Raw genomic sequence first — 57,671 nt, 5'->3', positions numbered from 1 at the left:
ATATCCACCCCGGCAACCTTACCCTGAAGCGCTTCCGTTGCATTGGAAACAGGACGGTTCATCAGCTGTTCGGCAGATATGGTTGACACTGCTCCTGTTACATCTGCTTTCTTCTGCGTTCCATAACCAACAACAACAATCTCATTAAGCTGCGATATTTCGTCGGCTAGCTTTACATTAATTTCTGAACCGCCCCCAACAGTCATTTCAACTGTTTTTGAACCGGTAGAAGAAAAAACCAAAACCTGTCCCGCAGAAGCACTTATTGAATACTTCCCGTCAAAGTCAGTGCTAGTTCCCTGCTTTGTCCCTTTAACAATCACATTGGCTCCTGGAACAGGAAGCCCGGCTAAATCGGTAACTGTACCTTTAACCGACTTGTTCTGTGCATATCCCGATATATGCATCAACGCACACATAAGGAAAACCACAAATAGACTCCATTTGTTTTTCATAAAAAGTTAAATTTGGTTAGTTAATTAGTTCAACCAAATTTATCCAGAAGCATTCGTCGCCGTATCCTGTAGTATCCTGCTAACTTTCAATACCTTATGTTTTTATTGTGTTTTTTTTAACAGGACACATCTCGCCAAAGCGTTGATTTTCAAGCTTAGGAAGCCTCTTAAAGACCTAAATTTCCATATTCAAAATTTATTAAAAAAAAATTTGAATTATTATTTACGCAATGGGATAAAATAAATGCATTATTTAAAAATAACCGATAATAATTGTAAATAATACATTTATTAATTTCTTAAAATACAGGATGCAACAGGATAGCATTCTGACCCACAAAAAATATTTTTACTTTGCCGTTGTGTACAGCTATCGCTACATAAATCAACTCAAACAGTTAAAAATAAACATCTTACCAAAATTAAACCGCTAACCATCTGAAAAATGAGAATGCAAAAACCATATATAGTCTTTTTCCTGTTTATAACCCTACTTTCTTTCGGCCAGAAATATGAAAAAAATCCCTGGCCTGCATCTTCGAATATAAACCAGCCATGGGCCCGATGGTGGTGGATGGGAAGCGCGGTGGACAAACCTGGCTTAAAGAAAAGCCTGATTGATTTTCATAATGCAGGAATCGGCGGTGTAGAAATCACTCCTATCTACGGGGTTAAAGGAGAAGAAAAAAATTTCATTGACTATCTTTCTCCAAAATGGCTGGAAATGCTTGATTATACGATTCACACTGCGGACAGCCTTCATATGCAGGTAGATATGGTGTTGGGAACTGGATGGCCTTATGGCGGATCGCATGTTACGACAGAATATGCCGCAACAAAGCTTATTGTCGAAAAATATCCGCTTAAAAAAAACGAAACCATCGACAGGATCATAAAAGTGGAAAACAGCAAAGAAAAAAATCCTGCCTCGCTTTTATATGTTGTTGCCTTTGGAAGTGACGGTTCTTACCTCAATCTGACAGACCAGCTGAAAGGGAGCAAATCAAAATCAAGAGATAAAGGTTTTGACAGCAGCTCTATTTCGCTTCCAAATCCGGAACCTTACAAACTAAAATGGACTGCAAAAAAAACAGATTATACCCTATATGCTGTTTTTTCAGGCAAAACCGGACAGCAGGTAAAAAGGGCTGCACCTGGAGGAGCCGGTTTTACGGTCGACCATTATTCCCAAGAGGCTCTTAACGCATATGTTGTTCCATTTAACAGTGCTTTTAATGAACGTGAGGGCAAAATTAGAGCTATATTTAACGATAGTTACGAAGTATACGGCACCGATTTTACTCCGGCTTTTTTTGACGAATTCATAAAACTCAGAGGTTACGATCTTAAAAAGCAGCTGCCGTTAATGCTCAGCGAAACCGACAGCGAACTAAGCAATAGAATTAGAAGTGATTATCGCCAGACAATTGGCGATTTACTACTCAATAAATTTGACAAACCGTGGACTAAATGGGCAAATTCTAAAAACTTCAAAACCAAACTTCAGGCACATGGTTCACCAGGGAATCTGATAGATTTGTACGCTTCTGCGGATATTCCAGAATGTGAGACCTTTGGTTCTATGCCTTTTGATATTCCAGGTTTCAGACGTGAAAAAGAAGATATCCGCCCTGGAGATGCTGATCCCGTAATGTTGAAATTTTCGTCATCGGCTGCTCATATTTCAGGTAAAAATCTGGTTTCTTCCGAAACTTTTACGTGGCTGCGTGAACATTTTAAAGCAGCTTTATCACAATGTAAACCGGAAGCAGAAGATTTAATGCTCAACGGCATCAACCATATTTTCCTGCACGGTTCTACTTATTCGCCAGAAAGAGCTGCTTGGCCAGGCTGGCAGTTTTATGCTGCCGTAAATTTTAATGCCAATAACAGCATCTGGCAAGACGCTCCTGCCCTTTTTTCCTATATTTCCAACTGCCAGTCACTGCTACAGCAGGGAAAACCAGACAATGAAATCTTACTATACTTTCCCATTTTTGACATTTGGAATGAGTATAAAAAAGGTACTTTGTTTTTTGAATTCAAAATCCATTCGCTTTCAGAATGGCTGCAGGGAACTCCATTTTACGAGACCACTAATAAACTTATGAAAAAAGGTTACGGCGTTGATTTTATTTCGGATAATTTTATAGCTCAGGCCAAAGTTATTGACGGAAAAATAGTGCTTCCAGGAGGAACTTTTAAATCGTTACTAGTTCCTTCGTGCAAAAAAATGCCATTGGCAACGCTTCAAAAATTAATTGAACTGCAGAAAGGAGGAGCCGTTATTGTTTTTGAAAATCTGCCGGAATCTGTTCCCGGTTTTTACGATTATAAAAAGCAGGAAGAAAAACTGCAGCAGCTTTTAGCTGAAAACAAACAGATTAAACCTGCCACAGATATTTTTTCAGCTTTGGAAAATGTACAGATTTATCCTGAAACACTTGTAAACACAGGTTTAAAATATATTCGAAGAACTATTGGAGGAGAGAAAATTTACTACCTGGTCAATCATACCGCTACAACAATTAACGATTTTATTCCGTTGCAAATCAGCAATAAGGAAGTCATTATTCTTGATCCGCTAAACAGGGAATTTGGTAATGCAATCGTAAAAAAAACAGGAGATAAAACATTCGTCAAAATCAAAATTGAGCCTGGCAAGTCTTACTTCCTAAAAACTGAAAATACGGCATCCCAAAAAAAATGGCCGTATTTTGAAGGTACTGCTGAAGCTACTACTCTAAAAGGAAAATGGAAAATTACTTTTGATAAAGGAGGTCCTAAGCTTCCAGAAGCGGCAGAAATTTCAAATCTGGAATCATGGACAAAATTGAGTCCTGAAGCCGAAGCTTTTTCCGGCTCGGCAACCTACAGCTTAGAATTTGACAATCCGAATGCTAAAACAGAATCCTGGAACCTTAATCTTGGCGACGTCCGCGAAAGCGCAAAAGTCTGGCTCAATGACCAGTATATTGGTACAGCGTGGTCGGTTCCTTACCAGCTTAATATTGGCAAGTTAAAACCAGGCAAAAACATTCTTAAGATTCAGGTAACGAATCTTTCAGCCAACAGAATCCGTGACAAGGAATTAAAAGGGGAAGAATGGAAGATTTTTTATGAAATCAATATGGTCGATAAAGATTATAAAAAATTCGATGCTTCAAAATGGAGTCCGATGCCTTCCGGCTTGTTGGGCCCCGTGACGCTCACCCCTTTAACCTCTAAACTAACTATTAAATAACGATATCTAAAATGAAGAAATTACTTTTAATATTCGCTATAGGCACTTTTTATAATGCCACCGCACAGCAGTTTGATAAAAAATTAGTGCTCAAGCAAATGATTCTTGCTAATGATTATTTTATGCAGAAATGGCCCGAAACCGGAAAAACGATTGTTACCAATAAAGAACGCCCGAGCAATATCTGGACAAGAGGTGTTTATTATGAGGGATTGATGGCACTGCATGAAATTTTTCCGAAAGAAGTGTATTATGAGTATGCCATGTCTTGGTCTGAGTTTCATAAATGGGGATTCAACGGTGGCAACACTACCAGAAATGCCGATAATTATTGTGCCGCACAAACCTATATTGATTTGTACAATTTAGAACCTGATTCTAAAAAACTAAAAAATACAAGAGCCAATCTGAACATGCTTTTAAACACGCCGCAGCTTGATGACTGGTCTTGGATCGACGCCATTCAGATGGGAATGCCGGTTTTTGCAAAAATGGGGGTTTTGGAAAAAGACAATCGTTATTTCGAAAAAATGTATCAGATATATATGTATTCGAGAAACCAACACGGCGATCATGGTCTTTTCAATCCTAAAGACGGTTTATGGTGGCGTGATGCTGATTTTGATCCTCCATACAAAGAGCCTAATGGAGAAGATTGCTACTGGAGCCGCGGCAACGGATGGGTAATTGCAGCTCTGGCAAAAGTGCTTGCTATTATTCCTGAAAATGCACCACACAGAGAGCAGTATGTAAAAGATTTAAAAGCAATGGCAGCAGCGCTTGTTCCTATTCAAAGACCTGACGGTTTCTGGAATGTAAGCCTGCATGACCCTACTAATTTTGGTGGAAAAGAAGCTTCTGGAACTGCATTATTTGTTTACGGAATGGCTTACGGCGTAAACAAAGGCATTCTGAAAAAAGAAGTTTATCTTCCTGTAATTGAGAAAGCATGGAATGCTCTTACAAAAGAAAGTCTTCACGAGAACGGATTTTTAGGTTTTTTACAGTCAACTGGAAAAGAGCCTAAGGATGGACAGCCATTATCTTATGACAAAATTCCTGATTTTGAAGATTACGGATTAGGATGTTTTTTACTGGCTGGCTCAGAAATTTATAAAATGAAATAATGAAAAAGACTCTCTTATATATTGCGTTAATTTTATTTAATACCGCTTTATTTTCTCAGGAGTTTAAGAGAGAGAAATACAATTTCAATTCTGATTGGAAACTGAAAGCAGGTGATTCTAAAAATGCGGAGTCACCTGCTTTTAATGATAACTCTTGGAAAAATGTCACTCTTCCTCATGCCTACAATCAGGAAGAGGCATTTGAAAAAGATATTGAACATCTTACTACAGGAATTGTTTGGTACCGCAAAAAATTTAAACTTCCAAAGGGAATTAAAAACAATAAAGTTTTTATAGAATTTGAAGGCATCCGACAGGCGGGTGTGATTTATGTAAATGGACAGAAAATAGGACTGCACGAAAATGGCGTAATGGCTTTTGGGTTTGATATTTCAAACCTGATTAAACCTTATCCGCAGGAAAACTGTGTAGCGTTGCGAATTGACAATGACTGGAAATACAAAGAGCAAGCTACCGGAGCGCCTTACCAATGGAACAACATTAATTTTAATGCAAACTACGGCGGTATTCCCAAAAACGTATTTCTTCACATTACCGGAAAGCTGTATCAGACTTTGCCTCTTTATTCCAATCTAAAAACAACTGGAGCATATATTTATCCCTCTCAAATAAACACACAAGCCGAAAGTGCCGTCATAAACGTTGAATCACAAATTAAAAATGAATTTGACACTCCTAAAACGGTAGCATTTGAAGTTATAATAGAAGATTTGGAAGGACATCAAAAAGCAGTATTTTCAGGGGATAAAATCCTTATCCTGCCTAGTGAAACCAAAATTGTAAAAGCGCATCAATTAGTTGAAAAACTGAATTTCTGGAGCTGGGGATACGGCTATTTATATAATGTAAAAACAATTTTAAAAATCGACGGAAAAACGGCTGATGAAGTGGTGACCAGAACAGGTTTCAGAAAAACTGATTTTAAAGACGGCCAGTTTTGGCTAAACAACCGGGTATTGCAACTAAAAGGTTATGCGCAGAGAACCAGCAATGAGTGGCCTGCCATTGGAATGTCTGTTCCGGCATGGCTCAGCGACTTCAGCAATAGAATGATTGTGGAAGGAAACGGAAATCTGGTTCGCTGGATGCATGTCACACCTTGGAAACAAGATGTAGAATCCTGTGACAGGGTTGGGCTTCTGCAGGCAATGCCGGCAGGCGATGCCGAAAAAGATGCTCAAGGCGATACTTGGAAACAAAGAGTAAACCTGATGCGGGATGCTATTATTTACAGCAGAAATAATCCGAGTATCATTTTTTATGAAAGCGGCAATGAATCCATCAGCGAAGCACATATGCACGAAATGAAAAGCCTTCGTAATACTTATGATCCTTTCGGAGGACGCGCCATTGGTTCCCGAGAAATGCTTGACAGCCGTGAAGCGGAATACGGCGGTGAAATGCTCTACATCAACAAAAGCGCTGGAAAACCGCTTTGGGCAACCGAATATTCAAGAGATGAGGGGCTTCGCAAATACTGGGATGAGTTTTCTCCTCCTTTCCATAAAGAAGGCGATGGTCCTTTATACCGAGGCAATCCTGCAGAAGCCTACAATCATAATCAGGACAAGCATGCTATTGAAAATATTGTACGATGGCACGATTATTATAGAGAAAGACCAGGAACCGGCAAAAGAGTCAGTTCAGGCGGTGTCAATATTATTTTCTCCGATTCCAATACTCATCATCGCGGCGAAGTAAATTACAGGACAAGCGGCGAAGTCGATGCCATGCGTATTCCGAAAGACGGTTTCTGGGCGCATAAAGTTATATGGGACGGATGGGTAGATATTGAAAAACACCATACACATATTATGGGGCACTGGAATTATTCTGATTCCGTAACCAAAAATATTTATGTAGTTTCAACCGCATCAAAAGCTGAGTTATTTTTAAATGGTTCTTCACTGGGTTTTGGAACTAGAAGCAGCGAATTCCTATTTACTTTTGAAAACATAAAATGGAAATCGGGAACCTTAAAAGCGATTGGTTATGATGAAAATGGAACTATTCTGAGCGAAGATTCCAAAAGCACTTCTAACGAGCCTTACGCCATTAATTTAAAACTAAATACTAGTCCGAATGGCTTAACCGCAGACGGAGCCGATACGGCATTGGTTGATGTTGAAACAGTTGATAAAGAAGGGAATCGCTGTCCAATCAGCAACAATAAGATTTCTTTTACTTTGGAAGGACCTGCGGATTGGCTTGGAGGTATCGCACTTGGGCCTAAAAATTATATTCTTTCAAAAGAGATTCCGGTCGAAAACGGCATCAACAGGGTTATGATTCAGTCGATGACAAAATCAGGAATAATTAAGATTAAAGCCACTTCTAAAGGATTAAAACCTGCCGAATTGATTTTTGAAAGCAAACCTGCGGAAGCTTTCCATGGTCTTTCAAAACAGCTTCCAGGAAATGATCTTCCTTCGTATTTAGAACGAGGGCCAACACCCAAAACATCCTCTTATACCATAAAGAGAAAAAACATTGACATCTTAAATGCTGTCTCTCCTTCAAACAATGATGACACTTACAAAAGTTATGATGATAATGAGCTGACGGAATGGAGAAACGATGGAAACATCAATACTGGAACCATAACTTATACGCTTTCAAAACCATCAATCGTAAACGAAATTGTCGTGAAACTTACCGGCTGGATGTCCAAAATATATCCTATTAGGATTTTGGCAGACGGACAGGAAGTTTTTAAAGGAAACACAACTCAGAGTCTGGGTTATATCACAATTCCATTAAAACCTGTTCTAGCTGAAAAAATCACAATTGAATTAATCGGCATTAATACCGAAAAAGACAATTTCTCAAAGATTACAGAAGTAGATCCTGCAAAAGAACTTGACTTGTTCAAAGATAAAACCTCCGTTGATGCGTCGGGACAATTACGCATTGTAGAAATAGAATTTTATGAAAAAATCAACTAACACCAAAAAACTAAAAGCAGTATTAATTTCAGCTTCTCTATGGCTAAGTTTTACTGCTTCGGGACAAAAGAAAGAAATGCCTTTATGGGATAAAATTCCCGATGAAATTCAGTCAAAAGAATACGCAGAAAAAATAGATTATAATAAAAACGGAATTGCGGAGGGAATCAGAAAAGTAACGGCACCCACTTTGACCGCTTATTTTGCCGACCCTATAAAATCAAACGGAAGCGCTGTAATCATATGCCCCGGCGGAGCTTATGGAATGCTGGCCATCAACAAAGAAGGTTTTAAAGCTGCGGAATGGCTTAACAGTATCGGAATCCATGCTTTTGTGCTCAAATACCGTCTGCCAAGCGATTTGATAATGAAAAACAAAACCGTCGCTCCATTGCAGGATGCACAGGAAGCGCTGCGCATGGTAAGACGCAATGCTGTACAATGGAAAATCAACCCGAATAAAATCGGCATTATGGGATTTTCCGCAGGAGGACATTTGGCCTCGACTTTAAGTAATCACTATAACGACAAAGTATATATTCCGTCTGATACAACCAGCGCAAAACCTAATTTTTCAATTTTGATTTATCCTGTTATTTCAGCGCAGGAAAGCATTACGCATCAGGGGTCAAAAGACAATCTGCTTGGAAAAAATCCTGAACGTGCCTTAGTTGATTTTTATTCTAATGAAAAACAGGTAAATGCTGCAACTCCAAAAGCTTTTTTGGTTCATGCAACAGATGATAAGGCCGTTCCTGTAGAAAACAGTATTAATTACTATCTGGCATTAAAAAAGGAAAAAGTTTCTGCAGAAATGCATTTGTATGAAAACGGAGGCCATGGTTTTGGTTTAGGCGTTAAAGGAACGAATACCTTCTGGCCCAAAACCTGTGAAAAGTGGCTTGCAGCGAATAATTATACGCTGCAGTCCGATGCTTATGTTTTTACTTATTTTAAAGGAAACGGCGAAGACGGACTGCATCTGGCTTACAGTGAAGACGGTTACAAATGGAATACCCTTAAAAATGATACTTCCTTCTTGACTCCTGAAGTCGGAAAAGACAAACTAATGCGTGATCCCTGCGTAATCAGAGGAGGAGACGGATTATACCACATGGTCTGGACAATAAGCTGGACAGACAGAGGCATTGGATATGCTTCTTCCAAAGATTTAATTCATTGGTCGAAACAGGAGTTTATTCCCGTCATGATGCATGAAGAAAAAACCCGCAACACATGGGCTCCGGAAATTACTTATGACGAAAAAAACAAAGACTATATGATTTACTGGGCTTCTACTGTTGATGGAAAATTCCCTGAGACAAAGTCGGAAGAAGAGAAAGGGTATAATCACCGAATTTATTATACCACAACTAAAGATTTTAAAAAATTCAGCAAAACCAAACTGCTTTATGATCCTGGTTTTAATGTAATTGATGCTTCCATTGTAAAGCAGGATGCGCAATATATAATGTATCTGAAAGATGAAACGCGAAATCCTGTCCAGAAGAATCTTAAAGTCGCTTACAGTAAAAATCTGACGGGACCTTACAGCAAAGCCAGCGAACCCATAACAGGAAAATATTGGGCAGAAGGCCCCACATCAGTAAAAATCGATAACAGCTGGATAGTATATTTTGATAAATATACGGAGAAGAAATATGGCGCGGTTAAAGAAACTGCAAAAGGCTGGGAAGATATTTCGGAGCAGATCAGTTTCCCTGCCGGAACTCGTCACGGTAGCGTCATAAAAATTTCTTCAGCAGAATTAAATGTTTTAAAAAAGGAATCTTCCATCAATTAGCAAATGTTGCACAGAATAATGAACCGTTCTCTTTAATAAATACACTTAAAGTTATGCTTTCAAAAATAGAGTCTTCAGAAAAAAAAATAGAATATAAATCTAGCATCCCTAAATACATCCAGACTGCCAATGATCTTGCTGATGAGATATTGTCTGGAAAAATCGAAAACGGGTATCGGCTTCCCTCAATTAACGAGCTAAGCAAAACCAGATCTATTTCGCGTGATACAGCTGAAAAAGCTTACAAAGAACTACGAGACCGTAATCTGGCCTTTTCTGTAATGGGCGTCGGTAATTTCGTTTCTGTCAATGATGAAAAACACAAAAATATTCTTTTTCTTATCAACAAACCCTGCTCATACAAAATGGAAGTCTACGATTCTTTTGTCACTGCAATAGGAAATAATGTTCTTGTTGATATGCATCTTTATTATAATGACGAACAGCTTTTTATTGAAGTCATAAAAAAAAATATTCATAATTACAATTATTTTGTCATCATGCCCCATTTTCGAAATTCGGCAGAGAGCCATGTGAATTATACTCCAAATGTGATCAATTTCATTGAAGGAATCCCGAAAGAAAAACTGGTGATATTAGACAACTCCTGCAAAGAAATTACGGGTGATTTTATAGCAGTGTACCAAGATTTTAAATCAGACATCTATAATGCATTAAAAGAAGGGATTAAAAAATTTAAAAAGTATAAAAAAATAATTTTCGTTCATCCTGAAAAAGCCGCCTTTCCTGCTCCCGCATCACTGGTTGAAGGTTTCTTAGAATTTTGCGGCACATACCATTTTGAGTATGAAATTGTCGCCAAAATCACTGACGGCTTGGATTTTAAAAATAAAGAGGCTTATATTACCATTGAGGATAATGATCTGGTTAATCTGATGCAGCAGATTAAAGAAAAGAAACTAAAGATAGGAAAAGATGTCGGGGTTATTTCCTATAATGAAACACCGCTGAAAGCACTGTTGAATATTACGGTTATGAGCACCGATTTTAAAGCAATGGGACAGAAGGCGGCAGAGCTGATTCTGAACAGAAAAAAAGAAATTTCAAAAAACCCTTTCTGTTACATCCAGCGGACTTCCCTTTAGTGCAGGGACGAGTATATTTAATTTTATTGCATAATTGAAAGTTTCTGAAAGGACAACCTGATTATGATCAAGCAAAAAGGAAACCCCTCGCTGGCGCGAGCGTCCCGCTCGTGCACACAAAGAAAATTAATTCAAATCAATTTCTAAAATAGTGTGATCATTATCTCCGTAATTTCTCGCTGAACTGTATTTCCAGTCTACAGGATTAGTTACGAAACCAGCTTCTGTAGGATTATTATGAATATAGTTTAATTTTTGCTCAAAAACTTTTAGTGACCAAATTTCAAAAGGTTTATTATTTTACTGCCAAAATTGTCTGAATTTGACATTACTATTTTTCTTTCCAGCCCTTTCAAACATCCATAGCATCCATTCTTTTCTGCTTTCTTGTGGATTTTCTTCAATAGATTTAATCATTTTTCTTGATGTAAAACCTTTAAAGTCTCTTATTAAACCTGATGGATCTCCATTTTCAGATATAAATATTAAATGAACATGACTTGGCATAATACAATATCCGTAAATCTCCATTCCTTTGTTTTTTCTGCAGTAATCTAAAGATTCAATAATAGTTCCAAAATATTCTTCTCTTGTAAAAACATCTATCCAGTAAACTGTTGCAAAACTTATAAAATAGCTCCAGATTTTTCTCCAAACTTGTATTTTCTACTCACTATCTTTTTTAACTATAAACATAAGAAATACCTTAAAAAAATAATGGAGAAATATTATAAAAATTAAAGGCACTCCGTTATGGAATGGCTTTTGTGTTTTTGATTCTCTTTACGTTCACGAGCGGGACGCTCGCGCCAGCAGGTGAATCTATAAGGTATAAATGGCTGCTGACGACCTAAAAAATAGCTATTCCTAAGGGCGTATTTAAAAAAAAGCCCCGCGGAAATCAAGATGATATCCGCGAGGCCTTTTTCATATAACGCTGCTTATTAAAAGAGCACCTTTCGCGTTATGGTGTTACCATTTTCTAGTATGGTTTTTACCAGTAAAATCTGGGTGTCGGACTGAATACTGTTAATCTCTAATTGTGTATTTCCTATTTTCTGTATGCTGTAAAGCTGTTTTCCAGAAACATCATAGACCTTTACATCTCTTAATGCGCTGTGGGCAGATTTCAAAGTAATGGTCTTATCTTTTGAACTGACCGATAAATCATTAGAACCAGATTTAAACTCTTCAACACCTAATTTTTTACCGGTATTGTAGCTGATCACAAAACGGTTGTCATAAATGCCAGTAACCGTTGAAAATGTGTAAGGACCATTTTTAAGATTGTGGAGCGTACCGGTCTGATTGTCTTTCAGATAAATATCCTCGGCGGCTAACTCGCCATCGGTGCGGTCAATTGAAATCTTAAGATCGCCAGTGATGCCAGATCGGTATCCTAAAGGCACTGTGTCAGATGGATCAAAAGGAAGGGCGCGTCCCTGAATAATGAGTTTCCTGTCCTCGTTAATGCTGTAAAAATCTGCATACGGATTGGCATCCAGTGTCTCGCCATCGTAATTATATTCAAATCCATTGGTTGCTCCTTCCACGTAAGCTATCAGCAGCTGTTTAAAAAGTCCCTGGTCATTTGTCAGATTAAGCCAGACGCGGTGTCTTTCGAGCTCCTGGGCTGCATGTGATTTTTTAAACATAACGGCTTTGAAATTCTGCAGGCCGCTTTGTGCCGGTACTGCGGCACAATGAACAATAATGGGATTAAGAAGGACAATCCATAGAATAGTATAAATAAATATTGGAGAAACGAAATTTTTTTTCATAATCTGATAATTAATAATTAATAAAGGGCATTTGCGCCGGCGCCTGGCTTTTCTAAATTTTAAGTAAGGGCAATAGAAAGAAAGGGACATTACGAGTGTCCTAAAAAATACAGATCCTTTTTACACAAAAATGAAGAGTAGTTTTATTTCCTAATTGCTGTTATTTAAAATTCAAAAATTGTATCAGTTCAGTCAAAAAAAAAACGGTATGGAGTGGCCATTCTCAGCAAACCTTAAAAATGCAGACACGTTTTACAGTGTATTACATCGGTGTTTTTTGCTTTTTAACGATCAAATACTATATTAAGTTAAGAATTTATGTATAATAATAAAAGTTTTTTTTGCAAAAAAAGAAGTAGATTTAGCCCAGTGAACAGCAGCACCGGTTGAAGACTCTACTTGAAGTTGGCATCCTGAAAAAGGTATAGAGACATAGAAAAAATTAAACCTTTTTCTTGTTATCTTATATTGTGCCGGTGGCAAAGAAATTACTTTATAAATTTTCAGTTACGCGGTGCTCCCGCTGCGCATTTTCACGAAAAACAGCCCTATGGAAGGATCTTTTATATATCAAAAAGTGGCTCTTCAGACCTCTTGCATATTATTACACCATTTTTAAATGCCTAAATCAGCAATTGCTGACCCCGAAAATTGGCAGGCCTCTAAGATTTGGCAATGGATATCGTGAAAAACTGAAAAACCTTGATTGAAAATACAATCAAGGTTTACAGGACGTTAGTAACTCTAAAATACTATTTTACATCCCAGAAAATTTTGGTGCTTAAATTATCATTTGCTTTTACAGCATTATAATTGTCAGAATTATACACGCTTTCAGAGTTTGGATATGTCCATCTTGTTGGCGGTGTTTTTCTGATAGTACTTGTTTCATCTTCTTGAAAAATAAGCACTGGAAGTTTCAATCTTCGCTGTTCTGCCCAAGATTCATCTGCCTGCATTACATTATAGTGAATATACTTTTGAAAAGCAATTAACTCTAATCTTTGAGCGGCATTCGTTGCTCCGTCAAAATTTATATTTGTGATGTAAGCATTGATTTCAGCCGCTGTTGGTTCTGCGGTAGGTTTCCAAGTTAAAACATCAGCCTTATCCCCCAGTCTTACATAATATTCAATAGATTGCCTGATAGCTTTTTCAAAATAGGTTTTTGCTGTCACACCACTACCATTTCTTGAGTAATATTCGGCCAAAATCAAATTCACTTCTGCGGCATTTATTAATGTTCCCGGAAGCCATTTATTTCTGCTGATTACAGATCTGTTGTAAACTGCTATTTTACCATCTACGAGTAATTGCTGTTGAACTCCAGAAGTCAGCGTTGGGTCAAGTCCAGTGAAAACCGTTGCCGTCTGTCCTTTTTCAAATAACCACGCTTCGCGAGGATCACTGTTTGCATTCATATGATCGATCATAGGTTTTGGAGCCACATTATTGTTTGCCCCCTCCAAGGCGTCTATAAAACCAGAAGTATCTAGATCAGTATCCTGAGTATAAACTCTAAATGCAATGTTTTCTGCATTTTCATCTACAATTTTAGCTTCAGTGATAATTTCAGCAATTTCAGTATTGGCTCTGCTTGCTAAAGCAGGTACCGCAGATACTCTGTTAAGGATTTTTAAACGTAAAGAGTTGCAATAATTTTTCCAGCTTGCAAGATCTCCTTTATTAATTAAATCCTGATTTTTGAATTCCAAGTCCACTTTAGCAGACAAAGCAATAGAACTCAATTCGGCAGAAAATGCTTTTAAATCATCTAAAATTTTAACATAAAGTTCTGTCTGGTTATCATACTTAGCAGACGCACTTGTATAATTCCCTCCCGTAGTACCAATTTTACCAGCTTCTGAGAAAGGAATATCTCCAAAGTTATCAACCATTTTTGCAGTATGATCATACAAATATATTGTTGAAGTTATGGTATAAATTCTGTTTTCTGCCTGCTCAGCAGCAGATAAAGAAGCCATTACTTTTTCTAATTCTCTATACTGTGTAATAAATTTGTAATATCTTCCCCAACGATCATTAACAGCTGCCCCAGGAATGTAGCGTCCTGTTGTGTTGACAAAACCATGGGCCTGCGTATAAGTTAATGAAGTTGATCTGATAACAGTATAATAGTTCCAGTAAGAAGGAATTACGTCTTCAAAGTTAATTTTCATGAATCCAGCAAACTGTTTTGGTACAGTAGTCGTCGTAACTTTAGACGGATCTCTGTATGCATCTTCAAATTTATCCTGCGTACAAGAGCCTAAGAAAATTGCAGCTGCCGCCAATGATATATATACTATTTTTTTCATGTCCTTATTATTTTAATTATAATTATCCAATTAGAAAGATGCTCTTATCATTGCTCCAAAACTTCTCGTAGATGGAGTTAAACCTGCATTATTTACGTTTTGAGACCATCTTGATCCTGATGTTGTCGCTTCGGCATCCATGTCTTTAATTGTTCTGTAGAAATACAACAAATTACGTCCAAAAACAGAAAAAGTTAATTTGGAAGCTCCTATTTTGTCTGCCCATATTTTTGGCATACTGTACGCTAATGAAACTTCTCTTAATTTAACGTAGTTGTTTTTTTGAATATACAAATCATATCTCGAGCTGCTGTATTGAGGTCCTCCCCAATTGTAAGTCATATTATAATAACCTGCTTGAGAAATAACGTTTGTATTGACAGAGCCGTCTGCTAATACACCATCCATCAGCATACCATCGCGGTAAAGTGTTTGTCCTGCTGGTCCAGCAGTTGCGCTGTTAGCAATTTGCACTCCTTTTCCTCCATCCATATAATAGGTTAAGCCTCCGCGGTCGTTGGTACTGTATTTCAAACTTTCTTCTGTCAATCCTCTTGAAGTCATCCAGTTTACACCAGTAGGCATCAAATATCCGCCATAAGAATAATCTACATTTACATCTAATGTTATATTTTTATAAGCAAAAGAGTTTAGTAAACCTCCCACTCCTTTAGGTGTTGCTGTACCGTATTTCTCCCATTTATCACCATCAATCATGTAATATCCATCAGAATCTACCATTTTATTTCCGCTTGCATCGGTTTTAACAGGATGCGCATAAATCCCTCCCATTGGCTGGCCTACCACCGATTTTAGCTGCGCTGCAGAACCATCATAGTCAGCGTGTAATAATTCACTGGCACCGTTTGCTAATTTTACAATTTTATTGATATTTTTAGCCCAGTTTAAAGTAACATCCCATGAAAAATTTTGCGTTCTAAAAGGAGAACCTGTCAAAGCAACTTCAAACCCTTTATTGCTTAATTCCCCAACATTAGCTAAAATAGAAGTTGCTCCTGTAGTTGGTGCCAGTGTTAAATTAAGGATCTGATCTTTGATTGTAGCATTGTAGTAAGAAAAATCTAACCCCAATCTTCTGTCAAAGAATTTAGTTTCAAAACCTAATTCGTACTCTGTTTTCATTTCTGGCTTAATTCCTTCATTTCCATATTCTGCTGGAGATGTGGTAATCAATACTGGAGTTGTAGTTCCCTGATTCCCTAATGAAGTTTGGCTAAAAGCAATGTTAGCTGCATAACGATCTGGATAATTACCCACAATACCCCATGAACCACGCATTTTTGCGTAACTGATAAACTCTGGCAATTCAAAAGCTTCAGATAAAACAAAACTTGAATTAACAGAAGGATAAGTAAATGCATTGTTATTTGGATTCATAGTTGAAGTCCTATCTCTTCTAACGGTTCCTTCAACAAATAAATAGTTTCTAAAGCTAGCATTCAAAGTTCCGAAAACAGCATCTTTTATTACTTCATATTTTGAAGAAGTACTCGTTGGTACATTTATAGAAGAGTTCATATCGTACCATCCTTCAACACTTAGACCTCCATTGGTTGAACGTCCTAATAATTTTCCTGTTTCTTGAGAACCTGAATAACCAAGAACAGCAGTTAAATTAAAATCATCCGTAATCTGCTTATTATAAGTCAATAATAAGTCTCCGTAAAGAATATTGTAATCTTGAGAGTCAAGCAGATAAGAACCTGAACGATCTCCTCCAAATTGATAAATCAAAGGTACTTCCACCGGGTTTATAGATTCTATATTTACCGAAGTCAGATCCGTAGAAACACGCCCGCGCAATGACAAATCTTTCGTAATTGTAAATGTTTCGGTAATACTAGCAATCAAACGGTTTGTAATTTCATCTTGCTGTTTAGCATTTATATTCCAGAAATAATCACCTATATCTGCTTTGAAGCCATTACGGATAATGTTTTCATCCGGTGTTAAACTTTGATTTGTCCCTGTAACATATTTATATCCTAAACTTGTCTTGTATTTTGCCTTATACCAATCTCCATTGTCAAAAGGGCTTAACATACCAGTAAAGTTGTTTATTAAACGATCCATCGCAAAAGTACGATTATGGATATCTTGATTCATATAACTTACAATCACATCGGTTTTTAAGTTCCTGCCAGTTTTGAAAGAGGCATTTAAGTTAAAAGTATTTTTTTTATTTTTATTACCCATGCTTAAACCTTCTGATTCTGTATGGGTATATGAAAAACGGATATTACTGTTTTCCCCGCTGTTTGAAATTGCAAAATTTGTTGTAGCATCCCATGCATTTTGAAACAGATTTTTATATCCATTTTTCTGAGCAGAATAGGGACGAACTACTCCATCCCATGACATAATTGGCTGTCCGTCAAACCATGGTCCAAAATTATTACTACTTGCAGACACACCTCTTGTATCAGCAACGCCATCACCATTAGTATCATAATGGGCAAAACCATCTGGAGCCAAATATCCTGTCGAATAGTTTGCATTGGTCCATCCTGGTCCTCTTTCATATTGAAATCTTGGTAAATAGGCTATTTCATTATTGGAGTAGCTGGTACTGAAATCAAAACCTAAACCTTTTTTCCCTTTACCAGATTTAGAAGTAATCAATACTACTCCGTTTACTGCCTCTGAACCATATAATGCCGCCGCAGAAGCTCCCTTTAAAATAGAGATATTTTCAATATCTTCAGGGTTGATATCAGCCAGACCATTATTTTTAACACGCTGCTGATTCCAATAGTCATTATTATTCACCTCACCGTCACGTATAGGCACACCATCTAGGACTATCAATGGCTGATTTTTTCCTGTGATTGAGTTTAAACCACGTATCTGAATATTGATTGCCCCTGCTCCTCCGGGTGTAGAAGTTATTCGAACACCTGGCGCTTTACCATATAATGAGTTAGCAATTGTAGGCGAAGCCGTTTTAGTAATAGCATCAGATTTAATTGTACTGGTGGCATAACCAATTGATTTATTTTTCTTGGATTGTCCTAAAGCAGTAACAGTAAGACCTTCAAGTTCATTAGTTTCTCCGGCTAATTTAACTTTCATTCCATCCACAGCTTTCAATTCAACTGTTTTGTATCCCAAAGAACTGATAATAAAGGTAGCGCCTTCTTTTACCGAAATTTGAAATCTTCCATCGAAATCTGTACCTGTTTCCTGCTTCGTTCCTTTCTCTTTTATGGTTGCAGAAGGAACAGGAAGATTCGTATTGTCTATAATAATTCCTGATATTGTTTTGTTTTGTGCATGCGTCTCTTGAAAGCACAGTACTGCTAGAAAAACTAACAATACTTCATATAACAGTTTTTTCATGTTAATCTGGTTTGATTTGAATTGGTTGTTTGGTTGTTGACTTTTAAAAATTCTTCTGATCCACAGAAGAATAGGCCCGCAATTAAATTACTCGTCTAGAAATTGCAATTCTTTTTGCGGTTGCTCTAATTCTTTAGTTTTTTTTCATAAGCAGCTGTTTTATTTATAAATAATGATTAAAATTTGGCATATAAAAATTTGATAAATCGATTTAGTAAATCGATTTAGTGAAAATTTAAAAAAACTTATTCAAGCAGAAACTCTAATTTTAAGCTAACCTTTTTTTTACCTTGACCGCTGCGAATTGATTTATGATAATCATCTCGTAGGTTAAATCATGCAACAGCCATTTTTCCTATTTCTTCGATTGGCTAATGATACAACATTTATAGTAAGCGGATAAATCTAAAAACTACAATGATCATCAAAATTCATTGCCGACTTCTCTTTGGGAATTTTAAGTCCGAAAATTTCTAAAAGACGGCAGACCTCTTTCAATTATTTTTGCTAAATCTGAGAAAATAGGATTTGAAATATCCTCAACAATCAGCCAAATACATTTTGTTCTTCCAGTAGGCAGAATGGGAATCATATTAGGCATAAATTTCATTTCTTTACTGGCTTTAATAATTTTCTCTATTAATCCTCTGAAGATTCCGTTATTGTCTAATTTATTGTTAAGAATAAACGAAACGGTCATAACAGATACATCTGCTTCTCTTGCGATATCTTTTGTCCTAACCATCTTCATAAATTGTTAATTTTATATTAAAATTCAGTAAATATTGTTAAACAAATATATATATTAAATTGATTTACAAAAACGATTCAATATATTTTTTAATGAAAAATATCTTTATTTTTAACTTCATATTTCAATATTTACTCTATAAACCGCATTATTACTGATATTTTCTCATTTTTAAAAGAAGAAAAAAAATCATCAAAAAGGCTTAAATTAACATTTATCTGCATCCAAAATGCACTTTAAAAATCTTTATAAAAATTACAATTTTACTCCTAATTTTGACATTAAACAGATATAAAATGCTGTTCAAAGTTTCAAAATTGTTATTCGTCTAAATTTTAGAATCAAAACTAAAAAAGAGAAAAAAAATGGCTTTTTTCCTAAAAAAAGTTTGTTTTAATGATTAATGGCAAAAAAAACACTTTTCTCTTAATTTTTTTTTATTAACCGAGAAGAATAAAAAAATTCAAAATATTTTGGAGATTTCTTCATTTCTGCTATAAATTGCAGAAAACGCCATTGGATTTTTTTAGGTAATTTATAGTAAAATTTTGTGCAAAATGTTGGCCCTAAAAATTTAAAATAAATACATTGAAATATCGCGGATTCCAAATTGAAGATTAAAAGCCTGTTCTAAAATAATTTAAAATCAGATACAGAAATTAACATTATATAAAACTTTTAAAGATATCCAAGTGTGTCATAATTCATCCCTTTTTGTCACAAAGTTTGTACCTCGAAATCCAAGGTACAACTGAGGTACAAATTTTAGCAAAACAACACCTAAATATTCCAAAAAACATTTGAATAAAAAAAGAGTCAAAATGCTAGTTACCAACATTTTAGCTCTTTTAATTGTTTTTATTTTGCGTTTCTTTGCGCCCTTTATTTCCCGATGCAGAAATTAGCAATCCTTATTTTATAAGGGTTAAGCATTGGTGAGGTACAAATGAGGTACAACTTTTTTGATTGAAAAAACTTACAAAAAACACATAAGATGTTCTTGTTTTTTTTAGTAATTGGACAACATTTAGAAAGAACTTATACTTTGTAGTTAATTCAAAAGTAAACAAAAATACACAAAGCTTCAAAGAAATTCTAAAGCTTTTTTTTATTTGCTTTTTGTAATGTTTTTTTTGCGGCCACAATTTACAAATCTGCATATTGAAGTACATAAAAACTTAAATTGTAGAGTATATTAACGCATATAATGCATAGAGGAATACATTCTAATAGTTCTATAACTTCTTTTATAAGATTACAATAGTAAATTCAGTTTTTATTTGAGTAAGTGTATATTTCATAATCGGATAAGCCAAGCCATAACGGTACCATTACAACGGGCGGTGAGAAAGATAAAGGAGCTGAATTTATCGTAAGGCTGCCTTTAAAACATTTAAGCAGTGAGGTTCTTTAAAAGTTTTTATTTTTTTTCCTACTTGTATATTTCGGTTCCCTCGAATCTATTTCATTAAAACATAATTAAAGTGGTAACATTAAAAGGTTATAGTAAGAACAGAATGATCCAACTTAGGTGCCAAAATTGGTCAGTCAAACCATATACTTTTTGTATAATTTGACCACTAGTTTTAGAACGCTGAAGTTTAATTTTTCTGCAATTTCGGCCAGCGAAAGCGAACTGTCTACCAGCATATTTCGTGCCTCCATAACTACTGCTTCCTCAATAACCCCTCTTGAGGTATTTCCTGAAACTTCTTTGAGCAATTTTGAAAGATGCCCTGGCGTAATGAAAAGTTTATCAGCATAAAACTGGACATTTCTTTTATCTCTGACATGAATGGATAACAATGATAGAAAATCCTTAATTATCTCTTTTTTTCGATTGGTCCTTAAATTTACTTTACTTGCTTGATCTCGGTATATATCCATAATTTCTAGTGCTACTAAGTTGAAATAATGAAATATCTTTTCGTCTTTGTAATAGGTGAATTCATCTTCACCTGCATTGAATTTATGCATTTTTTTCAGCAAACCAAAAACATTTAAAAAACCTGATTCTGAAAGAGACAGCACAGGAGTATCTTGCAATTCTAAAAAACGAAGCAGCCTTACATCTTGATAATTGAGAATATTACGCAATGCAAACTCTTCAGTGAACACAATACCAATATTCTGAACAGGTTCAATAACTTCTAAAAAATTAATTATGGAATGCGGTGAGATGATCAAAATATCATTAGGGGATATAATAAAGGTTTCAAAATTAACCTGCACTTTCATCTTTCCGGAAATCATCAGCAATATTCCCGTATTTGTACTCTGAAATGGATATGGGAATGGACTCTCAACAATCAATTCTTTATTGAAATGTATATGGAATTCTGCTCCCGTTGAGATTTCTTCACCAAGGATATGAAGTATGTCCCATAAACTGTAATTTTGAACACGCGAAGATTTAGCCACTGATTATGTATTAGAAGCTGTAAAGATAATTTTTAACAATTGAATATGGTAATTTCAAGTTTGCACCATTCTGGAGCTGCTTTCAATTTTGCCAAACAAACCTTTTGCGACTCTAAATAAATATGTTAACTAGAGTAAAGCCGACTATCTTCTTTTTTATTTTAGCAAATTGAGATACATTCATAAATTACTTTTCAGAGGTCAATAATGAGATCTTATTCATTGCATTTTTTTTAGCCATCCAATAAGCTGCAAGATATTGCCTGTTATTTGAATAATATTTTATTTGCTAAAAAATGCTTTTTCCAAATTCTGATGAAATTCTTCTGCGCCTAATTCCAAACGCTTTTTGTAATCATCATTAGCAGCTTCTCCAACCAAATAACGACCAACAGTTGCTGCCTCATAAATAACTTCTGAGACCGTTTAGACTGGTGCCAGATTACCTATAATCTCATCACTGAAGAATTTTTTTTTGAAATTATCAAAAAATCCATCATATGCAGGATGCTCAGGCACAACTAAAGAACTTCTCTGAAACCAGATGCAGAGAATATGCAAACAGCAGTGTAAATATTGAAAAAAACCTCCAAAATCATCTGTTTCTGGAGGTTTCTCTTTTTTAAGATTCAAATCTTGCACAATGATAAAAACAAAACTATTAAGGACATAAAATCACTTTTAGTCTCTAATTGGATCTTCTAGTGCCATGAATCTAAAAGCATAAGAATTAAATTTATCTTTAAATTCTAACTATGTTTCCTTTCATTAAAACCAGGCACTTTTTAAAAAATCTGCTACCTGAAAATTACATCGATATCCACAATCATCTTTTACCCGGCATAGATGATGGAGCAAAAACAATTCAGGAAACTACAGAGCTTATTGCAGATATGAAGAAATTAAACATTCAACAAAGTATCGCAACACCTCATACCTTCAATTTAAAATGGAATAACACCAGCCAAACTATAAAAATTGCCTTTGAGAATGCAACAGTGAATTCGGCAAATAAATCTTTTTTAAAAAAATATGCCAGCGAATATATGCTGGACTCTTCTCTCATAACAAAAATGAATCAGGGAGAGCTGTTATGCATTCATGATAATTTTCTGCTTCTTGAGCTGCCGCTGCTTTCAAGTCCGTTTAATCTCTATGAGATGCTTTTTGAGATAAAAATTAAAAACTACAAAATTATTCTTGCTCATCCTGAACGCTATCTGTATCTTCATAATTCTATAGCTAAATATGAAAAACTAAAGGAATTTGGTGTTTTTTTTCAGCTGAACCTGCTTTCTTTAACGGGATATTATGGTAAAATAATCCAGAAAAAAGCGCTGGAACTGCTTGACAGTGATTTGTATGATTTTACAGGATCTGACATCCATAGCAAAACAGAAATTAATCAATTCAAAACGGTAAAACTTCAGATTCCCAATAAAAAGAAAATGGAACATTTACTGCTCAACAATAGTATCTTTCTTAAGTAAAAACCAAAAAAAAAGCTGTTCAATAGAACAGCTTTTAAAAATTTAATAAATTTAAATTTTTATGATCTTGGTTGTTGTGGTTTAATTTTGGTTACTTATATGATCTATCTTCAATCTGACTGAATCGAGATTAGAATATTTTTTTCTTCAGTTTCTGCAGTCTTGTTTCTTTCTCAATATCCTTTCCGTAGCCGTATCCATATCCGTAATTATAGCTGTAACCGTAACCTGAACTAAAATCAATATCATTGACTACATAGCCCATATTGACCAATTTTTGATCTTTATGCAGTTTGTTTGAATAGGATATTAAATTCTTCTGTGTTACTCCAGAGCGCAGCACAAACAAAGTGGTATCTGCATATTTTGAAATCATAAGGGTATCACTCACCAATAAGGTTGGCGGCGTATCAAAAATAATGATGTCATAGGCTTTTCTTACCTGGTCGATAAAGTACTCAAAACGCTGGTTGGAGAGCAGTAAGGTTGGATTAGGAGGTATAATTCCAGAAAGTAAAATATCAAATGGGAATTCATCGTCTCCATTGCTGCACAATAAATTCTCCCACTCAATAGTGCCATCATACAGGTAATTGCTGAATCCCTGGCTCTCTTTTGTTGTATTGTTTAAATGTTTATGCAGCTGCGGATTTCTGAAATCTGCTCCTATAATAATTACTTTTTTATCAAGATGCGCGTAAGCTGCGGCCAAATTATAGGAAACAAAAGTTTTTCCTTCCCCTTTTATGGATGACGTGACAAACAGCACTTTTCCAAGCTGGTCCCCAGTGTAAGGCGTAATAAAATTGGTATTATTAGCCAGAGTCCTAAAAGCTTCTAAATTCTGCATGACAGTATCTTTATCATCCTTTAATGAAGGAAGCTCCGCTAAAATAGGCAGTGCAGTATTTGTATTTTCAACATCTGCAGCTGTGTATATTTTATTGTCTAATTTAAAGAGCGTAAATAAAATACCAAATGGAATACAGAAACCTATAAAAAAAGCAATCAAAACAATCTTGCTTCTTTGAGGAGAAATAGGATGAATATCTGTTATCGCATAATCTATAATCTTGGTATTGGGTATGGTAACAGCCAGATTTATAGAAGCTTCTTCCCTTTTTTGAAGCAGCAGCAAATACAGGCTTTCTTTTAAATTCTGCTGGCGTTCAATGCTTCGCAGCACCTTTTCTTTTTCAGGAAGAGAAGCGAAACTTCCTTCTGCCTCTTTCTGGGCGGATTCACTCTGCACGAGGGTTGTTCTTAACTGCTGTTTATAGCCTTTTACAGAATTTATAATATTGTTTCTTAAGCTTGTAAGGGTGCTCACCAGCAGCTGCACCGAAGGGTTGCTGCTTCCTGCACTTGTCTGGAATTTCTGATGGGATAAAACCGCTGTATTGTAATCGGCAACCAGCTGGTTGATTATTAAATTTTGTATTCCTATATCAGCTGGGAGCAGTTCAAATGCTTTTTGGGATTCGATACTGTTCTTAAGTAAATCTGCTAATAATATTTGTGATTCTATATCAAATGAAGTCTGTTCTTTAGCCGCTTTTTGAAGGATGCTTGAACCTGCATCTTCCTGAATAAAACTCAGTTTATTATTCTTTTTATAATCCTTTTTGGAAATTTCTATAGAATCTAATTCCCTTCTCAGGTAAACAAACCGGTCATCAACAAAATTAATAGTTCTTCTGGAGACTTCTTTTTTATCTGTAATTCCGTCGGCTTCATAAACATAGATCAAATTGTTGATAACGGCTTCTGACTGCGGTCCGTTTGTGCCTTTTAATGAGATAGATAAGATATCGCTGTCTTTTCCCTCGGCATCCACTTCAAAAGCATCGCTTAATTCCAAAGCCGTTTTGTGAAGCGTTTTTAAAACCACATTAAAACTCTTATTAATGTTTTTAGCCATTATTGCACCTAAAGCCGGCTTTATACTGATGGGGAAATGAGGTATGTTTTTGTCTGAAACATATCCTTTTACCTCAACACTTTCTCCAGTTGCAATATCTAAAACAGTATATCCTGATGCTGTTACTGTTATAGTGTAATTCAAGGCGCTTCTCAGGTTGGATGCGCCATCGCGATAACTCACAATAAAAGGCGGGTTAAAAATCTGCTTGGATGTTACTCTCGAATTATAGTAATACTCTACATTCAGCTTCAAATTTTTGACTACCTGTTCTGAGAGATGAACTGATTTGAGCAGTGCAATCTCATTCTCTAAGTTAATGGTGGATTTATTAAATAATTTAGAAACATCTAATGTAAAATTTGAATTTTCTTTATCATTCAACAATTTAACTTTAGCCTCAGATTTGTATATAATATTTGCATATCTTAAATAAACAAAAGCGCTGAATAAAGAAATAAGTATCGATAATGCAAAGGCTGGCCAGTACTTTAGATATTTATTGATAATTTGTTTTAAATCTACCGCGTTATTTTCTTCAATAAAATCGAAATATTCATTTTTATCCGTATTCATGAGTTGATTTATCTTGTAATTAATATTATGGAGCTTAGAATTAAGGATGCGATGGTAAGTATGGTGCTTGCATTTCCTATATATCCTGCCGTCTTTACTTTAGCATTATTCGGATTAACGACTAAAATATCGTTTTGATGAACCTGATACTGTTCCTTATTCATCCAATCTGCTGTTGTTAAATCAACATGCGTGATGGTTCTTTTTCCTTCAGATTCTCTAATCAGCAGAATATCATTTCTTTTTCCGTTTATAGTCAAATCCCCGGCATAGCCAAGAGCCTGAGGAATAGAAATTGACTGTTCTAAAAAGGAATAAGTTCCCGGGGATTTTACTTCTCCCAAAACGGTCACTTTTGCATTCAAAATACGCACTGCTACAGAAGGGTTCACTAAATGCCCTCCTTTTTCAAGTTCTGATTTAAGTTTTGTTTCCAGATCTTTTACAGACAGGCCTGCAGTGTTTATTTCCCCTAAAATCGGCAGTACAATTGTTTTATCTGGAGAAACCAGATAGCCCTGCACTTTCAAAATATCTATAGTGCTGCTTACACCAGCCGTATTCGCCGCCTGAATGTTGTATGCCAAAGCCGTTTCAGGAACCAGTGCTCCTATTCTAATGCTGAGAATATCATTTGGTTCAATAGAAACAGGTTTCAAATTTGCTGTAGCAGATGCATAATTACCGGCATCCTGAAAATAAATAATATCTTTTCTGGATGCGCAGGATGAAAATAAAATACTAATAAGTATTATATATACTAATCGATTCATTGTATTTTGGAATAAATTTAAAAATTTAAGGCATTAGGATTGCACTCTATATAAAGCACTTGGAAAGTAAAAAGAAGCAATTACAAAGAATTGGACAACTCGCCTGATTCGTACTGCGCTGTTCTCTTTGCTTTCATTTTATCATTCAATTTAGACAGTCGGTTTAACTGTTTTTTCTGGACTTTATCTTTAATGTAATAGCGGTATAATTCTTTACCAATAAAAAAACCGGCAATACAAATACCTGAAAGAAATCCGGCAACATAATAGGTTACATTCATAATTATTTAGTTTTTAGGTTAAAATGCATTTTCATCCCCTTTAAGGGTTAATACAACGGTGAGCAGACAGATTTTCAAGTCTTTTATCAGACTCCAGTTTTGCAGATAATCTATATCGGCTTTTACTCTGCGCTTCATATCAGAAACTTTTTTAGTCTCGCCTCTGTGTCCCGATATTTGGGCCAAACCGGTAATGCCCGGTTTTACAAAATGACGCACCATAAAATCATTAATCTGGCTGTTGTAATCTTCTGTATGTTTCAGCATGTGAGGACGCGGTCCTACTACACTCATATCCCCCAATAAAACATTGAAAAACTGGGGAAGTTCATCAAGACTGGTTCTTCTTATAAACCGGCCTATTGGCGTAACGCGCATATCTCCTTTTTTTGCCTGCAGGCTATCGCTGTCTGTATTTACAGCCATGCTTCTAAATTTGTAGCAGTAAAAAGACTGGTTTTTTTTGCCTGTGCGTAGCTGTTTAAACAAAACAGGCCCCTTACTTTGTTTTTTTATAATAAATGCGAGAATAGGATATAGCCATGTAAGAATAAAAATGATGACCAGCAGACTGAAAACAATATCGAAAACCCTCTTAACCAATCTATTGTAAGCATTCTGAAGCGGTTCATATCTCGGACGGATAATATGGAAGTTTTCGTAACTGGTGCTGCTGAATGAATGTTTGGAAATATCAGATAAATCTGGAACAAATTTTAATCGGATACAGTACCTGTCAGCCAATTCAAAATAAGTATTCAAGTCATCTATAAACTCTGTTTTTACTACAATGTATAATTCTTGAATTCCTCTTTCGGATGATTCGTGAATAGCATTTATGAGTTCTTCGTTAAAAGATGATTTATCTCTTAAATTATGATCTTCAACGTCATTAATGATTCCAAGGAAATTAAAAAAATGAGAATTGCTTTCTAATTTGGATGCCAATTGGATGCTTGTCGAATTAAACCCATAAATAGCAACGACAAAAGGTTTTTTAACCCATTTTTTTATGTTGTTTAAAACAAACGTGAAAATAACCCTCGACAGCAAAAGATAAAAAAGCAGAAAAGTAAACTGCAGCATACTGGCTCCAATTGTGAGCTGATATCTTTTTAAACCCTCAAAAAAAACAATATAGCTCTGCCAAAATATAAACTCGCATAAAAAAACACGCCAGCTGCTGCGATAAAAGATTGGCAGACTAAAGACAGTATCCAGACGATATAAATTAAAATACAAAGTGGCCAATAACCATCCTGCCGCCGATATTAAATGACTATTGTTGACAAAAGGCGAAGTCCAATGCACAGCTGTTTTTTCGGCAAAATAAAAGAATAATGATATACTGATCACTACCGCAGCAATATCAGATAAGATACTGCAAAAAATAAAAGTAAATTTATGTCTGTTACGCATTTTTATAAAAAAAATAATGATTTAACTTCTTGAATAATAAAGCTGCTGTCCCTCCACAGATGCCTCCAGCTATTCCAAAAAAAATATCCATAAAATCCGGATGTCTGTCTGAGATAAAAAATTGTCCCGCTTCTGCCAGACACACAATCACTGCACTGATTATAATGGTGCCCTTTCCTGCAGAAAGGAAATTTCTTTCTTTATAATATGATGCTGACTGCTGACGCATTTCACATAAAAATCCTAATAGTAAAAAAGGAACTGCCGTACGCAGATTGAGATACTCATTTGTCCATTCTATTATTAATTGAGGCAAATAAGTTTCCGTTTTTAAATTGGAAGAAGGCAGCCATGAATAATAAAAGATACTGGCTGCGCACAATAAAACCAAGGCTGAAGCTATGCTTCTTGCTTTAGCTTTTTGATTGTCTTTATTCATTTTATAAGCAAATTCTATCTAAAAATATTGTTTTAATGCTATTAACTTTTTTTGAACTACCGTTCGGAAAGCTGGAAGACCATGATATTTGTAGATACGATAATCTTCATAAAATACTTTTAATGCTCTGCTGCGCGATGTGCTTAAACCTCCCACTCTCATTTTAACGACATACGAATTAAAATAGGACAGCTTTATTTTGCTTTTAAATAAATAACGAAGTAAAAACTCAGTATCAGATGCTATTTTAAAATCAAGATTATAATACCCTAATTTTTCTATAATTTTTTTTTTAAGATATACAGTAGGATGTAGTGGCAACCAGCCAGATTCTAACTCTTTACGGCTATATGCGCCACTTATCCTGTTACGCACAATTCTCTCTTTTTTATCATTAGTCACATAAATTCCGTTGCCGTAAATTCCATCGCTTGATGGAAACTTTTGAAACATTTCAACAATTTTTGAAATTACATCATTATCATAAAATTCATCATCCGAATGCATTAATCCGATAATTTCTCCGGTTGCCATTTTTAAACCTTTATTAATGGCATCATACATTCCCTTATCTGGCTCAGATAGATAGGTGCTAATTTTTTCGGCATAAGATTTAATAATTTCTTTGGTGCCGTCAGTTGAATTTCCATCTATAACGATATATTCTATATTGGAGTAATCTTGTGATAAGACACTCTCTATAGACTTTGCAATGGTTTCTTTTCTATTGTAGCAAACAGTGATTATAGAAACTTTCATAATCTTTTTTTTAGTTAATTAGAATATTGAATTGGTAATAGCTGAAGTGAAAATGGCTTAGGAACAGGCAAAAAAAAATCACCAGCGTTCTTTTACCAATTGAAGCGGATTGCCTTTATACACTCCATTTTCAGGCAGCGATTTTGTTACAATTGATCCAGCCGAAACGATAGTATTGGCACCTATTTTAAGATTGGGACCTACAAATGAGCATGCACCTACCCAACTTCCGTCTTCCAATACAATTGCCCCATTTCTGTAAGGCATTGTGGGATCTTTATAATCGTGATTGCCTCCGCAGACAAAAACTTTCTGGCTGATACAGACGTTATTTCCTATCGTGAGTAATTCAAAATTTAGAAAGAAAACCTCTTCACCAATCCACACATTATCTCCTACAGCTAACTTCCATGGGAAATGAATGTTCACTCTAGGCTTGATTACCACACCTTTCCCTGCTTTGGCTCCAAATATTTTCAATAAAAACACTTTAAATTTAGAAGGGTAAGGAACAGCAGTTAGAAAAAACAAAACTTTCACTGCATACCAAAGCATCTCTTTTCCTTTTGATGCTCCTCTGTCAAGACCTAATTGCGAATCGAATAAGTCTAAACGAACTTTTTTCATAATAATTTAGACTTATATATGTTGGATGACTTTAAAAACCTTGTTGGCAAATTGCGCTTCTGTAAAATAAGATTGAACATATTTCATATTAACTCTGCTGTATTTATCAACACATTCTTCTAATTTTTCATTGATTTCAAGCAGTGTCCTAAAAATGCTTTCAGGGCTTTTGGAAGAAACAAAACGACCATTTTCTGTACTAATAATATCTGGTATTCCTGAAAATTCAGTAGTCACAATTATATTTCCTGCCGCCATGGCTTCTATTAATGAAATCGGCTGCCCTTCCATGCGATAATAGGTTGGTAAAATAAAAATATTCGATTTTTGGAGCAGGTCGATTTTACTCTTTCCGGATACAACACCGTGATAGTTAATAAATCCTTGCAGTTCGTTGAATTTATTTTTAATAATAGCCTCAGATTCTTCTTCAATTATTCCTGCAATATCTGCTTCAAAGAGGGTCCCTTTCTTTTTCAGCAGGATCAGGCTGTCCAAGAAATCTATAATTCCTTTTTCCTCCATTAGATTACTCAAATACAGAAGTCTTAATTTATCTTTCGGCTTTGATATTGCCGCTTTTTGAACTAAATCATCTTGGGCAAAATTTTCAACTACAAAAACTTTCCTAGGAATCAGCAATCCATCAAAATTTACTTTTAAAGAATTCGAAAGGACAATTCCTGCCGAAGATCTGTTTATAAAAAATGAAAAGAACCATTTTTTAAATCCTTTCAATGATTTATATTCATTTCCCAAATGATTTCCGTGAACATGTATAATATAGGGTTTATCAATTAGCAAACAATAAAAGTAAAAAGGCATATACTTAACTATACCATAAAATGTTTGGCCAGGTGTTGTATAAACGACGTCTGAATTGGAAATACTGAAAATTTTTCTGTAAACCTTTAAGAATGAAAACACTTTAGCGAAGGAAAAGTGCCCGACATTATCAGAAGATATATTTTTTGCATTGGTATTGATTATATCAACAGAAATACCGCCTTCAAACTTTAATTGTTTTAAAAGAACTTCATTGGCTAGCGAGCAGCCGTTAATAGGTTTTGGAAATGGTCCAATAATAAGTATCTTCATGTTTCTAATTTCTATCTGTTTGTATAAATGAATTCTTTGCCTGCTCTTCCCATTTAAGAGCTTTTTCTGTCAATTTCCCAATGATTTGTCCTGGATTTCCAATAACAATGGCATCAGAATGAATGGTTCCTCTTACCACGCTTCCCGCTCCTATTACCACATTGTCATGAATAATGGTTCCAGGCATGATAATAGCCCCCATTCCTATAAATACATTTCTGCCGATATGAATTTCTTTTTTGAAAGCAAGATCTGTGGAAGGTTTTTTATTCAATGCGATAAGACCGGTGGTTAAGGAATAATCATGTGTCAGCAGAATTACTTTTTCGGAGATGACCACACGCTCTGATAAGTGAATTTTATTGAAATCATCAAATCTTACCTGAGTTGAAATATACCTTGGAAGACCATTCATTTTTACTCCAACCATTTTCAAAATGAAGTTATACCCCTTCATATAAAATCTGGGCATTCTGCCGTCAAAAGGCTTCAAAAAGGTTTTAAGAATATGAAATGCCAGTTTTAAAAACAGCCTCTCGATCATAGTTTTTTATTTATTATATTTTGTATTAAAGCGATAAAATATTTCAATTCAGCTGTCTTAAGGTAAACGAGAAGAATAATGATGTTTGGAATTGCTAAGGCAATTGCTGCCTTTTCTAAAAAACCTAAAAAATTATCCGAAAGGAATCCCTGCAAATAATTTACTGTTACATATGAAACAGCCAGAATAACAGTATATTTAAGGAGCATAATGTAATAAGGCAATACTTTTTTTTGGAAACCATATCTAAAGACAACGTAGGGTTCCCACCATATATTTGTTGTTAGATTACTTATTATCGTCGCGATAATTATGGATTCGATTCCCCATTTTAAGACTAATAAAAAGTAAAAGGAAAAAGATAAATTAATAACTGCTTCAAATAAAGATTTCCATTTAATAGGCCAGAATAGGCCTTTCGCATCTATAAAGATTTGAGAAGTAGTTCGCATTCTGTCCAGATAGAAATTGAATGTTATCAGAAAGGTTATTAATGCAGAAAAGACGTATTCTTTTCCCCAAATTAAATTTATAAAAGGATTGACTAAGGTACTCAAGGCTATAAAGCAGCAAATGGCAAAATAGGCATTGATAAAAAATAACTTTTTAAAAAAAGCATGCGATTCATCATCTGATTTTTCGGCTACATAATTGCCAACGCTTGCTGTTATTGGCAGCAGCATCTGCATAAAAACAATTCTAATGGTATTGGTCAGCAATAAATAGTTAGAATAAATCCCCATGGCTACTATTCCAACAAATTTTGAAATCAACAGATCATCTACTCCGGTAATGACAACAGAGCCTAATTTACTGAATGACATCGCAAAGACATTTCGCCTCAAAGCGATCTTATCTTTTTTGTCAATTTTTTTATGCTTGTAGTACATCAGATAAGGAAACAGATTATCCGCTTTTTTAGATATAAAATAATTCCCCAAAAAAGTGCACAGAATCTGAATAATCAGAAAACTTAAAAAATCATGGAATAAAAATAGCACTGCAATCTGTAAACTTCCCTTGATAATATTAAAGTAAAGCTGATTTAATGAATCTATATGCCCATTCTGGCTTGCAATTATTAGCGATCTTTTATAATTAAAAAAATAGCTTACAGAAGTATTTAATAAATAGAGCAGATAGATAATCCATAAAGAAGGCAGTTCTCTTGGCAATTCCGATAAATCATTGATAAAGAAATCCAAAAAAGGAATTAAGAATAAACCCGCAATAAATATGACTGTGCCAATGATTTCATAAACCTTCCGGAAATAGTTCATTAGTTTTGAAACCTGAATTACATCCATTTTAGCCAATGGCGCATACATGGCATAAATAATTGCCGTTCCAAATCCAATCTCTGCAAAAGACAATACCGAAAGAATATTGGTAAATAATCCATTAATTCCTAGATAAGCCGCTCCTAAAGTTTTTATAAAAATGGTGCGGACGGTAAAATTTAAAATAATCGTGATCAGCTGCCCCATTAAAGCCGCTGCAGAGTTTTTTATAGAACTTCGGGTTCTGTTTGCTGCCATTAAAAATTATTGTTTTTATAAGATTATTTCTCCCAATGAACATTCTTCTTAATCATCACTGCCGGTATGCCGCCAATGATTATATTGGACTCTGAAAAAGATTTTGTCACAATAGAGCCTAAGGCCACTACGCTATTGTCTGGAACTGCGGCCCCTTTAAGGATAGTGCCATAACTTCCTATCCAGACTTTACTTCCTACCGAGATGGGCCTATTGGTATTGATAACGCAATTTTTCTGATCAAAAATGAGGTGTCCATCGCCATCGCGAATATGAATGTTCCAGCCTGCCAGTACATTATCCCCGAAAGTTATTACAGTATTACTGGCACAGAAGAAATTCTGGTTTGCCGTAAAGTTTTTTCCAAAAACGATCTGTCCGCCGTCATCCGCTCTTAAAGATACTCCTCTTGCAAAATGAGCGCTGCCAGCAAAAGTAACTTTACATTCTTTTTTAACGGTCCAGTAGCTAAAGCGACTGCACTCATTTCCAACCGCACCTTCTCCCCAACCTATTTTAATCATTCCAAATTTTGGAGTTTCATTTAATGCAACTGTATTGCGGTGCAATGAACAAAACTTGGTTCTATAGTCCACCAAAATGGGAAGTTTAACAGCTATTTTAGGCGCAAACAAATAGAAATTAAAATAGATCGTCTTAGGCAGGCTCAAGCTTAACCGTGCTGCTTTTTTAAACAAATGAATCATGTCTGCTGCTTTAATATGGTATTGCATAATTTTAACAATTCTTCGCCTGAATGCGTCCAACTGTATTTTCTCGCATTTTCATAACCGGACTCTATCATTTTTTTTCGAAAGTCGGTCTCTAGTATGATACGCTCTAAAGCATCTCTAGTCTGTTCAATTTCAAATGGATCGACCAGCACTGCTGCATCGCCTGCAACTTCTGGCATAGACGAAACATTAGAAGTAATGACAGGAGTTCCCGCAGCCATGGCTTCTATAATTGGCAGACCAAAACCTTCGTATGATGATATAAATGCCATTGTCAAAGCCAGTTTATAAACCGCCGGCTTGTCTTCTTCATCGATATAAGATGTAAAGAAAACCTGCTCTTCAATGTTAAGAGCAGCTGCCAGCTTTTTCAATTGTTCATTTCCCTGAGTAATCACTAAACTAACCTCTTGTCTTACATCTTCAGAAAGCAAGGCATAAGCCCTAATCAAATTATCTACATTTTTATGGATCCGTATTCCCCCTAGATACACCACAAACTTATTGGGCAGCTGATATTTTTCTTTGACTTTTGTTAAGCACTCCTGTTCTATTGCTCTGTTGTACAATTCAAAATCAACACCATTAGGAATGACAAAAATTTTATTTTTGTTGTATAAAAACTCTTCCAGAATGTCCTTTTTAGAAGCCTCAGAAATTGTTATCAAATAATCCGAATGGCGGATTGCATACTCAATATCATCTCTGTAATCTGCCTGTATTTTACTATTTTCTGTGGCAACCCTTAAGGGAATCAAATCATGAATTGTAGTGATTACAATACCGCTGTAATTCACTCTCGGGATTTTATAAGTCAGGAACAAATTAATATCTGACTTGCCACGCATCATATTGTGGTAATGAAAAGGCAGTGCTTTTTTTATTAATCTAGAATACACAGCTTTAGCTGGAACAGATGAATATTTTACAGGAAAAGAGAATCTCTCTAATTCCTTTTTTTTGACCCCTCTTACAAAATTAAAACTGCCGAAAATTTTATATGATTTACTTTTTTCCAATTCGGCTATTAATTTATTGGCAAACAGCGCAATTCCAGAGCCGCGATTATTTACAGGCTGCAGATTTATATTTATGGTATTTCTTTTCATGATACAGAATTCACTTTAAGCTGCTGATAAAATTTTTGATAATTAGCCTGCGCATTGCATCTTTCTTCCCAAATTCTTCTGGACTGTCTGCACATCTCGTTGAACTCCTCGGCTTCTAATAATGCTGTTTTGGTCAGTACATGCAATAGTTCTTCGTTAGTAAAATCTTTATGGATTAAAAAACCATTGACTCCATTTTCTACAATCTCTGCCGTTCCCCCGACATTTGTGGCTATTATAATTTTTCCAAAAGACATCGCTTCCATGATGGAAACCGGCACGCCTTCATTTTCGCTTACGTTGATAAAAACATCATAGGTTTTATGGGCATATTCCGCAAGCACTTTTTCATTGCTGTAAGCGCCCATCAATTTTACAGCTACTGAAGGATTATCAATCTGAGCCGCCATTTTACTTATCTTATCAAATTCTTCTCCATCGCCATAATGAACCCATTCTATGTTTACAAAAATCTTTGAAACTGCTTCCAAAATAGCGGATACTCTTTTAACAGGACGCATCCAAGAGCAGGAAACAAGATGAAGCGTTTCGCTTTTTGGAAAAATCTTTATGCCTTTATCTAAAGAGCCTAATCTTGATAATTTTAATTTATCGCTGTGCTGCGGATACTCTTTATTTAAATAGGATACGCCATCTTTTGAAATTGAATGTATTTCATCGATCCCAGACAAAATGGATTCTCTCATAGGCAGATAACGGCCTGCATCAGCATATTCGTAGAGATCAAATCGATGGCAGCGCGTGATTGCTTTTTCAAAATGGATGGCCTTTTGAAACTTCTTTTTTAATGAAATAATTACAAAAGCACCTATGTGCATCCAGTAAGAATACAATACCACATCGCAGTCTTTGCACTTTTCCTTTACAACCTTTGTCAAATCATTTAAAGCATTGTGCGCAATAAATAAGAAAATCAGCAGCTGCTTGATATTTCTTAATGTCAGTCGATTTGTCTGCATCAAAAGCCATAATTCTTTATAAAACTTTGAATTAGTGCAAGCCAGAAAAAAAAGTTTTATTATTCTTGATTTGCTTTTATAAGAAAGAGCACTATTGTAAAATGTTACGGGCTGTTTGGATTTCTTATAAATAATATCCTCAACCGTCTTATCGCCATAGACTAAGATCGGAAAACATACTATTTCGTCAAAACCAGCCGCATATTCCAATTCATTGGATAAAAAATCTTCCGATTTCCCATAAGGAAACTGCGTATTGACTATGATCAATACTCTTTTTTTACTATTTTTCATTTTTTTAGACAATAGGCCCAGCTTTCCAGCTGTAATTTAGATTCTCTGCACAAGCCTCAGCTCTGCTATATTTGTTTGGTTTTAAAAGCCCCATGCGATTTACCCGCAAGACAAGCCAATAAAAAAGTATGTATTTGCTCCAGCAGAAAATAATGGTCTGCAGGCAATAACAATGGACTAATCCCATAAGTATTGACATCCAGATGTACATGTACCTGTAATACAAATCCTGAACAATTTTAGACGCGGCTTCCATCCTTACCAAAAGCATAATCATAATATAATTTCCTAAAATCAGAACCGGCCAGCCCAGCAGATTTCCTCCTATAATTAAAAAACCTCCTGAAAGTGAGAGCATCTGCCCTCTGTCATCTCTTTGCTTTAATGAATCTTTAAAAACATCCGAGGAAGAACGCAGCTCTTTCAGACTATTGGATATAGTATTAAAACCCGGTAAATCTGATAAACCTGAAAGTCCATCCGAAAAATCTTTGATCAAAGCTTCATTTGACTTTGTGGCGCTGATGCCTATCGAAGCCTGGTAAGAACGCGCAACAGTCCACAATCCATTGGCATACTCCTCAATAAAATTGGACACTACCACGCTCGAATCTCCACTTTCTAAAGTTCCGGCATTATCTTCTGCAAATTGTTTATTTGCATAGGACAAAACCATAATAACAATGGCAAAGGGAAGTAATATTGCCAAAATCTTTGTTTTTAACTGCGGATAGCTTACAATCAAAATGGCAATTGTAGCAATCGCCGTTTCATATATCAGTGAACGGTTGCTGCCAAAATAAGATATAAAATTAAAAATGGCTGCAATAACACCTAAACCAAAATACAGCTGAAAACCAGCTTTATTTCTAGCATATTTTTTTGCCTCAGCAAGCAGCAGAATGAAAATGAAGATTTTTATACTGTTAAAAATTGTGGCATCAAATACAACTGCAGCTTTAGATACTGATTCTTTTAATGCTAATATATTAAGTCCAGGCATCCATGAATTAAATCGTACTAAAAGGAATAAAAAATAAACAATCAGCACTCGTTTTCCGTAAGAATTTAAAGGGAGCTGTCTATGTGAAATATCTTTTTTCCGATATTTTTTAATGTAAACAGGAAACCATTTTTTTATGGCAATGCAAGCAATAAACAATTCAATTCCATAAATAAGGACTGCAACATCATACGAATCCGCTTTGGCTTCAGGCATCCTGAAATTCAATTTTCCTTCTGAAAGCGTGATAAGAAAGGGCTGAATAATATAGCGAACAGCAACAATGCTGTAATAAATTTTAAGCCCTATTCCCTGCTTATGATACCGAAGTATTGCACTGCCGTAAATGGATACGCATACGGTAAAAAACAAAGGAATTAGGAACAGCAATTCCAGACCTTTTCTGGCAATGGGCTGGTTATAGATATAATAGCTTTCGATTATACCCAGCAGCGCTAATCCAATTGTAATATAATTATGATTTTTCAAACTTAAACTGCTGCATTAAAATACTCCACAACACCTTGAAGCGTAACAGACATGTCGCATCTTTTTTGAGAGGCTGATCTGATTTCTTCCGAAATATTACGATCTGTATTCTGGTACATTTTTTTGTAAAATTCTATAAGTCCGTAAATGTCAACAGGGCTTTCATCTGCACTTATCTGGTGCACATATTTTTCATTGTCTTGAATCGAAAAGGCATCCACAGCATAAGAAGAAATCATAGGCAGTCCTTTAGCGGCATATTCCTTTGATTTTATTGTACTTTCCGTCTCTAAGCCAATTCGGTGTATTGCTATTGAATTTACAGCAAGATCTGCCTTTTCATAAAGGGCATCCAAATCACTCCCGCTTTTGAAACCATAAAACAGAACATGTTTTTCAATACCGTATTTAGCCACCAATTCCTGATACTTTTTGATTTCATCTCCCTCTCCAACTAAATGGTAGACGATATGAATATCGCCTCCAAGCTGGTAGTACTCCTTTAATCCTTCAATTAACCTGTCATAGCCATGACAGCTCATGGTAAGAGATACCGAAATTAAATGCATTTCATTGGCATTGTAAACTCTCTTCTCCACTGGAATAACGTTTTCATAAATAACTCCATTGATGGTATTTATGGTCTTTATACCGAAAATCTTATGGTCATTTGAATACGTAACAATTCGGCCCACATAAAGTCTCAGCAAAAAATTAGAAGAAGCATCCATGAAATAGCGCATCGTCCCCCCCTTCCATTTCAGCAGTTCGTGCTTGTAAGGAAACGTTGGTATTTCAATAACAATCTTGCTGTTTTTTTTGCTTAGTATTCTAAGAGAATTGAGAAACAGAAAATCGCAAAGATGATATCTGGTGTAAATAAAACTGTAATTGTTTACCGAAAGCGTTTTGTCAATAAAAGAATACATTTTAAGCCTTCGATTGGCATTTTCTAAGGGAATCGCTTCAAAAAAACTATCATTCAGATAATAAAGGCAGTCTGGTCCATAAGAGATTAGCGTGACATTATACGATTTACTGAAAACTTTATATTGATTTAGTATTTTTTTAGACACCCCATTTAATTTTTCAAAATCAATTATCACCGGTGCTATATACAATAACTGTTTCATTTCTTTTTAAAGTATTAATTTTGATTCCTAAAGTTTTTTAATTCTAAAATAAAACAGCTGCCTTTTCCCTGAGCAGACTTCACATTAATAGATCCCTCCAAGACTTCAACGGTCTGTTTTACGATATGCAGTCCGATGCCGTATCCTTCAGAGCTATTGGATTCTCTGAAAAATTTATCAAATACTCTGTCTTGATTCATCTCTGCAATCCCAATCCCATTATCTGATACAGAAATTTTAAGCGTATTGCCGTCTGAATAACCTTCTACAGCTATCACTTTATCGACTGCCTCTTTATTATGATATTTTACCGCGTTCCCAATCAAATTTTCCAATACCGCATTTAATCTGAATCGATCTGAAAAAAAGGCTTCGTGTTCTTTAATGTTTACTTTAAAATGAATCCCTAAGGTTTTTATTTCATTAGAAAAAATTTCGGCCGCTTCCCAAACCGTTTTTTCAAGTGGAATTTTAGTGATCTGGAGTTCTGGATAATCCGCTTTTGAATTTTTAAGATTGTTTCGAATCGTCTGCTCCAGATGAACTACGCGGTCTTTTATCATCCGCATATATTCCATCGTGCTTTCTTCGCGGGTTTCTTCTTCTATTAAAGAAACCAGTATTTTTAAAGCATTAACCGGCGAAAGCAGATCATGTGATACTCTGAAAGCAAAACTTTCTAAATTTTTGTTCACGGCTTTCAAATCACTGATGCTGATTCTCTTTCTCTCTTTTAGATTGTTCATTTCTTCCAATTTTACCTAAAAATAAAGCTGAATGCTTTTCATTTACATATTTGCTGTTCATCAGCCAAATTAAATTTTTCCTCAAAATGCAGTCGAAGATCATTCCTAAATCCCCTTTTTGTATCCAGACATTCTAAAACTTCAATGTTTTGTATGTTTTTAAATTTATTGAGGAACTGCGGGCAATGATTGCAGACCAATACTGGAATTCCGTATGAATTAATCCTTAAAAGATCTATCAGATCATTCTCCGAATAAAAAACAAAAACCACTAATGAAAGATCATGTGTCATTTCATTCCCATAAAGAATAGCTGCTTTATGCCCGGCAACAAAATTGATATCCTTAAACTCATATTTCAAAAACCTTGAGAAATAATGAAACTTATCATAAACCATTACTCTGTTTGCCTCCATAACTTTTAATTGTTAAATTGAATTTATACTAAAATATTCATGCGTATTAAAGTGATTTGAGGCGGTTTAAGAACGGAAAATGATTAGTTTTCACTTTTATCTTGATTCTTTGATTTAATCTATGCCATTGAAAAGTGTATTCTCCTAATTTATAAAGGACAGCTAAACTAAACACATAATTCAATTACAAGCCGATTGAAACTTTTTTTATATTTTCAACATTGGCCAGAAACCATTCGTATGTTTTTGCAATCCCTTCTTTTAGATTAATCTGCTGTTTCCAGCCTAACTGCTGCATTTTTGAACTATCCATCAATTTTCGGGGTGTACCGTCAGGCATCGAAGCATCCCAGATAATTTCACCTTGGTGGCCTACTGTGCTTTGAACCAGCAGTGCCAATTCTTTGATGCTTAAATCCTGTCCAGATCCGACATTGTATAAATAATCCGGCAGTCTGTTTTCTAAGGCAAAAATTACAGCATTCGCCATATCGTCCGCATGGAGAAACTCTCTCATAGGATTTCCTGTTCCCCAAAGCGTTACGGCTGCATGGCCATTTTGCTTAGCTTCATGAAACTTTCTGATCATAGCAGGTAAAACATGCGAGCTTTTCAAATCAAAATTATCATGGATCCCGTACAGATTAGTTGGCATCAGACTTACATAGTCCTTATCAAATTCCTTGCGAACAGCCTGACAAGCTTTGATTCCTGAAATTTTTGCCAAGGCATACCATTCGTTGGTGGGTTCCAATGCAGCTGTTAGCAGACAATCTTCGTGAATGGGCTGCGGTGCCATTTTAGGATAAATGCAAGAACTTCCAAGAAAAACAAATTTCTCTATTCCTGACTTTAAGGCAGCATCAATTAGATTATTCTGAATCTGCATATTTTCCATAATAAACTGATAGGGATAGTTATTGTTTGCCAGAATCCCTCCTACTTTTGCGGCCGCATCTATAACTGCCTTGGGTTTCTCGTTTTTAAAAAATGCCAGAACCGCCTGCTGGTCACGCAGGTCCAGTTCGTCGCTTGACTTTCCGATTAGATTTTTATAGCCTTCATTCTCCAATGCTCTCCATACTGCAGATCCGACCATTCCGCGATGGCCTGCAATGTATATTCTGGAAGTTTTATCTATATTCATTTTACTCGTAATAGTTCATTGTTTGATATCCCGCTTGTTCTAAATGATAGTCTTTCTGCATTATCTTTATATCAGACTGCATCATATCATTTACTAAATCCTGCAGGTCATATTCAGGAACCCATCCTAATTTGGTATTTGCTTTTGCAGCATCTCCAATTAGCAATTCCACCTCCGTGGGACGGAAATAACGAGGATTTACCGCTAAGATTTCTTTTCCGATTTCTATTTGAAAATCAGGATTGCTGCATGCCGCTACGTACGCTTTTTCATCAACACCGATGCCTTTAAACTCAATTTCCACTCCAACATAAGCAAAACTCATCTTGACAAAATCACGGACTGTAGTGGTTTTTCCGGTAGCTATTACCCAATCTTCCGGTTCATCGGCCTGAAGAATCATCCACATCATGCGGACATAATCCTTGGCATGTCCCCAGTCTCTTTGGGCATCCAGGTTTCCTAAATAAAACTTTTCCTGTAATCCTAAAGCAATACGGGATACAGCACGGGTAATTTTTCTGGTTACAAAAGTTTCCCCGCGGATTGGCGATTCATGGTTAAACAGAATTCCATTGCACGCATACATTCCGTAAGCTTCCCTGTAATTTACCGTAATCCAGTACGCATACATTTTTGCCACTGCATAAGGGGAACGGGGATAAAATGGTGTTTTTTCCGTCTGCGGCACTTCCTGCACTTTTCCATACAATTCAGATGTAGAAGCCTGATAAATACGGGTCTTTTTTTCCAATCCCAATAAACGGACAGCATCTAAAATTCTTAAAGTTCCCAATCCGTCTGCATTACCAGTATATTCCGGCACTTCAAAAGATACCTGAACATGGCTCATAGCCGCAAGATTGTAAATCTCATCCGGCTGTATTTCCTGAATCAAGCGAATTAAATTGGTGCTGTCGGTCATCTCTCCGTAATGAAGTATAAAACGCTGGTTATCTGCATGAGGATCCTGATATAAATGATCGATTCGATCCGTATTAAATAAAGAAGAGCGTCTTTTAAGTCCGTGAACTATATAATTTTTTTTAAGTAAAAATTCACTTAGGTAAGCTCCATCTTGTCCTGTAACTCCGGTTATTAAAGCTATTTTTGGCGTATTGGTCATAATATTTCTGATGTTGTAATAATTTTGTATTTGACTGTAGCTTTTATTCTAAAACAGTCTTTTAATAATGTTCCTAAAGCAGCGGAGAATTAGCCGCTTCCAATTCCTGATAAACTTGTTTTACCTCTTGTGAGTTTTCTTTTTTCACTACCAAAAAAGCATCAGGAGTATGCACTAAAAGGCAGTTTTCAACTCCAATAAAAGAAGTGTGGATGGCTGATCCAATCAGAATATTTCCGTTAGCATCAGCTTGATGCCCTTTTTTCATTAAATAATCATACACTGACTCAAATGATCCCAGATCTGACCAATCAAACCCAGAAGCCACAACCTTTATATTAGAGCTGCGCTCCATTACGGCGTAATCGATGCTAATGGAAGGAATCTTCATAGACAAATCATAATCTAAAAAACCTGAATCATTAGATTCCCATGCCAATTTTACGCTATTGTAAACTTCTGGCTCCTGTTTTTGGAGTTCTTTTAAAAATACCCCTGCCTTAAAACAAAAAAGACCGCTGTTCCAATAAAAATTACCCTTTTTTAAAAAATCTGAAGCTTTATCCAAACTAGGTTTTTCATGAAAAGCCAATACATCATTTCCTTCAAACTCTATGTAGCCGTATCCGGTTTCAGCTTTTGAAGGCTTAATTCCAAAAGTGACCAGATAATCGTTCTGTGCAATCACAACTGCCTGTTTTAATGCTGACAGATACTCTTCTTCTCCATTAATTATATGATCTGAAGGCGTAACAATTAAAACAGCATCTTCTTTAGACTGAAAAGCGGCAAAAGCAATCGCTGCAGCAGTATTTCTCGGCGCCGCCTCAACAATATGCGAATGATCAAGAGAAAATTTCTCCATCACTTTACAGCTCAGGGCATGATTTTCTGCGTTTCCAACAATGATTAATCTGTCAGCGATGCTTTTATTTCTGTCGATTGTCATTTCCAAAAGAGAACATCCGTCAAACAAATCAAGATACTGTTTTGGTTTTGTCTTACGGGAAAGTGGCCATAATCTGCTGCCGACACCTCCTGTTAAAACAACATGAACTATATTACCGGCAGCAATCATTTATTTCCGTTTAAAAGTTCCAATTGAAAAACTTCCCTGCGAAGACCGCTGCTTGAGAAACGATGATCTCGCGTATTAAAATAGAACTCTATTCCTTTTTCTTCACAGTAAGCTCTTCCTGTAAAGTCTCTGTCCTTATATTCGTCTCCTAAAAAACGCACATCAATTTGAAAAGACTGCAGGATATCCTTTAAATCCTGCTCTGTTGCATAAGGAACTATTTCATCTACAAATCTGCATCCTTTGAGCTGGATGTAACGTTCTACAACTGACTGACTCGGTTTGTTCTTCTCAGGTCGGTCAAGAGTCGGATCAGTCTGCAGTCCCACAATAAGATAATCACAATTTAATTTTGCTTCTTCCAGCATTTTAATGTGACCTGCATGAAGCAGATCAAAGGCACTAAATGTTATTCCTGTTTTCATAATTGGTTTAGATTAAAATATAGAAAAAATGTTTTTGTATGAACGTAGGCAAAACATGCAGAAAACAATTAAAAAAATAAAATGAACAAGGGTTCCCCGTAGATAGTTACATTTTGACTACCTAAAAAGTTTTGTAAATAATAGTAAAGTACCGTTAACAAATCCTTACAGCAAGAAATTAGAAATCTATGTGCTGATTCTAATTTTCCATTCCGATATAGCATTTAAACATCAAAGCTCTACAGCAACAAAATTACTACAAACCAAAGGGCAACACAGAAACTGTAAAAGACAATAAAACCTAAATTTGGAATATATAACTCTTTAAAGGAAGCGAAATAAACACGGCAGAAATTACTTTTATAAGCTTTAAAATGATGGAAAATTAATACTCTAAATTAGAAACCGGAACGATTGATGCTTTCAGAAATACAGCCGCAAGAGCTGTTAATCAAAAAAACATTTAAAAAGTACTATCAAATAAATCCGCCCTAAAACTTTCTTTCAGAATAATTATAAAAACTATAAAACAGATCAAATGGAAATTACAAAAATATGCTGTATTGGAGCCGGATATGTCGGCGGGCCCACCATGGCAGTTATCGCGCAAAAATGTCCTCACCTTACCATTACGGTAGTAGATTTGAATCAGGAACGGATTGATGCCTGGAACGATGAGAACACAGATAACATACCAATTTTTGAACCTGGCTTAAGCGCCGTTGTAGCAGAAACCCGAGGTAAAAACTTATTTTTTTCAAATGCAGTAGAAAAGGCAATTGAAGAAGCGCAGATTATTTTCATTTCCGTGAACACGCCCACCAAAACTTATGGAAAAGGAAAAGGAATGGCCGCTGACTTAAAGTACATTGAATTATGTGCCAGACAGATTGCTAAAGTTGCTAAAGACAATAAAATTGTCGTAGAAAAATCAACCCTTCCTGTCCGAACTGCCGAAGCTATCAAGAGCATTCTTGACAATACCGGCAATGGCGTACAATTCCAGATTTTATCTAATCCTGAATTCCTAGCCGAGGGAACAGCTATTTCTGATCTGCTGCATCCCGACCGAATATTAATTGGGGGAGACCAGACTGCAGAAGGGCAAAAAGCCATACAAGCCTTAACAGATATATACGCAAATTGGGTACCGAGGGACAAAATACTAACTACGAATGTCTGGTCATCAGAATTGTCTAAATTGACCGCTAATGCATTTTTAGCACAGCGGATCTCATCTATTAACGCCTTAACCGAACTGTGTGAAAAAACAGGAGCTGATATCAATGAAGTAGCGCGAGCTATAGGAATGGACAGCAGAATTGGGCCCAAATTTCTTAAAGCATCAGTAGGGTTTGGCGGTTCTTGTTTTAAAAAGGATATTTTGAATTTAGTTTACATTGCTAAAAGCTACGGACTTAATGAAACAGCAGCTTATTGGGAACAGGTAATTATAATGAACGATCACCAGAAAAAAAGATTTGCTGACAAGATTGTAAAGACACTTTACAACACCGTTGCCGGCAAGAAAATTTCCTTTCTAGGATGGGCTTTTAAAAAGAATACTAATGACACAAGAGAGTCTGCCGCCATTTATATCGCAGATGATTTGATAAATGAACAGGCCGCTGTCTGCGTTTATGATCCCAAAGTAAATCAAAAGAAAATTTTGTCCGATTTGGATTATTTAGAAACCAGATCATCCCAAGAGAATGCAGCAAATGTACAATCATTCGATAATCCTTTTGAAGCCTGCCAAGGGGCTCATGCAGTAGCTGTACTTACAGAATGGGAAGAATTTGCTCACTATGACTGGAAAAAAATCTATGACGCAATGCAAAAACCTGCATTTGTTTTTGACGGAAGAAATATACTAAATAAAAAAGAAATGCAAAAAATAGGATTTGTTTACCACGGAATTGGATCTTAGCCCCTGCAGTAAGAAAGAGACTGCTCATTGCTGAACAGTCTCTTGCACTTCGCCGATTAATAAAAAAACCGCCTGATTTTCCGGCGGTGCTCTTTAAATTTACAACTTAAAATAAGAAGTCATACATTGTTTTTCAATTTCTTTACTTGAAAATCCAACAGCCTGCCGCTTGGCATTCTCAAAGTATTTACACCGGAATTACTGGCAATTCCAGATTGCTCATCAAATTTATCTTCCGCATCGTTATTAAAAAAATACGATACGTCAAAAAATAATAAATCAGAAATTGAAATTCCAAAAATATCTGCCAGCTTAGATATTTTAGAAATTGTTATATCAATTTCACCTCTTTCAATTTTACCATACCCACTGTAAGTCATCTCCAATTCACCAGCTACAAAGTCTCTGGTAAGATTTCTCATTTCTCTAATGGTTCTGATATTTTTAGAAACAATTTTGTTCATCATTGATTAATGTATTTGATAATAGTATAATTTTCAAAAGCTTGTTTACAGCAGCAAATAAATGAAACCACCACTTAAAAGACTAAATTTATACGCACTGTTTAAAAAAAAAAAGCATAGAATTAAAATAGCATATTTAAAGATTCTTCAAGTGCTCATTGAAGAGAAGAAAACCTCTCTGTCTCTAAAGATGTATTTTCAAATAAATGAATGAAATTCAAATCAAAAGCAATATTAGCTTAACTGAGAAAGTCTTTTTTTTTTTCCCAGCTGTAAATTACCCTTTATATTCTTATTGTTTTCAAACCTTGCCAGCCCCGCAGCAACTATAAGAGTCAATTCGTTTATTTTAAATGGCTTAGTCAAAAATCCATCTGCTCCATCCAGCAGGCATTTCTGTATTAAATCAATTTCATTTTTTGCTGATAAAAAGATAAAAGGTATAGGGCTCAAAGATTTATTGTTTTTAATGCTTTCATGAAGCTCACTCCCATTCATAACCGGCATAACCATGTCACAAAGAATTAAATCAGGAATCCAATATTCTAACAGCTCTAGAGCTTCCTGCCCATTTGCTGCTGTTCTCACATCATAATTTTTAAAGACAAGAAGCTCCTTTATCGTTTCTCTAACATTTGGCTCATCGTCTACTAGTAGAATTTTATTGGTGCTCATAAGGAAATGTCAATTTAATTGTTGTTCCAAAATTTTCTTTGGTTTTTAATTCTACTGTGCCATTTAAAAGTTCGGTAAATTGTTTTACGATAACCAAACCTAATCCGGAACCTATGATCGAATTGGTATTGGAAGCTCTAAAAAATGAAGTAAATAAATTTGGAATATCTTTCTTTGGTATTCCCAGGCCGTAATCAACGACTTGTATTTCAATTTTATCCTTTAAATAACTAATAATCAGTTCGGGATCAGGTTTACCAACCGAGTATTTGAATGCATTATTAATAACATTTGTGAGTATATGAACAATAAGTGACTCATCAGAAAAAAAGGTCTTTTTAACTCCTTTTTTTACTACTTTTATTTTAGCGCCGCCTTCCTTATTAAAATAGGTACTGGTTAATGTTTCAATGAATTCATTGAGATCTATAGGCTGAATTACTTTTTCAATTTTTTTTGCTTCCTGTTTTCCAAAAACTAAAATATTATTCATAAGTTCAGTCATTCTCTCCACTTCATTTTTTATTCTCGAAATAATGACATTACCGTCATTGGGCAAGTCTTTTTCCTGGTGATTTATTTTTAGTTCTAAAAGTTCCGCATTAGAGTAAATAACAGTCAAGGGTGTTCTAAATTGATGAGAGGCAATAGAAACGAAGTTAGATTTTAATTCATTAAACATCCTTTCTTTCAAAAATGCTGCTTTCATTTCTTTATCAGCTTTAATGCGTTTGCTAATGTCTCTGCTGGAAGTCTGAAAGCCTATAATATTTTTTTCTGAATCCAGCATAACCTTTGTTGCTGTTTCCAGCCAAATGTAGGAACCATCATTTTTTTTAAATCGAAATGTAATGGTTTCGATCTGCTGGTTTTTAACAATAGAATGGTAGTATTTTTTAATATTGCCCAAGTCTCTCTTATGAATAAAATCCCAAGGGCATTTATGAATCAATTCTTCAAAATCATAGCCAATTACATCATTTGATAAACTGGAGACATATACTAAATTCCCATCTTTAGAATGCTGGCAGATTAAGTCTGTTGTATTTTCGGCAATAAATCTATATTTTGCTTCAGACAGCACCAATTGTTTTTCTTTTTCCACCAGCTCACTAATATCCATATAAGTTCCTATAACTTTCTTTGGCACTCCATTTTTATTTAGCTTTAATAAACCTGAATATTTTGCAGAAATGGCATGTCCCTTTTTATGAATAATTCTTGTGTTACCCTCAAAACGTTCCACTTTTCCAGATACAAAATCTCTAAAATCTCTAATAATCTGCTTCATGTCATCGGCAGAAAAAATCCTTGACCAAAAATCAGGGATATTATTAATTTCTTCATTTGTGTAACCCAATATTCCAAACCAATTCAAACTAAAATTTGTCTTTTCGGTTTCAATATCAAATTCCCACATTGCCTGGTTCGAACTGGACATAAAAAAATTAAATTTTTCTATGGTCCTCTCTAATTTTGATACCGTTGCAGTCTGGCTAAGACGAATTCCTAAGCTTTTTATGATGGTGTGCAATACCGAAATTTCTTCCTCTTCCCAAATCCTTTCGCTGGTGCAGTCTTCAAGTCCAATCCAGCCCCATAACACATTGTCAGAAAAAATCGGCGCAAAAAAATAAGATTTGACATCCCGTGTTTCGAAAATACTTTTTAATAACTTATTATCAATATCTTTACCCATCCCAAACCTCAATTTATCTGTGGATAACATCGTATCGATAGATAAAAAAGCATTAATAAGTCTTTTACTTACATCAAAATGATGAATATAGGATGTAATACTGTTATTGCACCATTCGTAAGCATAAGCGTAATCCAAACCTAATAAATCGCTATTATTTTTATTTTTTAGAATGTAACTTCTATCCATGTTGTGCTCTAAACCAATATCTCTAATGCACAAATTTAAAGCGTCGTCTATTGATGAACACTCCAATAGATGATTATTGATTTTAGAAACATACGACAGTAGCTTTTTCATCTTTTTGTTATGAATTTTCCAAATAAGGAACTAAAAGTATTACATTTTATGCTTTATTTTCAAAATAATACTGATAATCTAAAAAATAACCGTAATGATTTAAAATAAATTCAACCAATGATAAAACAAACAACCAAATTAACTATAATTGAAGACGATATAGTGCTGGGAACCACTATAACAGAAATGCTAAAATTAAATAATTTTGATGTACTCTATTTCAAAGACAGCCTGGAAGCTCTGCTGCACCTGAATAAAAATGTTCCTGATATCATCATTTGCGATATGGTAATGCCCAATCTTAACGGAGAAGAGCTATTTTTTAAAATTCGCAAAAACAATAGGTTTAATGCAACTCCTTTTATCATGATTACAGCCAATATAGACGACGATTTAAAGTTTAAACAGCTTAAAAACGGCGTTACTGATTTTATTATAAAACCCTTCAAAGTGCAAGAATTAATTTATAAAATTAATAACCTAATATTTCTTAAAAACAACATTGAAAAAAAATTCAGCCCTGACCCCTTTTCTAAAGTTACTATCAAGCTGTCTGAAAAGGACTTTATTACCTCATTAAATGAAATTTTAATTCAAAAAATGAAAACAAACATTGACATGAATGAGCTTGCCGGAGATCTTGCCATCAGCAAATCAACCCTGGACAAAAGAGTGCGGAAATTAACCCATAAAAATGCCAGTCAGTATATAAGAGAGTTTAGACTGGATTATGCCGTTAAATTAATTCGCTCAGGAGAAAGGAACATCAAATACATAGTTGACCAAACCGGATTTAGTTCATTGTCCTATTTCTCAACCAGCTTCAAATTATATCTTAATATGACTCCCCGCGACTACATAAAATCTATTGAAGCAGAAAATGGATAAAGAATTTATATCTTATCTCAAAAATCCAAAAGCAGCCGTCTCAAAGTAATTGTGACGGTATTCTTTTTTCTATCCAAAACAAGGCCCAATTAAACTAACATAATTAATCATTTTTTTTTTATTTAACGATAAAAGGCAATTTAAATTTGAGCCTTTTTATTGGACCCAAATCTGTAAAGCGTATTATTTTGATTATTGTTTTTATTTACTTCGATTAAAATGGAGATAAAGTATCTTATTGTCTAAAAGACCATTAAGTTGCTTTAGCTCATTTTTTACAAAAAAATCATATATTCGAAATTAACAAATTACGCCAATTCCCTCAGAAATGAAACCTAATTTGTGATATTATTATTACAATTAAAAATAATATTTTAACTTTTTCTTTTGTATTTTTAAATTATTAATCTAAGTTTACGTAGCATTTAAAATTTATCTGATATTATTTTAAGGCATTAGTTTGTTATTTAGTTCAGTTAAGTCAGCATATTCCTCGTACTCCAATCATTTATGCGCTATATTTAAATTTGTTAATACACTAGAAAACATGTGTTGTTGATTTGTTAAAGGATTTTTTTTGATTATTTGCATTATTACAACATCCAAAAGAAGTCGTTCCTCGTATTTAATTCAAAAGTTTGCACAGCACTAAAATTAACAAAGAAAAAAATAAAAGGAATATGGCTAAAATATTAATTATTGATGACGAAGAAACATTAAGAATTACAATTTGCGAGTTGCTTTCTTTTGTTGGCCATATCGTTTGTGAAGCAGAAGACGGAAAAGACGGCCTAGAGAAGGTGAGGGAATTTAAACCTGATATTATTCTTTGCGATATTATGATGCCAAAACTTGATGGTTACGGCTTTATGGAGGAACATAGAAGATCTCAGTATTCAAACATTCCGGTTATATTTCTTTCAGCTAAAATTGAGAAAAAAGACAAAAAAATGGGGTGCAGTCTGGGAGTGAAAGAATTCTTAAAAAAACCTTTTGTTTTTGGCGAACTAAAAGAAATTATAGAGCATCACTTATAATTTTTTTAAAATTACAAAAAGAGGAAATCCTTTTTTTTACCTTTTTTTACCCTCTTTAGAAATATCTGTTATGTATCTCCTTAAATAACAAAGGGTATCTCAAATACATCGCCTATCTGTACTTTAAAAAAAAGGAAAAGAATAAAAAACCTTTGAAAGGAAATAATTTCTCAATAAAGAATATCTTATTTCTTTGCCGGTCTGTAAAACCCATAAAACATCGCCAAATTTGCAATTGTTGTAAAACAATCTATTGAAGATATTGATAAGCTTTTTTGGGGGAAGTCTTATGATTCTTTATTATTCTGCTTGGAATAAACTGAATCAGCATCAATACTGCTAAAGCCGGTTACACGATAAGTAAGCGGCTCAATAGATATAAAAATTCAATTACTGGCACTACAGCCAGTAATTGAACTGCAACAAAATGAAGAATAGTTTTTTGGATAATTAAGGCTGTATCATTTTATGCAAGATTCAGATAATCTTATTATCCCTTTTCTGTTTAGGGAATTGGGCATAAGATAAAATACGGTAAAAAGAGTTCTTCTAAAATATTCTTTGATTCATTTAACTCTGTAAAAATTAATTAAAAACATTCATGCAGGATATATATCAGAATAAATTCGGGGAAATTTATAGTGACCGCATCAGCCTGCTGATCCTCAATAAAAAGCATGACATTCCTTTAAAAAACATTATTAAAATCAGATTTATCAAAAGAAAGACATTCAGTTTAAATTATGCCGTTCTGCTAACAGCACTCATAATTTTTAATATTCTGAAGTCATCACGGACGCTGCTGATACTATCTTTAATCATATCCATTCTCACACTGATTTGTTTCCATCTAAAATTGAATCAGCATAAAGTCATAATAATTAGAAAAAATGATTTCTTAAAAATTGATGTAGATAAAAAATTAAGCAAAGATGCGGAAAACCTGATCCATCACTTAAAACAGCTGCACCAGCTTTAAACCTTGATAAACGGAAACTTTTTCTTCTCTTTCCCAAAAAACAGAAATTAACTTCTACTAATTTATAAAGTCTAAGCATCTTTAAGACATACATTTAACAAAATAAAATCTTACAAAAAACATTTGTTATCTGTCGACCAATTTTGTAAATTAAAGCAGATTGAATACCAATCAGCAGCAGCACCGGTTGAAGATTCTCCTTGAAGTTGGCATCCTGGCAAAGATATAGAGACATAAAAAAATTAAAACTTTTTTTTATCTTACATTATGCGGGCTGGCAAAGCAATTACTTTATAAATTTTCAGTTCCGCATTGCTGCCGCTGCTCATTTTTCATAAAAAACAGTCCGATGGAAGGATTTTATATCTCAAAAAGTGGCTCTTCAGACCTCTGCTCGCTGCGTATCTGGCGGGTTTATAATTTACAAAAAAGTTTTTACAGTCATACGGAAGAACCGAACCTTTATTTGAGTAATTAATGCAGAAACGCTTGAATTTATTTGAGCTAAAGAAATATTGATTTTAACGTTCTGCATTCTCTTCCGCATCATATTAGCTTTAACTGCATTTTAGCGTCGGATTGTTTTCCCTGACCATTACATTAATATGATACATAGGTGAATCTATAAGGTATAAATGGCTGCTGACGGCCTAAAAAATAGCTATTCCTAAGAGCGTATTTAAAAAAAAGCCCCGCGGAAATCAAGATGATATCCGCGAGGCCTTTTTCATATAACGCTGCTTATTAAAAGAGCACCTTTCGCGTTATGGTGTTACCATTTTCTAGTATGGTTTTTACCAGTAAAATCTGGGTGCCGGACTGAATACTGTTAATCTTTAATTGTGTATCTCCTATTTTCTGTATGCTGTAAAGCTGTTTTCCAGAAACATCATAGACCTTTACATCTCTTAATGCGCTGTGGGCAGATTTCAAAGTAATGGTCTTATCTTTTGAACTGACCGATAAACCATTAGAACCAGATTTAAACTCTTCAACACCTAATTTTTTACCGGTATTGTAGCTGATCACAAAACGGTTGTCATAAATGCCAGTAACCGTTGAAAATGTGTAAGGACCATTTTTAAGATTGTGGAGCGTACCGGTCTGATTGTCTTTCAGATAAATATCCTCGGCGGCTAACTCGCCATCGGTGCGGTCAATTGAAATCTTAAGATCGCCCGTGATGCCGGATCGGTATCCTAAAGGCACTCTGTCAGATGGATCAAAAGGAAGGGCGCGTCCCTGAATAATGAGTTTCCTGTCCTCGTTAATGCTGTAAAAATCTGCATACGGATTGGCATCCAGTGTCTCGCCATCGTAATTATATTCAAATCCATTGGTTGCTCCTTCCACGTAAGCTATCAGCAGCTGTTTAAAAAGTCCCTGGTCATTTGTCAGATTAAGCCAGACGCGGTGTCTTTCGAGCTCCTGGGCTGCATGTGATTTTTTAAACATAACGGCTTTGAAATTCTGCAGGCCGCTTTGCGCCGGTACTGCGGCACAATGAGCAATAATGGGATTAAGAAGGACAATGCATAGAATAGTATAAATAAATATTGGAGAAACGAAATTTTTTTTCATAATCTGATAATTAATAAAGGGTATTTGCGCCGGCGCCTGGCTTTTCTAAATTTTAAGTAAGGGCAATAGAAAGAAAGGGACATTACGAGTGTCCTAAAAAATACAGATCCTTTTTACACAAAAATGAAGAGTAGTTTTATTTCCTAATTGCTGTTATTTAAAATTCAAAAATTGTATCAGTTCAGTCAAAAAAAAACGGTAATGGAGTGGCCATTCTCAGCAAACCTTAAAAATGCAGACACGTTTTACAGTGTATTACATCGGTGTTTTTTGCTTTTTAACGATCAAATACTATATTAAGTTAAGAATTTATGTATAATAATAAAAGTTTTTTTTGCAAAAAAAGAAGTAGATTTAGCCAAGTGAACAGCAGCACCGGTTGAAGATTCTCCTTGAAGTTGGCATCCTGAAAAAGGTATAGAGACATAGAAAAAATTAAACCTTTTTCTTGTTATCTTATATTGTGCCGGTGGCAAAGCAATTACTTTATAAATTTTCAGTTACGCGGTGCTCCCGCTGCGCATTTTCACGAAAAACAGCCCTATGGAAGGATCTTTTATATATCAAAAAGTGGCTCTTCAGACCTCTTGCATATTATTACACCATTTTTAAATGCCTAAATCAGCAATTGCTGACCCCGAAAATTGGCAGGCCTCTAAGATTTGGCAATGGATATCGTGAAAAATTGAAAAACCTTGATTGAAAATACAATCAAGGTTTACAGGACGTTAGTAACTCTAAAATACTATTTTACATCCCAGAAAATTTTGGTGCTTAAATTATCATTTGCTTTTACAGCATTATAATTATCAGAATTATACACGCTTTCAGAGTTTGGATATGTCCATCTTGTTGGCGGTGTTTTTCTGATAGTACTTGTTTCATCTTCTTGAAAAATAAGCACTGGAAGTTTCAATCTTCGCTGTTCTGCCCAAGATTCATCTGCCTGCATTACATTATAGTGAATATACTTTTGAAAAGCAATTAACTCTAATCTTTGAGCGGCATTCGTTGCTCCGTCAAAATTTATATTTGTGATGTAAGCATTGATTTCAGCCGCTGTTGGTTCTGCGGTAGGTTTCCAAGTTAAAACATCAGCCTTATCCCCCAGTCTTACATAATATTCAATAGATTGCCTGATAGCTTTTTCAAAATAGGTTTTTGCTGTCACACCACTACCATTTCTTGAGTAATATTCCGCCAAAATCAAATTCACTTCTGCGGCATTTATTAATGTTCCCGGAAGCCATTTATTTCTGCTGATTACAGATCTGTTGTAAACTGCTATTTTACCATCTACGAGTAATTGCTGTTGAACTCCAGAAGTCAGCGTTGGGTCAAGTCCCGTGAAAACCGTTGCCGTCTGTCCTTTTTCAAATAACCATGCTTCGCGAGGATCACTGTTTGCATTCATATGATCGATCATAGGTTTTGGAGCCACATTATTGTTTGCCCCCTCCAAGGCGGAGTGTACACAAAACAGCGTCTAAATGAATTGGTTAGTTTTGAGAAATAAATATTCTCACTTACAAGACCGTGAGGTACATTTTTCAGAGCAAAAAAATCTTGATCTTCTGACGGAATTTCTATCCCGCTTCCCCATCTTCCTGCGCCATAAAAATATAAACTTCCAGGACCTGGAACCGAAGCGCCATCTATGTTTAACTGATAATAATGAAAACCTTCATCCTGCGGATTTGATTCTCCTGTCCAAACTCCATTACTATCTTTTTTCATATCATATTTCACTCCGCCAAGATCAAGATGCACTTTAGTCGCATTTGGTGCTGAAATGCTGGCGCGAACCCGTTTCTGGGAATTAACTTGCGGAAACATTTTTTCAGGCTGATTAAGTGATGAAGGTTTAAAATCTTCCGCTATCGTCTGAGCACAAACTGACTGGAAACAAAGTCCAAAATTTAAAATGATTATATAGAGGGAAACTTTCATGTTTTTTATTTTTACAAAAATTAAATACTACCTAAACAACAGAACCAAGATAAGCAAAGTGTTTCCGATTATCGGATCCTGAATATCTTTTGCAAGAGGATGTCCAACCGGAACTCTAGTAAATGTTTCATTAACGGTCGGAACCAGAGAAAGAAATAAACTGAAAGACAGGCAAAAGTTTTCAAAATAACGCGCTCTTGCACTATTTTTCCTTTTCGAATTCAGAAAATAAGCTTCTAATACCAAAAAAATTATAAAAATTGAAAAGGCATGTCCTGGATTAAATCCGCCATGTTTGGAAATTCCTAATGAAGTTACTGAAGTGACGATTGTTCCGTAAAAATAGATTTTGCCAGATGAGGCATTCAAATTGATTTTACCGTATTTGATTAAAGCTACTATTGCCGCTGCTATCGCAACAACACCAATTGTTGTGTGAAAAATTCCTAAACTTGATAATCCCATTTTTTATGTTTTAAATTTTTGTATGAAAATGCATAGCAAACTTCCGATAGATTAAGAGGAATCTTTTTGCCAAATAGTCCAATTATTTGGCAATTTGGTTCACAAAAAAAGCATCCTTCAAATCATAAGGATGCTTAAAAAATTAAAAAGCTGTATTAATTACCGATAATTATTCGGTTTCTGACGATAATTTGTTGGACTTACATTGTATTTGCTGGAAAAACTTCTAGTAAAATTGGCTAAATCATTGAAACCACAATCAAAAGCTATTTCGGTAATGCGCTGATCTGAAACAAGAAGTAATTCGGCAGCTTTCTCCAACTTTTTCGCCTTAATATAATTGGCTGGCGTATCGCGGTATATTTTTGCAAATTCGCGTTTGAATGATGACACGCTTAAACTATTTTGCTGTGCCAACTCCTCAATGGTAAGCTGTGAAAACAAATTTGCTTCAATTATTTGTTTGAAAATGTAAGTCGCAGGAGAAAAAAGCTGTGATAAAATTAATTGTATCGACTCTGAATTTTGCGTTTGAGATAACAGAAGTATAATCTCTTTCACTTTCAACACCAAAATATCTTCATTAATCAATGATGGATTTTCAAAATAGAACAACAGACCTTCAATATACTTTTGAATTAAAAAATCATTGTTTATTTTTTCACTAGACTTATTCTTAACTGCAATATTTGGTTTTTGAAGCAATAATGGAAGTTCTTTATCGTATATTTTTTTTTAATATCTCGGGATAAAATGTAACGATCACGATTTCACAATTGCTGTTTGATTTTGAACTGCGAATTTGTTTCCCAGAATTTATGCAATTCAACAATAACGAATAATTAGCGGCAACGTTAATCTGTTCATCATCGATCTGATAATCGGCTTCTCCAGCTTTAACATATAAAAAACAAGCCTGTTGGGTAACGGGAAAATCAAACTTAAAAGGCGGAATCAATTCAATTTTCTGAATCAGTGTTTTGCCATAAAGATCATGTTTTTTATAATCGTTTATCATACGCAGCTTTTGTCTTCTACTTCCCCTATACAGAAATTCACTTTCTTTATCTCATAATCCTTACGCAATGCCAAGGCATAAATAAGGTGTGAAATCCACAAAACAAAACCTTACAAAAACATCATTTGCATTTTGTCCTGTATTATGTCTAATATTCGATTTTACGGCAGGCAATTTCAAACAAGGAGTTATAGCAAATATACGGAGAAAGATCAAAATGTTGTAAGTGAAAGAATAAACAAAAAAATTAAAGAAAAGATCAGTCAGAATATCCTATTAAAAGATAATATCTTAAAGCAAATGGTGCCTCATTGAAAACCTTGTACTTTCTTTCCATCATCTCAAATAAAAAGCTGTAGTGTACATCGGCCCGCACAAAAGAAAACTGATGCATTTTCTCCAGTAAAAAAAGACGAAGACATGATCTTCATCTATTTTAAAATTTTTTTTTTTCAGCAGCTGACCGATGGCCATTAGACGCTTTACCGCTTAATACTTCCAAATCATATAACGACGATCCAAAATTCTATAATTTAATACGCTGCATGACCCATTATTTTTGAATAATGAAACAAGTTTAAAACCAGCCAATTAATTAAATATGAAAGGATCCACAGATATCAAATCATTTAAACCATTCAATATTCAATCTGAAGCCAATGCCGCACATGCCGGATTTCACAATGAATCAGACCATTTAAACATCCTGGAGGATTTATACCGCAAAAATGACGATGAACCGGACTTTGACTGTGAATTTCTTTTCGAAGCAAATCACGATTATCTCCAGAAAGAAAATATGATTGATCCAGACTCAGATGAGGAGCTTTCAGATGAATTCAATGATAACCAGTGGGATGCAGATATCTATGATCCATATCTGGAGTCAACCTACTTCTAATAAAATTCTTAACTGCTGCTCGGTAAAAAAGAGAAGTAGCAGTTTTTTATTGAATGTATTATGCGTAAGTCAATATAGAAAATTTATGATATATTATGTTAACTCTTAGTGCTTAAAATAAGAATGCCCTTAAAATATATATTATCGGACCAGCCGTATCCCTGAAAACTGCCACTGGTGTTTTGGACTTGCAACAAAAAGTCGGACAATTTTTTTAAGACCTATGCTACACTTTTAATTTTATAAAATTCTAGCTCCATTTCTTTAGGTGTTTTATATCCCAAAGAAGAATGCAGACGTTTTCTA

The 57,671-nt window shown here is 35.1% G+C and carries 46 protein-coding genes and 1 pseudogene (1 of these 47 running past the window's edge); 10 read left to right on the top strand and 37 right to left on the bottom strand.

Going from position 1 to position 57,671, the window contains the following annotated elements; translation table 11 throughout:
* A protein-coding gene (locus LL966_RS21415; protein ID WP_229356099.1) for a SusC/RagA family TonB-linked outer membrane protein crosses the window boundary here: on the bottom strand, window positions 1-455 show its 5' portion. Its footprint begins 2,701 nt before the window's first position; 455 of the gene's 3,156 nt are visible here — the first part of the coding sequence; it begins with the start codon at window positions 453-455; its stop codon lies beyond the left edge, outside the window.
* A 451-nt stretch (window positions 456-906) separates the two neighbouring features.
* On the opposite strand from LL966_RS21415, the gene LL966_RS21410 reads away from it, so the two are divergent.
* The 5 genes from LL966_RS21410 to LL966_RS21390 are packed head-to-tail and all read left to right on the top strand — an operon-like array spanning window position 907 to window position 10,702.
* Entirely contained in the window at window positions 907-3,699 is a 2,793-nt protein-coding gene (locus LL966_RS21410) for a glycosyl hydrolase (RefSeq protein WP_229356098.1), read from the top strand.
* Between the two features lie 11 nt (window positions 3,700-3,710).
* On the top strand, window positions 3,711-4,826 hold the full coding sequence (locus LL966_RS21405; RefSeq protein ID WP_229356097.1) for a glycoside hydrolase family 88/105 protein: 1,116 nt from the start codon (window positions 3,711-3,713) through the stop codon (window positions 4,824-4,826).
* Entirely contained in the window at window positions 4,826-7,792 is a 2,967-nt protein-coding gene (locus tag LL966_RS21400) for a glycoside hydrolase family 2 protein (protein WP_229356096.1), read from the top strand. Before LL966_RS21405 ends, LL966_RS21400 begins: the two co-directional genes overlap by 1 nt.
* Window positions 7,776-9,596: an alpha/beta hydrolase fold domain-containing protein gene (locus LL966_RS21395; RefSeq protein ID WP_229356095.1), complete on the top strand. Its 1,821-nt coding sequence runs from the start codon at window positions 7,776-7,778 to the stop codon at window positions 9,594-9,596. Before LL966_RS21400 ends, LL966_RS21395 begins: the two co-directional genes overlap by 17 nt.
* A 53-nt stretch (window positions 9,597-9,649) precedes the next feature.
* On the top strand, window positions 9,650-10,702 hold the full coding sequence (locus LL966_RS21390; protein ID WP_229356093.1) for a GntR family transcriptional regulator: 1,053 nt from the start codon (window positions 9,650-9,652) through the stop codon (window positions 10,700-10,702).
* Between the two features lie 126 nt (window positions 10,703-10,828).
* Here the strand turns inward: LL966_RS21390 and LL966_RS21385 are convergent.
* From LL966_RS21385 to LL966_RS22805, 6 genes and pseudogenes are all read right to left on the bottom strand, one after another.
* Window positions 10,829-11,376, bottom strand: a pseudogene (locus tag LL966_RS21385) (REP-associated tyrosine transposase).
* 270 nt (window positions 11,377-11,646) lie between these two features.
* Window positions 11,647-12,483: a T9SS sorting signal type C domain-containing protein gene (locus LL966_RS21380; protein ID WP_229356091.1), complete on the bottom strand. Its 837-nt coding sequence runs from the start codon at window positions 12,481-12,483 to the stop codon at window positions 11,647-11,649.
* Between the two features lie 752 nt (window positions 12,484-13,235).
* A complete protein-coding gene (locus LL966_RS21375; RefSeq protein WP_229356089.1) occupies window positions 13,236-14,801 on the bottom strand; it encodes a SusD/RagB family nutrient-binding outer membrane lipoprotein in 1,566 nt (521 codons plus the stop codon).
* Between the two features lie 30 nt (window positions 14,802-14,831).
* The gene (locus LL966_RS21370; RefSeq protein ID WP_229356087.1) at window positions 14,832-18,161 is read right to left on the bottom strand and encodes a SusC/RagA family TonB-linked outer membrane protein; all 3,330 of its coding nucleotides are present in this window, start codon (window positions 18,159-18,161) and stop codon (window positions 14,832-14,834) included.
* 457 nt (window positions 18,162-18,618) lie between these two features.
* Entirely contained in the window at window positions 18,619-18,912 is a 294-nt protein-coding gene (locus LL966_RS21365) for a LacI family DNA-binding transcriptional regulator (RefSeq protein ID WP_229356085.1), read from the bottom strand.
* A gap of 1,548 nt (window positions 18,913-20,460) precedes the next feature.
* Entirely contained in the window at window positions 20,461-21,333 is an 873-nt protein-coding gene (locus LL966_RS22805) for a helix-turn-helix domain-containing protein (protein WP_229356083.1), read from the bottom strand.
* Between the two features lie 755 nt (window positions 21,334-22,088).
* Between LL966_RS22805 and LL966_RS21355 the strand changes: the two genes are divergently transcribed.
* Window positions 22,089-22,823 (top strand): tyrosine-protein phosphatase, encoded by a 735-nt coding sequence (locus tag LL966_RS21355; RefSeq protein WP_229356081.1) that lies wholly within the window; start codon window positions 22,089-22,091, stop codon window positions 22,821-22,823.
* Window positions 22,824-22,953: 130 nt separating this feature from the next.
* On the opposite strand, the gene LL966_RS21350 is transcribed toward LL966_RS21355, so the two are convergent.
* The 21 genes from LL966_RS21350 to LL966_RS21250 form a co-directional block, all read right to left on the bottom strand.
* On the bottom strand, window positions 22,954-25,320 hold the full coding sequence (locus LL966_RS21350) for a GumC family protein (RefSeq protein ID WP_229356079.1): 2,367 nt from the start codon (window positions 25,318-25,320) through the stop codon (window positions 22,954-22,956).
* An 8-nt stretch (window positions 25,321-25,328) separates the two neighbouring features.
* Entirely contained in the window at window positions 25,329-26,093 is a 765-nt protein-coding gene (locus LL966_RS21345; RefSeq protein ID WP_229356077.1) for a polysaccharide biosynthesis/export family protein, read from the bottom strand.
* 80 nt (window positions 26,094-26,173) lie between these two features.
* Window positions 26,174-26,374: a hypothetical protein gene (locus tag LL966_RS21340; protein ID WP_179002422.1), complete on the bottom strand. Its 201-nt coding sequence runs from the start codon at window positions 26,372-26,374 to the stop codon at window positions 26,174-26,176.
* An 18-nt stretch (window positions 26,375-26,392) separates the two neighbouring features.
* Entirely contained in the window at window positions 26,393-27,793 is a 1,401-nt protein-coding gene (locus tag LL966_RS21335; RefSeq protein ID WP_229356075.1) for an exopolysaccharide biosynthesis polyprenyl glycosylphosphotransferase, read from the bottom strand.
* A complete protein-coding gene (locus tag LL966_RS21330) occupies window positions 27,786-28,232 on the bottom strand; it encodes a VanZ family protein (protein ID WP_229356074.1) in 447 nt (148 codons plus the stop codon). Before LL966_RS21330 ends, LL966_RS21335 begins: the two co-directional genes overlap by 8 nt.
* Before the next feature lie 18 nt (window positions 28,233-28,250).
* On the bottom strand, window positions 28,251-28,991 hold the full coding sequence (locus LL966_RS21325) for a glycosyltransferase family 2 protein (protein ID WP_229356073.1): 741 nt from the start codon (window positions 28,989-28,991) through the stop codon (window positions 28,251-28,253).
* Between the two features lie 78 nt (window positions 28,992-29,069).
* Window positions 29,070-29,618, bottom strand: a complete 549-nt coding sequence (locus tag LL966_RS21320; protein ID WP_229356071.1) for a WcaF family extracellular polysaccharide biosynthesis acetyltransferase — start codon at window positions 29,616-29,618, stop codon at window positions 29,070-29,072.
* 12 nt (window positions 29,619-29,630) lie between these two features.
* Window positions 29,631-30,716: a glycosyltransferase family 4 protein gene (locus LL966_RS21315; protein WP_229356069.1), complete on the bottom strand. Its 1,086-nt coding sequence runs from the start codon at window positions 30,714-30,716 to the stop codon at window positions 29,631-29,633.
* Window positions 30,717-30,720: 4 nt separating this feature from the next.
* Window positions 30,721-31,173, bottom strand: a complete 453-nt coding sequence (locus tag LL966_RS21310) for an acyltransferase (RefSeq protein ID WP_229356067.1) — start codon at window positions 31,171-31,173, stop codon at window positions 30,721-30,723.
* An 83-nt stretch (window positions 31,174-31,256) separates the two neighbouring features.
* Window positions 31,257-32,798, bottom strand: coding sequence for a lipopolysaccharide biosynthesis protein (locus tag LL966_RS21305; protein WP_229356065.1), 1,542 nt, complete (start codon window positions 32,796-32,798; stop codon window positions 31,257-31,259).
* 23 nt (window positions 32,799-32,821) lie between these two features.
* The gene (locus LL966_RS21300; protein ID WP_229356064.1) at window positions 32,822-33,394 is read right to left on the bottom strand and encodes an LbetaH domain-containing protein; all 573 of its coding nucleotides are present in this window, start codon (window positions 33,392-33,394) and stop codon (window positions 32,822-32,824) included.
* A 107-nt stretch (window positions 33,395-33,501) separates the two neighbouring features.
* On the bottom strand, window positions 33,502-34,641 hold the full coding sequence (locus LL966_RS21295; protein ID WP_229356063.1) for a glycosyltransferase family 4 protein: 1,140 nt from the start codon (window positions 34,639-34,641) through the stop codon (window positions 33,502-33,504).
* Complete coding sequence (locus LL966_RS21290) at window positions 34,638-35,915, bottom strand: glycosyltransferase (protein WP_229356062.1); 1,278 nt, start codon at window positions 35,913-35,915, stop codon at window positions 34,638-34,640. The genes LL966_RS21295 and LL966_RS21290 overlap by 4 nt, the downstream gene beginning before the upstream one ends.
* A 4-nt stretch (window positions 35,916-35,919) precedes the next feature.
* The gene (locus LL966_RS21285; protein WP_229356061.1) at window positions 35,920-37,407 is read right to left on the bottom strand and encodes a hypothetical protein; all 1,488 of its coding nucleotides are present in this window, start codon (window positions 37,405-37,407) and stop codon (window positions 35,920-35,922) included.
* 2 nt (window positions 37,408-37,409) lie between these two features.
* Window positions 37,410-38,540, bottom strand: a complete 1,131-nt coding sequence (locus tag LL966_RS21280) for a glycosyltransferase (protein WP_229356060.1) — start codon at window positions 38,538-38,540, stop codon at window positions 37,410-37,412.
* 14 nt (window positions 38,541-38,554) lie between these two features.
* Window positions 38,555-39,286, bottom strand: coding sequence for a sensor histidine kinase (locus tag LL966_RS21275; RefSeq protein WP_229356059.1), 732 nt, complete (start codon window positions 39,284-39,286; stop codon window positions 38,555-38,557).
* A 38-nt stretch (window positions 39,287-39,324) separates the two neighbouring features.
* Entirely contained in the window at window positions 39,325-39,702 is a 378-nt protein-coding gene (locus LL966_RS21270; RefSeq protein ID WP_229356058.1) for a hypothetical protein, read from the bottom strand.
* Between the two features lie 184 nt (window positions 39,703-39,886).
* Window positions 39,887-40,849, bottom strand: a complete 963-nt coding sequence (locus tag LL966_RS21265; protein ID WP_229356056.1) for a GDP-L-fucose synthase family protein — start codon at window positions 40,847-40,849, stop codon at window positions 39,887-39,889.
* A 1-nt stretch (window position 40,850) separates the two neighbouring features.
* Complete coding sequence (gene gmd, locus LL966_RS21260; protein WP_229356054.1) at window positions 40,851-41,975, bottom strand: GDP-mannose 4,6-dehydratase; 1,125 nt, start codon at window positions 41,973-41,975, stop codon at window positions 40,851-40,853.
* Between the two features lie 73 nt (window positions 41,976-42,048).
* Window positions 42,049-43,053, bottom strand: a complete 1,005-nt coding sequence (locus LL966_RS21255) for a mannose-1-phosphate guanylyltransferase (protein WP_229356052.1) — start codon at window positions 43,051-43,053, stop codon at window positions 42,049-42,051.
* Window positions 43,050-43,478 (bottom strand): adenylyltransferase/cytidyltransferase family protein, encoded by a 429-nt coding sequence (locus LL966_RS21250; protein ID WP_229356049.1) that lies wholly within the window; start codon window positions 43,476-43,478, stop codon window positions 43,050-43,052. The genes LL966_RS21255 and LL966_RS21250 overlap by 4 nt, the downstream gene beginning before the upstream one ends.
* Window positions 43,479-44,016: 538 nt before the next feature.
* On the opposite strand from LL966_RS21250, the gene LL966_RS21245 reads away from it, so the two are divergent.
* A complete protein-coding gene (locus LL966_RS21245) occupies window positions 44,017-45,408 on the top strand; it encodes a UDP-glucose 6-dehydrogenase (RefSeq protein WP_229356047.1) in 1,392 nt (463 codons plus the stop codon).
* 119 nt (window positions 45,409-45,527) lie between these two features.
* Here the strand turns inward: LL966_RS21245 and LL966_RS21240 are convergent, their stop codons facing one another.
* The 3 genes from LL966_RS21240 to LL966_RS21230 all read right to left on the bottom strand — a co-directional run bounded on the left by LL966_RS21240 (window position 45,528) and on the right by LL966_RS21230 (window position 48,546).
* Window positions 45,528-45,875: a helix-turn-helix domain-containing protein gene (locus LL966_RS21240; RefSeq protein WP_229356045.1), complete on the bottom strand. Its 348-nt coding sequence runs from the start codon at window positions 45,873-45,875 to the stop codon at window positions 45,528-45,530.
* Between the two features lie 231 nt (window positions 45,876-46,106).
* Entirely contained in the window at window positions 46,107-46,547 is a 441-nt protein-coding gene (locus LL966_RS21235) for a response regulator (protein ID WP_229356043.1), read from the bottom strand.
* Window positions 46,534-48,546, bottom strand: coding sequence for a sensor histidine kinase (locus LL966_RS21230; RefSeq protein WP_229356041.1), 2,013 nt, complete (start codon window positions 48,544-48,546; stop codon window positions 46,534-46,536). The genes LL966_RS21235 and LL966_RS21230 overlap by 14 nt, the downstream gene beginning before the upstream one ends.
* 117 nt (window positions 48,547-48,663) lie before the next feature.
* Between LL966_RS21230 and LL966_RS21225 the strand changes: the two genes are divergently transcribed.
* Both LL966_RS21225 and LL966_RS21220 read left to right on the top strand, forming a co-directional pair.
* Window positions 48,664-49,434, top strand: coding sequence for a response regulator transcription factor (locus LL966_RS21225; protein WP_229356039.1), 771 nt, complete (start codon window positions 48,664-48,666; stop codon window positions 49,432-49,434).
* Window positions 49,435-50,114: 680 nt separating this feature from the next.
* On the top strand, window positions 50,115-50,471 hold the full coding sequence (locus tag LL966_RS21220) for a response regulator (RefSeq protein WP_229356037.1): 357 nt from the start codon (window positions 50,115-50,117) through the stop codon (window positions 50,469-50,471).
* Between the two features lie 1,723 nt (window positions 50,472-52,194).
* Here the strand turns inward: LL966_RS21220 and LL966_RS21215 are convergent.
* The 6 genes from LL966_RS21215 to LL966_RS21190 form a co-directional block, all read right to left on the bottom strand.
* Complete coding sequence (locus LL966_RS21215; RefSeq protein WP_229356035.1) at window positions 52,195-53,031, bottom strand: T9SS sorting signal type C domain-containing protein; 837 nt, start codon at window positions 53,029-53,031, stop codon at window positions 52,195-52,197.
* 745 nt (window positions 53,032-53,776) lie between these two features.
* A complete protein-coding gene (locus LL966_RS21210; protein WP_229356034.1) occupies window positions 53,777-54,457 on the bottom strand; it encodes a SusD/RagB family nutrient-binding outer membrane lipoprotein in 681 nt (226 codons plus the stop codon).
* Window positions 54,454-54,981 (bottom strand): hypothetical protein, encoded by a 528-nt coding sequence (locus LL966_RS21205; RefSeq protein WP_229356032.1) that lies wholly within the window; start codon window positions 54,979-54,981, stop codon window positions 54,454-54,456. The genes LL966_RS21210 and LL966_RS21205 overlap by 4 nt, the downstream gene beginning before the upstream one ends.
* A gap of 27 nt (window positions 54,982-55,008) precedes the next feature.
* Window positions 55,009-55,446: a hypothetical protein gene (locus LL966_RS21200; protein WP_229356030.1), complete on the bottom strand. Its 438-nt coding sequence runs from the start codon at window positions 55,444-55,446 to the stop codon at window positions 55,009-55,011.
* 159 nt (window positions 55,447-55,605) lie between these two features.
* Complete coding sequence (locus tag LL966_RS21195; protein WP_229356028.1) at window positions 55,606-56,151, bottom strand: helix-turn-helix domain-containing protein; 546 nt, start codon at window positions 56,149-56,151, stop codon at window positions 55,606-55,608.
* A gap of 13 nt (window positions 56,152-56,164) precedes the next feature.
* Window positions 56,165-56,464 carry a hypothetical protein gene (locus LL966_RS21190; RefSeq protein ID WP_229356025.1) on the bottom strand — a complete coding sequence of 100 codons (300 nt, stop codon included), beginning with the start codon at window positions 56,462-56,464 and terminating at the stop codon, window positions 56,165-56,167.
* Between the two features lie 601 nt (window positions 56,465-57,065).
* Here LL966_RS21190 and LL966_RS21185 point away from each other — a divergent pair.
* Window positions 57,066-57,365 carry a hypothetical protein gene (locus LL966_RS21185; RefSeq protein WP_229356023.1) on the top strand — a complete coding sequence of 100 codons (300 nt, stop codon included), beginning with the start codon at window positions 57,066-57,068 and terminating at the stop codon, window positions 57,363-57,365.
* The last annotated feature ends 306 nt before the right edge of the window (window positions 57,366-57,671 follow it).

It is taken from the genome of Flavobacterium chungbukense, from assembly GCF_020805785.1.
Taxonomy (GTDB): domain Bacteria; phylum Bacteroidota; class Bacteroidia; order Flavobacteriales; family Flavobacteriaceae; genus Flavobacterium; species Flavobacterium chungbukense.
Note: the sequence above shows the minus strand (reverse complement) of the source record. Positions and strands in the feature narration are given on the sequence as shown.

Bases quoted from the DNA above. Each gene is read 5' to 3' on its own strand.
- LL966_RS21405 (WP_229356097.1), top strand. From the start codon at position 3,711: ATGAAGAAATTACTTTTAATATTCGCTATAGGCACTTTTTATAATGCC.
- LL966_RS21235 (WP_229356043.1), bottom strand. From the start codon at position 46,547: ATGAGCACCAATAAAATTCTACTAGTAGACGATGAGCCAAATGTTAGA.
- LL966_RS21265 (WP_229356056.1), bottom strand. From the start codon at position 40,849: ATGAATATAGATAAAACTTCCAGAATATACATTGCAGGCCATCGCGGA.
- LL966_RS21395 (WP_229356095.1), top strand. From the start codon at position 7,776: ATGAAAAAATCAACTAACACCAAAAAACTAAAAGCAGTATTAATTTCA.
- LL966_RS21375 (WP_229356089.1), bottom strand. From the start codon at position 14,801: ATGAAAAAAATAGTATATATATCATTGGCGGCAGCTGCAATTTTCTTA.
- LL966_RS21290 (WP_229356062.1), bottom strand. From the start codon at position 35,915: ATGAAAAATAGTAAAAAAAGAGTATTGATCATAGTCAATACGCAGTTT.
- LL966_RS21275 (WP_229356059.1), bottom strand. From the start codon at position 39,286: ATGAACAATCTAAAAGAGAGAAAGAGAATCAGCATCAGTGATTTGAAA.
- LL966_RS21320 (WP_229356071.1), bottom strand. From the start codon at position 29,618: ATGAAAAAAGTTCGTTTAGACTTATTCGATTCGCAATTAGGTCTTGAC.
- LL966_RS21410 (WP_229356098.1), top strand. From the start codon at position 907: ATGCAAAAACCATATATAGTCTTTTTCCTGTTTATAACCCTACTTTCT.
- LL966_RS21390 (WP_229356093.1), top strand. From the start codon at position 9,650: ATGCTTTCAAAAATAGAGTCTTCAGAAAAAAAAATAGAATATAAATCT.
- LL966_RS21220 (WP_229356037.1), top strand. From the start codon at position 50,115: ATGGCTAAAATATTAATTATTGATGACGAAGAAACATTAAGAATTACA.
- LL966_RS21215 (WP_229356035.1), bottom strand. From the start codon at position 53,031: ATGAAAAAAAATTTCGTTTCTCCAATATTTATTTATACTATTCTATGC.
- LL966_RS21330 (WP_229356074.1), bottom strand. From the start codon at position 28,232: ATGAATAAAGACAATCAAAAAGCTAAAGCAAGAAGCATAGCTTCAGCC.
- LL966_RS21280 (WP_229356060.1), bottom strand. From the start codon at position 38,540: ATGAAACAGTTATTGTATATAGCACCGGTGATAATTGATTTTGAAAAA.
- LL966_RS21250 (WP_229356049.1), bottom strand. From the start codon at position 43,478: ATGAAAACAGGAATAACATTTAGTGCCTTTGATCTGCTTCATGCAGGT.
- LL966_RS21325 (WP_229356073.1), bottom strand. From the start codon at position 28,991: ATGAAAGTTTCTATAATCACTGTTTGCTACAATAGAAAAGAAACCATT.
- LL966_RS21225 (WP_229356039.1), top strand. From the start codon at position 48,664: ATGATAAAACAAACAACCAAATTAACTATAATTGAAGACGATATAGTG.
- LL966_RS21210 (WP_229356034.1), bottom strand. From the start codon at position 54,457: ATGATCGATCATATGAATGCAAACAGTGATCCTCGCGAAGCATGGTTA.
- LL966_RS21380 (WP_229356091.1), bottom strand. From the start codon at position 12,483: ATGAAAAAAAATTTCGTTTCTCCAATATTTATTTATACTATTCTATGG.
- LL966_RS21400 (WP_229356096.1), top strand. From the start codon at position 4,826: ATGAAAAAGACTCTCTTATATATTGCGTTAATTTTATTTAATACCGCT.
- LL966_RS21340 (WP_179002422.1), bottom strand. From the start codon at position 26,374: ATGAATGTAACCTATTATGTTGCCGGATTTCTTTCAGGTATTTGTATT.
- LL966_RS21240 (WP_229356045.1), bottom strand. From the start codon at position 45,875: ATGATGAACAAAATTGTTTCTAAAAATATCAGAACCATTAGAGAAATG.
- LL966_RS21345 (WP_229356077.1), bottom strand. From the start codon at position 26,093: ATGAATCGATTAGTATATATAATACTTATTAGTATTTTATTTTCATCC.
- LL966_RS21270 (WP_229356058.1), bottom strand. From the start codon at position 39,702: ATGGAGGCAAACAGAGTAATGGTTTATGATAAGTTTCATTATTTCTCA.
- LL966_RS21365 (WP_229356085.1), bottom strand. From the start codon at position 18,912: ATGAAGATGGTTAGGACAAAAGATATCGCAAGAGAAGCAGATGTATCT.
- LL966_RS21305 (WP_229356065.1), bottom strand. From the start codon at position 32,798: ATGGCAGCAAACAGAACCCGAAGTTCTATAAAAAACTCTGCAGCGGCT.
- LL966_RS21355 (WP_229356081.1), top strand. From the start codon at position 22,089: ATGTTTCCTTTCATTAAAACCAGGCACTTTTTAAAAAATCTGCTACCT.
- LL966_RS21230 (WP_229356041.1), bottom strand. From the start codon at position 48,546: ATGAAAAAGCTACTGTCGTATGTTTCTAAAATCAATAATCATCTATTG.
- LL966_RS21335 (WP_229356075.1), bottom strand. From the start codon at position 27,793: ATGCGTAACAGACATAAATTTACTTTTATTTTTTGCAGTATCTTATCT.
- gmd (WP_229356054.1), bottom strand. From the start codon at position 41,975: ATGACCAATACGCCAAAAATAGCTTTAATAACCGGAGTTACAGGACAA.
- LL966_RS21185 (WP_229356023.1), top strand. From the start codon at position 57,066: ATGAAAGGATCCACAGATATCAAATCATTTAAACCATTCAATATTCAA.
- LL966_RS21205 (WP_229356032.1), bottom strand. From the start codon at position 54,981: ATGAAAGTTTCCCTCTATATAATCATTTTAAATTTTGGACTTTGTTTC.
- LL966_RS21315 (WP_229356069.1), bottom strand. From the start codon at position 30,716: ATGAAGATACTTATTATTGGACCATTTCCAAAACCTATTAACGGCTGC.
- LL966_RS21190 (WP_229356025.1), bottom strand. From the start codon at position 56,464: ATGATAAACGATTATAAAAAACATGATCTTTATGGCAAAACACTGATT.
- LL966_RS21370 (WP_229356087.1), bottom strand. From the start codon at position 18,161: ATGAAAAAACTGTTATATGAAGTATTGTTAGTTTTTCTAGCAGTACTG.
- LL966_RS21245 (WP_229356047.1), top strand. From the start codon at position 44,017: ATGGAAATTACAAAAATATGCTGTATTGGAGCCGGATATGTCGGCGGG.
- LL966_RS21295 (WP_229356063.1), bottom strand. From the start codon at position 34,641: ATGAAAAGAAATACCATAAATATAAATCTGCAGCCTGTAAATAATCGC.
- LL966_RS21310 (WP_229356067.1), bottom strand. From the start codon at position 31,173: ATGAAGGGGTATAACTTCATTTTGAAAATGGTTGGAGTAAAAATGAAT.
- LL966_RS21350 (WP_229356079.1), bottom strand. From the start codon at position 25,320: ATGAATACGGATAAAAATGAATATTTCGATTTTATTGAAGAAAATAAC.
- LL966_RS21255 (WP_229356052.1), bottom strand. From the start codon at position 43,053: ATGATTGCTGCCGGTAATATAGTTCATGTTGTTTTAACAGGAGGTGTC.
- LL966_RS21200 (WP_229356030.1), bottom strand. From the start codon at position 55,446: ATGGGATTATCAAGTTTAGGAATTTTTCACACAACAATTGGTGTTGTT.